Genomic DNA, 57,339 nt, shown 5'->3' on the forward strand with positions numbered 1-57,339 from the left:
GGGGGTGACCAATTGCAAGCGATTAAGAGTGAGTCTGTCTAGGTAACGCAGGAAGACCGATATATTTCTAAAAAGCTGGTTCAGCGTCCCACCTTTCGGCCGTTGCTGGCCCTCCCGGCCGCGTCGCAAGTAACGATACATGACCTCTTTCATCACGGCTTTGAACGCAATCGGCACCTGTTGGAAGTCTAAGTATTTTTGACTGTCACGCACGTTGCTCGGCATACCACTTAGCTTCCAACAGTCGTCGCTGTATCGACTGAGAATGACCCAATGCCCCTCGACGTGGATGGCGCTCACTATAAGAGCGTCGCGCTGACTCTCTGGTAGCTCACGCGTATCTCCTGGCTGCGCCTCGACGCATGCCCAAGGTAGAGAGGGCTCTGGCGTATTGCTCATGCAAAGACCTCCAGGTCAGACAGTAGATCTGACGCCCAGAAAGGATGTGGCTCGATGCGAGCCCGCTCGCGTGCGACCTCGACCGCAGCGAGTTTGAATACCCCACGCCTCAGCCCTTCAGCCACGATATAGTCGTCAATCAGCCGAGGGATGTGCGCGTACTCTCGCGCCCAGCGCCGCTTGTCCATGCGCATGCGCTCAGCGAACACGCGGAAGTAAAAACTGAATAGCTTGTGCAGGTCATTGCCCGTTACCGCGTAATGCCGGCAGCGCAGGCAGTTAATGAAGTTGATGCAGATAGAACCTTCTCGCTTTGGAGCGTATTGGCCGTTTACCAGATCGCCGCATCGCCCGATAGGTGTCGTCTTATAGGTTGCACCGATGGTGTGGGTCAGCAGTTCCTCGATCATGACGTCGCCCATGAACCGCCAGTTGCGCTTGGCATCCTCGCCCGGCAGCAGATAGTTTCGTCCTGCTACCAGGGGCGTGTTACCAAGGGCAATTGCAGTAGTCGCCAGATCACCATCCAGTAACTCGAAGATGCGATTGGCGAAGGTTTTGCGCAAGCGAGAGATGTTGATCCGCAGTGGCTGACCATCGCTGTCCGTGAGTCTGTAGTCATTCACAAGCTTCTGAATGCCATATTGCAATGCCACATCGGACAGTGCAGTGACCTGCCCCTTTCCTTTGTTACCGCGTGACCGATATAGCCAGACGTGTGCCTGAAGGTCGTCGGTCGCCTCCGCGCGTAGCGGCTCTGTACGGGCGATCACGTGCCGGATTAGGCGCTCGACATTAATCTTGACAGTCGGTGTAGCCTCCAAAATGCGCTCATTCGTGCTTTCGCCGCGCAGGATGACCTTGCTGGTGTTGTGTCCGCGCCGTTTCCACAGGATCAGGAAGGTACTGTTGTCCTTGGGGTGGGCGCGCAGACAATCGCATCCTATCTCCAGCAGCGGGGTGGTGTTACGTCCAGTGTGCAATGCCACGATCAGCAAGGCATAGGCTAACAGCTCACCGGTCAGAGGCACGTCGTCGCGCCAGATCGGCATAACCGCCTGTTTGACCGCGGCCGCGAACGCTTGGCGTTGGGCTTTCGGTAGTGGGGTCTCGCCTTTTACTTTTCGGTTGCTGTTGGGGAACGGGTTGCGAGGAAAGGTGGCCCCGTCACCTGCGGCGACTAGGACAATCAATCCACGCTGGCCGAGGGCCTGAAGTACGGGCTTGGTGCAATTATAAAGGGTCTTCTGAGAGGTAGTAGTGACCCCCTGGCTGGCGAGTTGGCCGAGATAGCCATCGATCAATTCACGGTCAATATCGGCAAGGGTCAGTTCGTGTCCGAGCGCGGTCGCACGCAGTTGCAGGTAGTCGAGGAAGTGGCGCAAGCCATTGCAACAGTAGCTGGCCACCGTACTTATCTCGACCGTAGTATCCTGTACGGCCAAGAAGCGCTCGATTTGCCTCTGGCATGCATAGGTAATCGGATCAATTCCTGTTCCGTACCAACGGGAAAAGTCGAAACTTCGATGGTTAGTGGCATTTCGCCCGAAAGTAACCAGAGTACTGGCTGGTGGGATAGCCTCTGGAAGCACAATGACACACCCTTGGTGATCAAGGCTGTGCTCGACCTGTGAAATGCTGACATCGGTTCTGACGTAGACCTTGCGCTTGCCCATCAGACCGTCTCCAAATTGTCGTTCAGCTCATCGTCGTAGGCCAGCACCGCGTTATCGGCCAATTCGTTGATCAAATGCAGGTACACCATCGTAGTCTGAATCGAGCTATGGCCGAGCTGCCGCTGCACAAATACCAGCGGTTCTACGTCGTCACGATTACGCTGAAGGGCAACGAGGGTTTGGGTGGCATAGGTGTGGCGGAGCATGTGGGGATAAACCTTGATGCCGACCTTCTTGCCGATATTGCGGACGATGCGCTCGATGCCTTTTCCATCATTGGAGAAGGTTTCCCCAAACTGGTTGAGGAACAGCGGCTCGTACTTTGCTAGGCTTAGAGAGCTCCGCTCACTGCGAACCTGAATCACGTAACGATGCAGATCGGAGAGGAAGCTGCGACTAACGTAGATGTCCCTTGCCTTTCTGCCTTTCGTCAGCATGCCATGGCCATCGTGCGGATCGAGGCGAATCCGAATGTTGCGCTCGCGCCTGTGGGTCTTGTCGGGATCGAAGATGTAGGAAAGGGGAAACGTCGCGATTTCCTCACGACGTAGACCGGTCTGAAGCCCGAGCCTGATCATCATTCGGTGATGAGGATTCTCAGCAGCCCCCAAGAGTGCCTTGATCTCATCCATGCTCAAAAACTTCGGCAGCGTTCTAGGCGCCCGTGGCATCACGTCGTTTGACATGGCCTTACCGCCACTAGCATCGACGTGGGCCAGGAACCCGGTCTCACGTTTGACCGTCCGCTCTTCATAGCTAAACGGCAGTCTAATCACCCATCCCTGTGTTTGTGCGTATTCGTAGAACTTGCAGATGTAGTGCAACCGTTGCCGCGTCGTTGAGAGGGCCAACTTGCACTCGACCAAGCAGTAGTCTCGGTAGGCAGCAACAATGCTCTTGGCCTCGACCCGGTCAACGTCGCGCCAATTGAGGTCATGTGCCTGAAGGAAGCTGAAGAGGTCGTACAGCGCGCGGCCAGTACTTGGCCAAGACTTTATTGACCCTATTGCGCCCCGCAGAAGGTAGTGACGAAGGAAATCATTGGCGGGAACACAACTCTCCATCGTGTCCAAGAGCAGAATCGGAAAGCCGGTATACGGACGTCCACCAATCACCAAATCTTCGGTAGCCCAAACAAGCTCCATCGGCCAGCCCCCACTCTGCTGAATCGAAAATCCTTATCAAAAGGACTCAGAGTCAGAGGCTTAAGCCATAGCGTCAGAAGCTATTTAACTCCTTGTTTGTAAAGCTAGCCTGTTGTTAACACTTAGCAAGCGCCTAATCATGGGTTTTTCCTTTGGCGAACGCCGCTTGTTGATCGGCGCTGGCTTCCTGCTGAAATTGGGCTTTCCACTCGGCGTAAGGCATGCCGTAAACCACTTCGCGGGCGTCATCGAGGCTGACCTCGATCTGGCGCTCGTCGGCTTCGGCCTTGTACCACTTTGACAGGCAGTTGCGGCAGAAGCCGGCGAGGTTCATCAGGTCGATGTTCTGTACGTCCTTGCGGCTGTCCAGGTGGGCGACCAGCCGGCGGAAGGCGGCGGCTTCGAGTTCGAGGCGTTGTTGCTCGGTCATGGGAGTCTCTGCGAGACAGCTTCAAGCGACGAGCTTCAAGCTGCAAGATGGGTGGCGGTGATACGAAGTTTACAGCTTGCCGCTTGAAGCTTGAAGCTAGCGGCTCGCTGCAAGCGTTATTGACACTGATTCGGCAAAGCGCAGCGCATGGGGCTTGTCGACTTCGACTTCGGCGTACAGCACCGAACCGTTGCTCATCACCAGATCAAGCAACTCCTGCGTCAGGCGTTCAAGCAGCGCAAAGCGATTGCCCTCGACGTGGGCAATGATCGCCTTGGTGATGGTGCGGTAGTTCAGCGCGTGATCGATGTCGTTGTCACGCACCGCTTCTTGCGCTGCGTACAGGATGGTCACGTTGATCAGTACATCCTGTTTGTTGAGGATTTCGTCCTCGTTGATCCCGATAAAGGTACGCAAGCGCAGATCCTTGACCCGGATGCGCGCCATTCCCGGCTGAAGTTGTGGCATTTACTTGCTCCGTCCAATCAATTGCAGGAACTCCTGGCGGGTGTTGCTCGACTCGCGGAACGCGCCGAGCATGACCGAAGTGTTCATGGTTGAATTCTGTTTTTCAACGCCGCGCATCATCATGCACATGTGTCTGGCTTCGATGACCACGGCGACACCGGCAGCATCGGTGACTTGTTGCACCGCATCAGCAATTTGCCGGGTGAGGTTTTCCTGAATTTGCAGGCGCCTGGCGAACATGTCCACCAGCCGTGCGATCTTCGACAGCCCCAGCACTTTGCCTGTCGGAATATAAGCCACATGGGCCTTGCCAATGAAGGGCAGCAGGTGATGTTCGCACAACGAGTACAACTCGATACCGGCGACGATGATCATCTCGTCGCTGTCCGAGGCAAACAGCGCGCCATTGACGATCTCGTCGACACTCTGCTCATAACCGTGACACAGGTATTGCATGGCCTTGGCCGCGCGCATCGGGGTGTCGAGCAGTCCCTCGCGGTCAGGATCTTCACCGAGGCCGACGAGGATTTCGCGGTAATGATCGGACAGTGAGCAGGTCATGAAAATCCTCGTTAGCCGGCTTATTTGACGTGCCGTCCGCCGTTGACGGTCAGGGTCGTCCCGGTGACATAGGGGTTGTCGAGCAGATAGCGCAGGCTCTGGTAGATCACTTCGCTGCCGGGCTCGATGCCCAGCGCGGATTTGGCCAGGGCCTTGGCGCGGTACGCCGCATCGTCGTCGGGATTGAACAATAGCAGGGCCGGGGCAATGCCGTTGACCTTGATCGCCGGTGCATAGCGAGCGGCGAAGGACAGGGTCAGGCTGTCGAGCCCGGCCTTGGTGGCGCAATAAGCGATGTGCTTGCTGCTGCCCTTGCGGGTGACGTCGTCGCTGATATGGATGATATCCGCCGGGCTCGAGCGTCGCAGCAAGTCGCCGCCGTGCAGGTTGATCAGGTAGGGCGCGAGCATGTGGATGTTGTACATGCGCGTGAAGGCTTCTGCCTCGTTGTCCGGCGTTTCTGCCAGCCATTCGGAGGCGTTATGGACGATGGCCCGCAGGCTGTCGGTCTGGGTTTTCAGTTCGTCGATGAAGCCGAGAATGCCGGCCTCGCTGGAGAAGTCGGCGAACACCGCAATGGCCCCCAGATCGCGCAGCGCCTGGACACCGGGGCGCTCGCGGCGGTAGGTGAAAATCACGCGATGGCCGTCTTCGAGCAAACGCTGTGCGCAATGCAGACCAACACGCTGGCCGGCGCCGGTGATGAGGATCGGGGCTGAGGAGTCAGGCATGAACGGCTCGCATCGCGGTGGGAGCAAAAACTATAACAGCGACGCGCCTGAAAAGATCGCAGCGTGCGGCAGCTCCTGCCTTGCTCTGTGTTCAGTGCTGCAGGAGCTGTCGAGTGCAACGAGGCTGTGATCTTCAGTGTTTCTGAGGTGTCGCCGAAACGGGCAGTCGTGCTGGAGTGCTGTTCAGCCAGTTCGCCAGCAAACGGGTCGACAGCGGAATGAAGAAATAAACCATCAGTGGCGTCAGGCACAGCGTGCTGATCAGTACCCGCGGCAACAGGCTCATCTCACCGAGCAGTGGGTCGAGTACAAAGTTGAAGAGCAGCGAGACCGGAAAGAACGCCAGCCAGATCGCCACGGCCTGTTTCCAGCGCGGTGGACGTTGTCCGGCAGCACCGAACCAGCCTTCGATACCGCTGACGCGATGTTCCTTCGGATGCGCAAACAGATCGCTGCCACGGTCCAGCCACGCTGTGCGTGAAGCCGAATGCTCCCAGGCATGCAGGGTGTGCTCATCGACGAAACGGAAAATGATCTGGAATTCGTTATCGCCGGGCGGCGGAGCGAGCACGCCAGAGCCGAGATAACCGGTGAAGTCGGTGGCCAGTTGTTCGCCTTCGCGCAACCAGGCAATCAGATCCTGATAACGACCATCAGCAACACGACGTGCGACCATCAACGTGACAGGGGAAGTAGACATTTTGTATCTCCGTATTACGAGTGCGGCACTCCGGGTAGGAGATTCGCCAGACGCAGGCCGGGGTAGAGGCCTGCGCTTTTCAGCGTGCAAGGATTATTCCTGAATTTCGTCAATTAACCAGAGAATTTCGTCGCAAACCCGCAGTTGTGTATGGATGCGGCATCGGGGTTAGAATGGATCCAATTAGACCAACACGGAAGTTGCCTTCAAAATGCCTGTCATGACTGACATTTATCCTGCTTCACAGGCATCTGTTGCGCTCGAGCGCGAAGAACTGTTCCCCATACGCGAAGTATCGCGGCTGACCGGTGTCAATCCGGTGACCCTGCGCGCGTGGGAACGACGATATGGCTTGATCGAGCCGACACGCACCGAAAGCGGGCATCGCCTGTATTCAATGACCGATATCGAGCGCGTGCGCAGTATCCTTGACTGGATTGATCGCGGGGTAGCGGTGAGCAAGGTTGGCAAGATTCTGGCCAAGACTGAACCCGCGAAAATCCTGGGCAGTTTCATTCCGGCTGATCTGGTGCAGGCCGATTATCTGCAGTTGCAGCAGCAGATCCAGCACGCGGTGAGTTCGTTCGATGACCAGGAACTGGATCGGGTCTACGGGCAGATTTTCTCCTCTTACGCACTGCCGGTGGTGTTCCAGGACATCCTGATGCCGCTCTGGTTGCAATTGCTGCAGCGTCAGGACGCGTTCGGGCAGACCAGCGAGTGGCTGTTTTTCGATGGCTTTCTCCGCGCGCGCGTGCTGTCGCGGATCGTCATGCTGCGCGGCTCGCAACCGCGTCGGGTGATTGTCAGTGCGCTGGCGGGGCAATGCCGGGAGCTGGAGTTGCTGGTGGCGGCGCTGTTCCTCAGCGGCAACGACGCGGGGGTTCGTGTGTTGACCACCGGCCAGCCGTTCGATGAGCTGACTCTGGTTTGCGAAAAGGTCCGGCCTGACGCCCTGGTACTGTTTTCCAATCATGCGCCGGCCGCGGAACTACCGAAGCGCCTGAACCGGCTGGCCTTGAGCCTTGATTGTCAGTTGATGCTGGCGGGCGATGCGTCCGACCTGGCTCAGGAGAGTCTCGCGGGATCGTCAGTCGGATGTCTGGGCAACGAAGGCACGACCATGCGTCAACGCATGGTGCAGTTCATAGCGGGCAAACTGGATACCTGAATCAGGTGTGCAGGGCGGGGTGGGTCAGGCGATGTTGTTGCAAGATGAACTGGCGCAAACGCTCGATTTCATCGGTATCGGTCTGGCTCAGTTCGTAGGCGTAGAAGCCGCTTTCGGTTTCCCGTTCGAAATGGCCGCGTAGCGAAATTCGCTCGTAACCCGATGGGCTGAACCACAGCGAAAAGTGCTTGGGCGGTTTGGTCTTGTTGCGCACTTCCAGCAACACACCTTTGTGCGAAACCTCATGGACCCACAGTGTACCGGGCTGCCCCTTGGCATTTTCCAGCGCCACAGGTTCTTCCAGCATCAGCCGCCACGGGCGCACCATCGGCCCGTCTTCGTAAATGCTGGGTACGCCAAGACGCAAATGCAGCGCATGGAATTCGTCTTCCACCAGATGCAGCGGGAAAGTCATTTGCTGGTTTTCGAAGTTGGCTTGAATGGTCACTTGCTCGTGAGCGGCCAGGCGCGTGAGCAAATCGCGGATCTGCGAACCGCCGTTAACCAGCAGACTGGACGTCGCATCCCGCACGTTCAATTGCGGGTTGTGCTGCATGGTCTGGATGAAGTCCAGCTCATCTTGTGTGAGAAGGGCGTCGCGCTGCATGGCTAACTCGAAAGATATAGTTACAAAGTCATTGGTGATTGTAGTTAATGACAATTAGTTCGCTGATTTGTTTTCACCGTTCGTCGCTTTCAATTCCGCCAGTTCCGCGCGCAACGCAGCCGCCTCGTTTTCCAGCTGCGCCAAACGCTGCTGAGCCTTGACCTGAGTGGTCACGTCTTTCTGCACGCCGACGACATAAGTCAGTCCGTCATCCGCATTCTTCACCGTTGAAAGCGACAGTTCATTCCAGAACGGCGTACCGTCCTTGCGATAGTTGCGCAGCACTTCCCGGCACGACCCGTTGCTGCGCAGCGCCTCGCGAATTCTCGCCCGTCCTGGCTGGTCGCGGTCGCCGGCCTGCAGAAAACGGCAGTCCTGATACAGAATCTCTTCACTGCTGTAGCCGGTCATCCGTTCGAAGGCCGGGTTGACGTAAATCAGGATCGTGTCCTGATCACCTTCCTTTTCCGCCACGACGATGCCGTCGTGAGACGCGTTGATCACCATTTTCAGGAGGCTGGCATTGATCATCTGTGAATCCGGGCAGAGTGGTCGACGGATGGCATTCTAGAAGAACCGTGGGCGCTGTCTACTGGCCTCTGCCGAGAGATGTGATCCAATCGCAGCGTTGCAGCCCAGGCTGTTACTATCGCCGCTCTTTTTTCTCAGTTTCAGGATCAGATTGATGAAAGTCGCCATCCTCTCCGGTTCGGTCTACGGCACCGCCGAAGAAGTCGCCCGCCACGCCCAGAACCTGTTGAAAGCCGCTGGCTTTGAAACCTTCCATAACTCGCGCGCCAGCCTTGCGGACCTTCAGGCGTTCGGCCCTCAAGCCTTGCTCGCCGTAACCTCGACCACCGGCATGGGCGAGCTGCCGGACAACCTGCAGCCGCTGTACTCGGCGATCCGGGATCAACTGCCGGCGGCGTGGCGTGGTTTGCCCGGCGCCGTGATTGCTCTGGGCGACGCCAGCTATGGCGACACCTTCTGCGGCGGCGGTGAGCAGATGCGTGAACTGTTCGGCGAACTGGGTGTGCGCGAGGTGCAGGACATGCTGCGCATCGACGCCAGCGAAAGCGTCACCCCGGAAACCGACGCCGAGCCTTGGCTGGCGCAGTTGATCGACGTCCTCAAGGCCTGAGCGCAGGCTCGCGCAGCAGTGCCAGCCACGCCTGGGCAGCCTTCGACAGATAGGCTCCCTGGCGCCAGATGAAGGCGATGTCCCAGCGTAGATAATCCGGCGCGCGCAAGGCCAGGCGTACCACGCCTGGCCGCACCAGTCCGCGCGCGACCACGCTGGGCAACAACACCACGCCTTGCCCGGCCGCCACCAGCGCCGCGAGAAAATCCGCCTGGCCGCTGCGCCCACCTTCCTTCGGCGTGAAGCCCATCTGCTGACAGGCCTGCAACAAACGGTCATTGAGGACAAAGCTACGCTGATAGAGCAGAAAGGGCGTGTCAGCCAGTTCCTCCAGGCCGATCTCTTTTTGCGTCGCCAACGGATGATCCACCGGCAACAGCGCGTCTAGCTTCTCGTCACAAAACGGCTGACAGTCGAATTGTGGGTCCTTCGGCAATAGGCTGCCGCCCAGTTCCAGCTCACCGCTGAGCACCGCTTGCTCGATATTGCGACTGCCACCTTCAAGCAACTGGATGCTGATGTTCGGATAGCGCCGCCGATATTCGGCGAACAGTCCGGCAAACAGCGCATCACTGCCGAGCAGCGGTAGACCCAGACGCAATTCGCCTCGGGCCAGATGGCTGAGGTCGTCGAGTTCCGCGAGCAGTTCATTGCGCAGACGCAACATGCCTTCGGCCCGTTGCAGAACCACGCTGCCGGCGGCAGTCAGGCGCAACTGCGAACCGAGGCGCTCGAGCAGCGGTGTGCCGAGGCTCTGTTCCAGTTGTGCAACTTGTTTGCTGACCGCCGATTGGCTGATGTGCAGGGTTTTCGCGGCCTGAGTAAAACCGCCCTGGTGCATGACTTCGACAAAACTGCGCAGCTGTTTGAATTCCATGGGTCTGATTCCATTTTGGAATGGCGTTAAGTCTAACAATTCGCTTCGGTGATGGCAGGCCACTTCGTAAAATGAGTGCCTGCCAGGAGCGAAACCATGAACGCCGTCACCCTCAAACACCTTTTCCGTCTGATCGCCGAACTTGCCGTACTGCTCGGCCTTTACCTGTTGGGCTGCCAGTTCGCGGCCTGGCTGGCCTGGCCGATTCCGGGCGGTGTGATCGGCATGGTGCTGTTGCTGCTGGCCTTTGCGTTCGGCTGGGTCAAACCGGCTGCGCTGCAATTGGGCGCGGGTTTGTTGATGGCGGAGATGCTGCTGTTCTTCATCCCGGCGCTGATGAGCCTGCTCGATTACGGCGCGCTGCTGCGCACTGACGGCTGGCGAATTCTGCTGGTGATTGCCGCCAGCACCTTGATGGTAATGCTGGTCACGGCCTTCACCGTGGAACTGGCCGTGCGCATGAGGCAGTCCCATGAAATTTGAATGGATGCCGATGTTCTGGCTCGCTTTCACGCTGCTGGCCTATCTGTTCAGCCGCTGGATCTATCGCCGCACCGGTCGATACCTGCTGTCGCCGCTGATTCTGGTACCAACGCTGTTGCTGGCGCTCGCGGTGCCGTTGCACACGGCTTATGCGCAATACTCGAGCAACACGCATTGGCTGATGCTGATACTCGGGCCGGTGACCGTCGCTTTCGCCGTGCCGATCTGGCAGCAGCGGCGTTTACTGATGCGGCACTGGTTGGCGCTGATGCTGGGCATGGTCGCCGGCAGTGCGGCGTCGATTGTCACGTCATTCGGCCTGGCACGCCTGCTGGCGCTGGACACTTCGGTGACGCTGTCGCTGGTGCCGCGCTCGATCACCACGCCGTTCGCCATGCCGCTGGCGCAGAATCTCGGCGGTGTACCGGAACTGACAGCCGTGTTCGTGATGTTCACCGGCGTATTTGGCGCGATGCTCGGCGGGGTGCTGCTCAAATGGCTGCCGCTGCGCAGTGCCTTGGCGCGTGGCGCGTTGTTTGGTGTAGGCGCTCATGGTGCCGGCGTCAGTCGGGCTCATGAAGTCGGTGGCGAAGAAGGCTCTGTGGCGGGGTTGGTGATGGTGCTCACGGGCCTGCTCAACCTGTTTGCCGCCCCCTTGTTGGCGTCGTTGCTTTGACATCGAGCCAAGCTGTTTGCATGGCTGACTCGATCAGTCATCAAGCTGGCTGCCAATGCAACTACACGATTGGCTGCGTCTGACTAGACTGCTGACACGTGCAGAACAATAAGAACGCAGAGGTGCATACAGTGAGCGTAGCCCCCGTCCAATCGTCCCTTGATGTCAAAGACCAGGTCAGTGCTGCGGAGTGGCAGACCCGCGTCGATCTCGCCGCTTGTTATCGTCTGGTCGCGCTGCATGGCTGGGACGATCTGATTTTCACGCACATTTCCGCCAAGGTGCCGGGCACCGAAGATTTCCTGATCAACCCGTTCGGGCTGATGTTCCACGAGATCACCGCGTCGAGCCTGGTGAAAGTCGATCAGGCCGGCAACAAGCTGATGGACAGCCCCTACGAGATCAACCCCGCCGGCTACACCATCCACAGCGCTGTGCACGAAGTGCGGCACGATGTGGTTTGCGTGCTGCATACCCACACCGCATCCGGTGTCGCAGTGTCGGCGCAAAAACAGGGTATTTTGCCGATCAGCCAGCAGTCGCTGTTCGTGCTGTCGAGCCTGGCCTGTCACGCCTATGAGGGTGTGGCGCTGAATCACGAAGAGAAGGCGCGCTTGCAGGCCGACCTCGGCGAAAACAATTTCCTGATGCTGCACAACCACGGTCTGCTGACCTGTGGCGGCACCATCGCCGATACTTTTCTGATGATGTTCACCTTCCAGCGCGCCTGCGACATCCAGGTGATGGCGCAAAGCGGCGGGGCTGAACTCATCGCCATCGAACCGCAGATCCTGGCGGGCGCCAAGGCGATGATCGCCGGTGTCACCAAGAGTGCTCAGGGTATGGGTGGCGCGCTGGCCTGGCCGGCGCTGCTGCGCAAACTCGATAAACAAGACCCCGGATATAAACTCTAATGCCTCTTGCCGAGATTCCTCTGTGTGTCTGGCGTAAACGCAGCCAGACGTTTGTCTTTCGTGGCCAGACGATCCGTTATTGGGCGGCGGGGCAGGGTGAGCCGCTGCTGCTGATCCACGGTTTTCCGACGGCCAGTTGGGATTGGCATTACCTGTGGCAACCACTGGCCCAGCGCTATCGGATGATCGCCTGCGACATGCTCGGCTTCGGTGATTCGGCCAAACCGGTCAATCACACCTACAGCCTGCTTGAGCAGGCGGATCTGCAACAGGCGCTGCTGGCGCACCTGCATGTCGAGCAACCGGTGCACATTCTGGCCCACGATTACGGCGACAGCGTCGCACAGGAACTGCTGGCCCGGCATTACGAAGCGCGGATCGAGGTCGCCAGTTGCGTATTTCTCAATGGCGGGCTGTTTCCGGAAACCCATCGTCCGGTGTTGATGCAGAAATTGTTGCTCAGCCCGTTGGGCTGGATGATTGGCCGTGCGTTCACGCGCGATGCGTTGGTGAAGAGTTTCCATCAGATCTTCGGGCCGGATACGCGGCCGAGCGAAAGCGAGATGGATGATTTCTGGAGCCTGATCGACAGCCATCACGGGCCACGGATCATGCACAAACTGATCAGCTATATTCCGGAACGTCGAGCGCAGCGCGACCGTTGGGTGACGGCGATGCAGCGTGGCGAGGTGCCGTTGCGGGTGATCGATGGCGAAGTCGATCCTATTTCCGGCGCGCACATGGTGCAGCGTTATTGCGAGCTGATTCCTGATGCCGACACCGTGCTGTTGCCGGGCATCGGTCACTATCCGCAGACCGAGGCGCCGGTGCAGGTGCTCAAGCATTACCTGGAGTTTCGCGAACGCTTTGTCCTGCCACCGCGCAAGGTCGCCTGCTCCTGAAGATCAAAAGATCGTCCGAACGCGGCCCGACCTTTCGGACGACCTTGCCTTCAATCCTGATCATCCCCCAGCCTTATCGCACACCATTCAGACCCAACCGTGTTGATTGTGACCCAAAGCCCCGTGCCTGAGACTCGGGGTCAATGTCCCATTGGCCTGCTGGAGTTGCCGCGATGAATGAGTCTGTGCGTTTCGAAGATAAAGTCGTAATTGTCACCGGAGCCGGTGGCGGCCTCGGCCGGGCTCATGCGCTGCTGTTCGCAAAGCAGGGGGCGAAAGTGCTGGTCAACGACCTCGGCGGTTCGACCCAGGGCGAGGGCGCCAACGCCTCGGCTGCTGATCGCGTCGTCGCAGAAATTCGCGCAGCCGGCGGTATCGCAGAGGCCAACCACGACTCGGTCACCGACGGCGACAAACTGGTGCAGAACGCCCTCGATGCGTTCGGTCGCGTCGACGTGGTGGTGAATAATGCCGGCATCCTGCGCGACAAAACCTTCCACAAAATGGACGACGCCGATTGGGATCTGGTGTACCGCGTCCACGTCGAAGGCGCCTACAAAGTCACCCGCGCGGCATGGCCGCATCTGCGCGAGCAAAACTACGGTCGAGTGATCTTCACGGCGTCGACCTCGGGCATCTACGGCAACTTCGGCCAGTCCAATTACGGCATGGCCAAACTTGGCCTCTACGGTCTGACCCGCACCCTGGCCATCGAGGGCCGCAAGAACAACATCCTCGTCAACGCCATCGCGCCGACCGGCGGGACGCGCATGACCGAAGGCCTGATCCCGCCGCAAGTGTTCGAGCAACTGAAACCGGAACTGGTCAGCCCGCTGGTGGTGTACCTGGCGAGCGAACAATGCCAGGAGACGTCGGGCTTGTTCGAAGTCGGTGGCGGCTGGATGGGCAAAGTGCGTTGGGAGCGCAGCCTCGGCGCCGGGTTCGATCCACGGGTGGGCTTCTCGCCGGAGGATGTCGCGGCGCACTGGCAGCAGATCTGTGATTTCGAAGGGGCGGCGCACCCGAAGGACAATATCGAGGCGCTGAAGGAAATGATGGCGAATTTGCAGAAGTATTCGTTGTAATACAAGGTGAAGTGAGCAGGCATGGAGTGCCTGCTCACACTGGTTTATTTATTCTTCTGGTTTGAACCCCGGTTTTCCATTAGCAGCGCGCCAAGCCTTTGTTTTTTTAAAAGCCCTACCGGATTGTCATCCGAACCCTCTTCCCGGTAGTAAACAAAATCTGAGAACGTCGTCAGTAAACAGGTTTTGTTTTGAAATAACTTTCCTGAACTTTCAATTTGTCGTTCATCGTTCTCCTGCGAACAGAGAAGCGTCCGACATTGTTCTCGGAATTTTTTCGTCGGGTGAGGCGTTCAATTTTTCTTCAGGCATAAAAAAGGCCGCTGCAAACGCAGCGGCCAAGGTAAGACGTTGGATCAAGGAGCTACAAATCAACGTCAGTGAACACAGGGGCGATGAACCGCGATCTTCGATTCATCAGAATTCTGTTGCCAATCGCTTTAGTGACTCAGCGTAGCTGGCTTCGCGCTTTTCGGCGTATTGCGTGAAAGCGCGCTCAGAATAGTGGCTCGTACCTTTCAGAAACAGACCCGTTCCAGACATGCACTGTTGCAAGGCATGTAACAGTCATCGAGCGCCGCTGTGCACCATGCGCGGCACTGATGATTCGCCATCCAGCCGGTCCATGGGCGGCGAAAAGCCCCGTGCCATGCGGGCATTCATCCTTTCGAGCGACAACGCGAATACCTCCTTGGTGCGCTTATCGCGCGGCGCAGCCGGCAGTAGGGTGGGGCCTTCTGTCACTCACCGGGGAAGACGCATGACAAAAACAACAATGCGCGCCATCTTCACACCGCAGGCGCTGGCCGCCGCGGTGGCTCTGGGTTGCTGTGCCCAGGCACATGCGGTTTCGTTCAACATCGGAGAAATCGAGGGCACGTTCGACTCATCCCTGTCGGTCGGTGCCAGTTGGGGCATGCGCGATGCCGACAAGTCACTGGTGGGTACGGTCAACGGTGGTACCGGGCAATCTTCGACCGGTGATGACGGGCGCCTGAACTTCAAGAAGGGCGAGACCTTCTCGAAAATCTTCAAAGGCATCCACGACCTCGAATTGAAGTACGGCGACACCGGGGTCTTTGTGCGTGGCAAGTACTGGTATGACTTCGAGCTCAAGGACGAAGACCGCGAGTTCAAGCCGATCAGCGACAGCGGCCGCAAAGAAGGCGCCAAATCTTCCGGCGCGCAGATTCTCGATGCCTTCGTTTATCACAACTACGCCATCGCCAATCTGCCGGGCACCGTGCGTGCGGGCAAACAGGTGGTGAGCTGGGGCGAAAGTACCTTCATCGGTAACTCGATCAACAGCATCAACCCGATTGACGTCTCGGCGTTCCGCCGTCCCGGTGCGGAGATCAAGGAGGGCCTGATTCCGGTAAACATGCTGTTCGGCTCGCAAAGCCTGACGGACAAACTGTCGGTCGAAGGTTTCTATCAACTGGAGTGGGATCAGACCGTTCTCGACAACTGCGGCACGTTCTTCGGCGTCGATGTGGCGGCGGACGGCTGTAACAACGGTTATACCGTCGGCAGCCCGGCGGTCGCGCCGCTGGTGCCGCTCACCACCGCATTCGGCCAGGGCATTCAGGTGACGCGTGAAGGCGTGGTGATTCCCCGAGGCGGTGATCGCGATGCGCGGGATTCCGGGCAGTGGGGCACCGCGTTGCGCTGGCTCGGTGACGATACCGAGTACGCTCTTTATTTCATGAATTACCACAGCCGCACGCCGACGGTTGGCACCTCCACCGCTGGGCTGTCGACGCTGGCGGCGTTGCCGGCGATGGTCGGCATCGCCAACACTCTGGCGCCCGGCAGCGGTGCGGGCCTGGCGCAAAGTGTGATGCTGGGACGCGGTCAGTATTACCTTGAATACCCGGAAGATATCCGCCTCTATGGCGCGAGCTTTTCCACTACGCTGCCGACCGGTACTGCATGGACCGGCGAGATCAGCTACCGGCCCAACGCCCCGGTGCAGGTCAACACCAACGACCTGACGCTGGCGCTGCTCAACCCGATTGCCGGCGGTGCGGCATCGCCACTGACGACGTCCCCGGGGGCGGACAACAAAGGCTATCGCCGCAAGGAAGTCACCCAGGTCCAGAGCACCCTGACGCACTTTTTCGATCAGGTACTGGGCGCGCAACGCCTGACCGTGGTCGGCGAAGCAGCGGTGGTACACGTCGGTGGGCTGGAATCGCGCAGTGAGCTGCGTTACGGCCGTGACTCGGTGTACGGCCAGTACGGTTTCGGTGGCGACACCGACGGCTTCGTCACCTCGACCTCGTGGGGCTACCGCGCCCGGGCCATCCTCGATTACGCCAACGTGATCGGCGGGATCAACCTCAAACCGAACCTGTCGTGGTCGCATGACGTCGCCGGTTACGGCCCCAACGGCCTGTTCAACGAAGGCGCGAAAGCGATCAGCGTCGGCGTCGATGCCGACTACCGCAACACCTATACCGCGAGCCTCAGTTACACCGACTTTTTCGGCGGCGACTACAACGTCCTCGAAGACCGTGACTTCGTGGCCCTGAGCTTCGGCGTGAACTTCTGATCTGCCCGAGAAGGATGACTGCAATGCGCAAAATGATTCTGCAATGTAGCGTGCTGGCCCTGAGTCTGCTCGCGGCCAATGTGATGGCGGCGGTGTCGCCGGATGAAGCCAACAAGCTCGGCAGCAGCCTCACTCCGTTGGGCGCCGAGAAGGCCGGCAATGCCGACGGCTCGATTCCGGCATGGACCGGTGGCATCCCGAAGAACGCCGGGGCGGTGGACAGTAAAGGCTTTCTCGCCGACCCGTTCGCCAATGAAAAACCGCTGTTCACTATCACCGCGGCCAACGTCGACAAGTACAAGGACAAGCTGTCCGACGGTCAGGTGGCGATGTTCAAACGCTACCCGCAAACCTACAAGATCCCGGTCTACCCGACCCACCGCACTGTCGCTGCACCGGCGGACATCTACGAATCGGCCAAGCGCAGTGCGCTCAATGTCACCAGCATCAACGACGGGAATGGCCTGGCCAATTTCACCGGCAACCGCTACTACGCGTTCCCGATTCCGAAGAATGGCGTCGAGGTGCTATGGAACCACATCACCCGATATCACGGCGGCAACCTGCGGCGCATCATCACCCAGGTGACGCCGCAGACCAATGGCAGCTACACACCGATCCGCTTCGAAGAAGAGATCGCCGTGCCGCAATTGATGAAGGATCTCGATCCGGACAAAGCCGCCAACGTGCTGACCTTCTTCAAGCAATCGGTGACCGCGCCAGCGCGGCTGGCCGGTAACGTGCTGCTGGTGCACGAGACCCTCGATCAGGTGAAGGAGCCGCGTCTGGCGTGGATCTACAACGCCGGTCAGCGTCGCGTGCGTCGCGCGCCGCAAGTGGCGTATGACGGCCCGGGCACCGCCGCCGATGGTCTGCGCACTTCCGACAACTTCGACATGTTCTCCGGCGCGCCGGATCGCTACGACTGGAAACTGGTCGGCAAGAAGGAGATGTACATTCCCTACAACAGCTACAAACTCGATTCGCCGTCACTCAAGTACGACGATATCGTCAAGGCCGGGCATATCAATCAGGACCTGACCCGCTATGAGCTGCACCGCGTCTGGGAGGTGATCGGCACGGTCAAGCCGAACGAACGGCATATCTACGCCAAGCGGCACATGTACATCGACGAGGACAGTTGGCAGGTGGCGCTGGCTGATCACTACGACGGTCGCGGGCAACTGTGGCGAGTGGCCGAAGGGCACGCCCAGTATTACTACGATCACCAGGCTCAGGCTTATACCCTTGAAGCGCTCTACGACATCATCGCCGGTCGTTACATCGCGCTGGGGATGAAGAACGAAGAGAAGCACAGCTTCGAGTTCGGCTTCGAAGCCAAGGCCGCTGACTTCACGCCGTCCGCCTTGCGCGCCGAGGGCGTCAGGTAAGCGTTTTGATACACCGGCAAGAATCAGGCGACCATCCGGTCGCCTTTTTTATGGTTGCCAATCAGCGCGCTGAATACTCGTCAACAAGGTGATCACAGAGGGCTAGGGTGACTGCAAAACAATAAGAAGGCTCTCCCGATGACCGCCATGACTCCGTGTCTGGATCGCCCCGGATTTCTACCCAGGCTGTCTTCTCATCATCAACCGCGCACACGCCTGAGCGGGCCCTTGCTGGCGTCGCTCGCGCGGGTCAGGCTGATTTGCGCGCCCGCCGGCAGCGGTAAAAGTGCGCTTCTCACTGAATGCCTGTTGCAGGCGCCGGCCACGTGCAGCGTGCACTGGTTGCCCCTGGAGGGCGCCTCCCTGAATCGCGGCGAATTCTGTCAGCGTCTGGCCCAGGCGTTGGGGCTGGCCGAGAGCGTTGATGAGTCGGGATTGATCGCAGCGCTGGCGCATTGGTCGAGTCCCGCCTGGCTGTTTGTCGATGATTATTGTCGGTGCGCGGAGCCGGCGCTGGACGCGTTGCTCGACCGCCTGCTGGTCGCCAGCAGTCCGGCGTTGACCTGGTGGATCGGTACTCGCCGACGCCCGCAATGCAACTGGCCGCGATTGCTGCTCGCCGATGAGTTGTACGAGTGCGAAAGCGCAACCCTGGCGCTGACACAACACGAAATCGCCGGTGCGCTGCGGCACCTGTCGCCGGTTCAGGCCGGCAGTGTCGCCGCACGTATCTTCCAGCGAACCGGTGGCTGGTGCGCCGGTGTACGCATGGTTCTGCTGCAAAAGTGCGACTGGTCGCTGGCCGTGCAGCCACAGCAGCGTGTGGACACCTTGCTCGATTATCTGCAACACGAACTGTTCAGTGGCTTGAGCCCGGAACTGGCTGATGCCTGGCGGGTGCTCGCGCATTTGCCGCGCTTTAACGCCAGCCTGTGCGATCACCTGTTTGGCACCGGTGACGGCGCGCAGTATCTGCACACCCTGCAAGCGCTTGGCTGTTTCATCGAGCCGTGGCCAGGCGCTGGCGACTGGTTGCAGATATCCGCGCCACTGTCGCGGTTGATGCAGGACGAGCAGTGGCCGGCGGGGCGTTCCTGGCATCGCAGGGCGTGCCAGTGGTTCAGTGTTCGCGAGGACTGGAAGTCTGCCTTCGAACAAGCCTTGCTCGCCGAAGAATACGAGGTGGCGGTCAGCCTGTTGCAGCATTTCAGCTTCGAGCGGTTGTTCGAGGACCAGACCGTGGTGCTGTTATTGCGTCTGCATGAGCAGCAAGGCGAGGCACTGATGCTGGGGTCGCCGCAATTGGTCGGGCTGATGACGGCGGCGCTGTTGTTTGCCGGACGCTTCGCCCAGGCCGCGACCTGGATCGGCCATTTGGCGCGATTTCTGCCGCAACCCTCGGCAATCCTGCAACAGCAATTGATCGCGCGCTGGCAAGCCCAGCAGGGTTGGCTTCTGCATTTACAAGGCTGTATGGATGCCGCCCGTGAGCATTTTCAGCAAGCCCTGACGGCCCTCGGCCCCGATGAATGGCCGGCGCGTTTGTTGTGCCTGTCCGGGCAGACCCAGCAGGCGTTGCTCTGCGGCGACCTGGAACTGGCTCAGGCGATCAATCGCCAAGCCCTGTGTCTGGCGCGCGCGCAAGGCTCGTTGCTGTTCGAGGGTTTGCTGGAGCTCGACCATGCGCAATATCTGGAACAACGCGGAGCGCCGGCGCGTGCCGAGGCATTGTTGGCGCAGATGCAGGCATTGTTGAGCCAGCAACAGGAGCGACCGACGCCATTGCTTGGGCGCATCGCCTTGCGCCGGGCACGACTGGCGTTGTCCATGGGGGAGGACGCGCAGGCCGGCGAACTGTTCCAGCACGGGCTGGAGGACTGCTTGCGCAGTCAGGACAAACGGGTGCTCTACGGTTTCCTCGGCCAGGCCCAGTTGGCCGCCAATCAGGGTGATTACGCTCAGGCGTTCTTGCGGCTACGCGATGCGGAGCGGCTGATGCAACAGCGGCAAATTCCGGACACGGTGTATCGGGGGGTGTTGCTGCAAGTCAGCAGCCATTTCTGGTTACAGCAGGGCCGCACCGAACTGGCGTGCGAAGCCTTGAGCCGCGTGCTCCGGCATTATCGCGGGCCAGCGGCGTTACAGGCGCCGCCGGCGACCGTCACGCTGATTCCGCGGATCGAATATCTGTTGATCCTGGCGAAGGCTCGTCTTCAACCCCGGTTGACTGATGCTCCCGGGCAACTCGAAGCCCTGCTGCAGCAGGCGAAAGCCCAAGGCATGTGGGCGCTGTGTTGCGAACTGCAACTGGCCCACGCCGAGGTGCTGTGGCTGTGTGGCAGCAAGGCGCAAGCCCTTGAGCAATTGCGTGAAGGCATGGACAGCGTCACGCGCTATCACGGCCAACAGCTGCTGAGTGAATTGCGCCAGCGTCAGCCTTCAATGCTCCACGCATTGGCTGCGACATCCGCGCGTGAAGAACTCAGTGTTCCGATTGTTGAAGACAGCGCATTGAGCCAGCGCGAGCGTCAGGTTCTGGAACTGATTGCGCTGGGACATTCCAATCAACAGATTGCCGATAGCCTGTTCATTTCGTTGCATACGGTTAAAACCCATGCCCGGCGCATTCATGGCAAGTTGGGTGTGCAGCGCAGAACACAGGCGGTTGCCAAGGCTAAATCATTAGGGTTGTGGTGATAGACGGGAAGTTGCTCTGTCGGGTTGTTTTTTGAATGATTGTTTACAAGTTGCGAATGAAGTTACATGCCGTCTGAGTTGTGCACGTTTAGTATGGTTTTTCAGCTTTTACATTTATCGCCTCTGAATTAGGTTTTGTTGACTGACGTTGTGTTGGTTTATTTAACTTATTAAGGAGCTGTAGCTATGAACATGCTGAACACCCATATTGATGTTCGTGAAGTAAAGTTGCCTCAATGGCTGATGCAGGCCAGTACCGAGGATCAGTCTCACTACGCAGAATTGCAGGCGAAGTTGAAGACCGCTGAGGTTGAACTGGATAGTCAAATGGGGGAGTTCGCCAGTGTGCAGGTCTATGCACGGCATATTGCCGGTAAGGCACTGGCGCAACATATCGGTCTGGATTTGATGTCTGATTTTTGCCAGGTCACCAGCCGTTATGTATTCCAGGAAAAGAGTCGAACTTTTATTCAAGAAGATACATTGTCACTGACGGACATGTTGTTGCAGGGATTACACGAGCCCAAGTTTCGCGGCAGTCTTAAACTGACGAACGGGGGGGTTAATTACGCCAGCGATGCTCCCTGGCTGCTGGAGTTGCTGAACCAGAATGTTCGTTCGACGTTCGGCTTGGAATACCGCAACGTGTGGGTACGCAGCGGCGTGCTGGCCGCTCTGAAGCGAGTACTGCGGGAAAAGCTGCTGTTCAGTGCGTTCGCCGCCAAATTGCAGGGCCACATCAATGATTCCAACCTGCGGCGTATCCAGCAAGCAGTGGCCGGCGACGCGAAGTTGACCGTCGCATCGGCGCGCCTGCTGCCGCACACTCGCCCGCTCAAGGATCTGGTGGTGATCGGTGACCGCTCCGGCGACGGCAACGACTGGCTGCTCTATGCCCCGGGTTCGCCCGAAGGCCAGGATTGGTACACAAGTCCGTCGTTTCGCGTGCTCAACCTCAGCATCAGCGGCTGGCTGGCCGCCGACGAAGTGGAAGAGGGCATGACGCGCCATCCGCAGGCCAATGAAAAAGGTTGTGATTACCTGATTTGGCAGTCCCATGCGCTGGATCGTGCCGCCCTGGGTAGTTACCTGAAAAATGTACCGCTCAAGCCTCAGAACTGGGCGGGCATCACGCTGGTGCCGTCGCCTGAGAGCGGCGAATTAGTACTCGACAGCCTGGTGCGCAACGAGCGTGACTGGCGCATTGCCCAGGAAGAAAGCCACACGCCGTATGGTTATCGCACTGCACCGCAAGAACAGCGCCAGCAATTCACCCGCCTCAATAATGAACTCAAAGCCCTGCAGACCATTGAAGTGCGTCAGGCGGGACTGGTGAGTTATGAGCGTTTCTGTTACGACTTGATCAAGCAGCGGGTCGAAGACGTTCTGCTGCAACGTGGCGAGAGTGTCTCGGTCAACCCGGATCTGATTTATGTGCAGATCGATGAGCAAAAGCGGATGACACTCACCGAATTGATCGTCAGCGAAGAGCATTTTTATGCTGCTGGCGTCGGCAATCCGTTATACCCGCGATATACCCTGTCCGGTGGACACCCTGAATTCAAGAAGCTCGATATTCGTGATATCGCTAGTTGGTCGAACACATTGCGTCCGGGCGAAAAGTACATCGATATGCTGAAGTCGGTGGACCTCAATCACACCCACCCGTTGGGTAAATTGAAGCGCGGCGTGAGCTTGAGCATCACTGCACGGCGGATGAAAGTTGCGATCCTGCAGGCGCGCTTCAATGGTCAATTGCCAATGAGTCATTTTGATGAACTGTGCAAAGTTGTCGACCTGTATGCAGAGAATGATTCGCGGAAAATTAACGCCGGCGCTGATGCCTATGGCGTGGTCAATCACAGTGCACTGTTCAAGTGTTACATCGAAGCGCGGGAAGTGGTCGGGGTTTATCTGTTCAACCTGAAGTTTGGCGACCGCAGCGTTGACTACCTGTTCACGCCGGCGGCACCCGATGGTCGGGAGTTGCGCCCGTTCAGCGAGTTCGTCAATAGCGTAAAAAATCAGAATCTCGGCGATTATTTCTATGATCGGGTGTATGTGAAATATCAACCGCAGGTTGGCACGTATCTGACCGACCTTGAGCAATTATCGAATTTCCGGGATGAGCCGAAACAGGCCAGCGGCGGCCGTCTCACCCGTTTCGACGAGTGCTACGAAAGTGTCTTGGGCAAAGTCATTGACGACGTCGACGGCAAGACCGAAAGCCTCAACGAAATCATCAATCGCCTGGTCTGGGAATCGGTAACCCTGGCGGCCAGCTCCATCGCAATTGTTTACGCCCCGGTCGGCATCGCCATGAGTGCGATACTGCTAAGCAAAAATCTGGTTCAGGGTTTCGAGGCGTATTCCGAAGGCAACCGCGCCAAGGTCCTGAGCCACTTTACCGAGGCCTTGGTAGAGTTGGTGGCGCTGGGGACGGCGGGTCTGGGATCTGCTGCGGCCACGCCGGTGCAAAAGACCCTGATCGACTTGCTGGGCGATGCGCGAGAAGTCGAGAAACTGATACAGGCGGCGATTGGGCAGTCGACCCTGGATCAGCGGGTTATCGAGTTGATTCAAGAGATTCTTGATGACCCGCAGAGCACCAGCCAAACCACGCTGATCTGAGCGTGAAGGCTGTTCAGCGATTGAAATCGCCAGCCTGATAACCCATGCGCCAACTCACGGCCCGCGTCGCAGCCAACAACCGCTGCGCCGCCGGGCCGTTTTCGTCGGCATGAAACAGTGAGGTCGGGCCGACAATGGTCAATACCGCAGCGATCTGGCCCATGGCGTTGAACACCGGCGCCGACAAGGCATCCACGCCGGGCATCAGCAAGCCGTGGACATGATGCAGACCGCGCTCGCGGATCTGTTCGCACAACGTTGCGTAGGCCGTTTCGTCCTTCAGTGGATGCTCGGCCACGGTAGTTTCCTGTACGCGCAACTCGTCGGTTTCCCGAGGCGGCAGGTAGGCGCTGAACACCAGTCCGGTCGATGAACTGAGCAGCGGCAACACCGAGCCCAATTGCGTCACGACGGTCACCGCGCGCACCGCCGGTTCGATATGCACCACGGTCGCGCCCTGATTGCCCCATACCGCGAGGAAGCAGGTTTCATTGAGTTCATCGCGCAGTTCGGCCAGCGGCAGGGCGGCGACTTTCAGCACGTCCATACTGTTGAGTGCGGCCAGGCCAACACGAAGGGCTTCACGACCGAGACCGTAGTGGTTGGTGGCGGCGTTCTGCTCGGCGAACCCCGAAGCGATCAACGCCTGCAGGTAGCGATGCACCTTGCTCGCGGGCATTTGCACATGTTCGGCCAGACGCGACAGCGAAGTGGAGGGCGACAACTCGGCCAACGCCTTGAGGATGTCGGTGCCGACTTCGGCGGAGCGGACTTTCTGTTTGCCGTGAGTGTCGGTGGTTTTTTCCATGGTGCGGCCGGGTTCCCGAAACGAATGGGCGTCTTTATAGCTTGACGCTGGATAGTGAGCAAATTACGTTATGCGTAATCGAATTACGACAATAACAACCCCGGCGTGCCGAAAACTCTGAGCCAGAGCGATGGGCCACTGCCGACTCCCTGTTCAGGAGGCTCCATGAACCTCGATTCAACCGCGCAGGCGCTGGCGTATCAGTCCGGTTTCGGCAACGAATTCAGCAGCGAAGCGTTGCCTGGCGCGCTGCCCGTCGGGCAGAACTCCCCGCAAAAAGCCCCCTATGGCCTGTACACCGAACTGTTCTCCGGCACCGCGTTCACCATGGCCCGCAGCGAAGCGCGGCGGACCTGGATGTACCGGATTCAGCCGTCGGCCAATCACCCGGCCTTCGTCAAACTGGAACGGCAACTGGCCGGTGGGCCGCTGGGGGACGTGACCCCCAATCGCCTGCGCTGGAACCCGCTGGAGATTCCGACCGAGCCGACCGATTTCATCGACGGTCTGGTCAGCATGGCGGCCAACGCCGCTGCGCAAAGAACCGCCGGCATCAGCATTTACAACTACGCCGCCAACCGCTCAATGGAGCGGGTGTTCTTCAACGCTGACGGCGAACTGCTGCTGGTGCCGCAACTCGGGCGCCTGCGCATCGCCACCGAACTGGGTGTGCTGGAAGTAGCGCCGCTGGAGATCGCCGTGCTGCCGCGCGGTCTGAAATGGCGCATCGAGCTGCTCGACCCGCAGGCTCGCGGTTACGTTGCCGAGAACCATGGCGCGCCGCTGCGTCTGCCCGATCTGGGGCCGATTGGCAGCAACGGTCTGGCTAATCCACGCGACTTCCTGACCCCGGTCGCCGCCTACGAAAACCTCCAGCAACCGACCACGCTGGTGCAGAAGTTCCTCGGCCAGTTGTGGGCGACCGAGCTCAATCATTCGCCCCTGAACGTCGTCGCCTGGCACGGCAACAACGTCCCGTACAAATATGACCTGCGCCGTTTCAACACCATTGGTACGGTCAGCTTCGATCACCCGGACCCGTCGATCTTCACGGTGCTGACCTCACCGACCAGCGTTCACGGTCTGGCCAACCTCGACTTCGTGATCTTCCCGCCGCGCTGGATGGTCGCCGAGAACACCTTCCGTCCGCCGTGGTTCCACCGCAATCTGATGAACGAATTCATGGGCCTGATCCAGGGCGAATACGACGCCAAGGCCGAAGGTTTCGTGCCCGGCGGTGCGTCGCTGCATAGCTGCATGAGCGCCCACGGCCCGGACGGCGAGACCTGCACCAAAGCGATCAACGCCGAGCTTGCACCTGCGAAAATCGACAACACCATGGCCTTCATGTTCGAGACCAGCCAAGTGCTGCGGCCAAGTCGCTTCGCCCTTGATTGTCCACAATTGCAAACCAGTTACGACGCCTGCTGGGCCACTTTACCCGCCACGTTCGACCCGACCCGGAGATAACTCATGACGCAGAATTCCATCACCCGCAGCTGGGTCGCTTCTGCCAACGGCCACACGGACTTTCCGCTGCAGAACCTGCCGTTGGGTGTTTTCAGCACCAACGGTTCGGCGCCGCGTGCTGGCGTGGCGATTGGCGACCATATCTTCGATCTGCAAGTGGCGCTGGAGGCCGGGCTGTTCGACGGTGCCGCGCGCCGCGCTGTCGAAGCCATGCACGGCGGTCAGTTGAACGCGTTCTTCGAGCTCGGTCGCGAGGCGCGTGTTGCCCTGCGCACGCGCCTGCTGGAACTGTTCAGCGAAGGCAGCACCCTGCGCGGCAACATCGAGGCGCAGGGCGCGAAACTGCTGCCACTGGCGGCCGATTGCCAACTGCATCTGCCGGCACGCATCAGTGATTACACCGACTTCTACGTGGGCATCGAGCACGCGCAAAACGTCGGCAAACTGTTCCGTCCGGACAATCCGCTGCTGCCGAACTACAAGCACGTGCCGATCGGATATCACGGTCGCGCGTCCACTGTGCGCGCGTCCGGCACCGATGTCCGTCGTCCGAAAGGCCAGACCTTGCCAGCCGGTCAGACCGAGCCGGTCTTCGGCCCGTGCGCACGTCTGGACTATGAGCTGGAACTGGGCATCTGGATCGGTCAGGGCAACGACATGGGCGACGCGATTGCCATTGGTAATGCCGCTGAACACATTGCCGGTTTCTGCCTGCTCAACGACTGGTCGGCGCGCGATATTCAGGCGTGGGAATACCAGCCGCTCGGCCCGTTCCTGTCGAAGAGTTTCATCACCAGCGTCTCGCCGTGGGTGGTCACCGCCGAAGCGCTGGAGCCATTCCGTACCGCGCAGCCGGCGCGTCCTGAAGGCGATCCGCAACCACTGCCGTACCTGTTCGACAAGCGCGATCAGGACGGCGGTGCCTTCGACATCGAACTGGAAGTGTTGCTGCTCACCGAAGCCATGCGCGAGCAGAACCTGCCGGCCCATCGCCTGACCTTGAGCAACACCCGCTACATGTACTGGACCGTTGCGCAAATGGTTGCGCATCACAGCGTCAACGGTTGCCAGTTGCAGGCCGGTGACCTGTTCGGTTCGGGAACCTTGTCCGGCCCGGAAAACGGTCAGTTCGGCAGCCTGCTGGAGATCACCGAGGGTGGCAAAAAGCCGATTGAACTGGCCTCCGGCGAAGTGCGCAAATTCCTCGAGGACGGCGATGAGATCATCCTGCGCGCACGTTGCGCCCGTGACGGTTTCGCCTCCATCGGCTTCGGTGAATGCCGTGGCAAAGTGCTGCCGGCGCGCTGACAGGAGCGGCTTATGGACCTCTACACCTATTACCGTTCGACCTCGTCGTACCGGGTGCGCATCGCACTGGCATTGAAGGGCCTCGATTATCAGGCGCTGCCGGTCAACCTGATCGCAGCAGCCGGTGGCGAGCATCGGCAAGCGGCCTATCTGGCGATCAATCCGCAGGGCCGCGTGCCGGCCCTGCGGACTGATGACGGTGAGCTGTTGATTCAGTCGCCAGCGATCATCGAGTACCTCGAAGAACGTTATCCACAGGTGCCGTTGTTGCCGGAAGACCTCGTTGCCCGCGCCCGGGTGCGTGGCGTGGCGGCGGTGATCGGTTGCGATGTGCATCCACTGCACAACGTCAGCGTGCTCAATCGCCTGCGCCAGTTGGGGCACGACGAGCTGCAGGTGGTGGAGTGGATCAGTCACTGGATCGGACAGGGGTTGGCGACGGTGGAGCAGTTGATCGGCGACAGCGGTTTCTGTTTTGGCGAATGGCCGTGTGTGGCGGATGTGTACCTGATTCCGCAGTTGTATGCGGCGGAGCGCTTCAACGTCAGTCTTGAGGCGTATCCGAAAATTCGTCGGGTTGCCGCACTGGCGGCTGAGCATCCCGCGTTCATCAAGGCGCATCCCGGTCATCAGCCAGACACCCCATAACCCTGTGGGAGCGAAGTCGCACTTCCCCAAATCATAAAAACAAAACAGGTACCTTGCGATGCACAACCAGATTGCCAGCTTCCGGGCGGCACTCGACGCCCGTCCTGTGTCCCGCTATCAGTGGTTGCTCTTGATTCTGCTGGCCTTGCTGCTGGTCACCGATGGCTATGACGCCCAGGTGCTAGGCTATGTCGTCCCGGCATTGGCGCAGGACTGGGGGCTGGAAAAATCTGCGTTCGGGCCGGTCTTCAGCGCCAACCTGCTCGGCCTCACCCTGGGTTCCCTGGCGGTGACGCCGCTCGCTGACCGTTTCGGCGTGCGCCGTATTCTGCTCGCTTGCGTACTGATTTACGCCACGCTCACCGTATTGATGGTGTTTGCCGATTCGCTGACTACTCTGATGGCTGCGCGGTTTATCTGCGGCATCGGCATGGGCGGCGCGATGCCCAGCGCCATGGCGTTGATGTCGGAATATTCGCCACCGCGCCTGCGCACGTTGATGGTGACCCTGGCGGCTTGCGGCTTCTCGTTCGGCGGTGCGGCCGGTGGTTTCGTTGCCGCCGGTTTTATTGATCAGTCCGGTTGGCAAGCGGTGTTCCTCGCCGGCGGCGTGACCCCGTTGCTACTGTTCCCTTTCCTCTGGTGGATGTTACCGGAATCCCTGCCACGCCTGCTGCGCGATGCACCGCCCTATGCACGCCTGCGCAAAGTCACTGCGCGGATGCTGCCGGACTGGCAGGTGCCCGTCGCGACCGGGGAGCAAAACGAACGCGAACAGGGCAGCAAACTGACCGTGGTCGAGTTGTTCCGCAACGGCTACGCAGGTCCGACACTGCTGATCTGGGCGACGTTTTTCGTCAGCCTGATTCTGCTCTACTTCATGATCAGCTGGCTGCCGACGCTGTTGCTGGAAAGCGGCTTGAAACTCAACGAAGCCAACCTGGTGACGTCGATGTTCCTGTTCGCCGGCACCCTCGGCGCGATCTGCATGGCCTGGTTCGCTGACCGCATGAAGCGCAAGGTTCGTTTGTTGTCCGCCGTGTTGGCGGGCGCGGCGCTGTGCACGATCCTGCTCGGGCTCAACCACGACAACCCGCGCTATCTGGTGGCCTGTGTGTTCGCTGCGGGTTTCTGCATCATTGGCGGGCAACTGACACTGAATGCGTTCGCCAGTAATTTCTATCCGGCGCACGTCCGCGCTACTGGCACGGGATGGGCACTGGGCGTCGGACGTTTCGGTTCGATCCTTGGGCCGTTGTTCGGCAGTCTGTTGTTGGCGATGCATATACCGGTGGCGCAGATTTTCTTCTTCTGCGCGATTCCGGCGGTCATCGCCGCGCTGCTGATCATCCAGGTACGTTCGCCGTCCGAAACCGCTGCGGCGCCCGGAGTTGGCATGACTGTCAAATCCTGAAGGTCTTTTGCTTTTTAATGGACCACCGAGCTGGGCGGGAGATGGCCGAGGCGTTCGGTCAGGCGCAGGCGCTGGATTGGATCGTCGCTGAGCAATAGCGCATGTTCGAGATCAAAACGCTCGGCATTCGGGCAGTCCAGCCGCTGATACAGGCTGGCGCGGGCCAGGTAGTCGGCGGCCCCGGCGTCGCCCAGTTCGAGTACGCGTTCGGCGTCGACCAGCGCGGCGATAAAGTCGTCGTGGGTCAGGTGCAACTGACGCAAATTGCGCGACAGGCGCTGAAGCATCTGCTGCGGGGTAGCGGTCAGCAAATGATCGGCGTTGAGCTTCATGTTTGGCCCGTATTGACGCTGCAGCAGCTCGCGACAATCGTTGGGATACAGACGGCGCCCGCCGCACGGGTCAAGCAAGTGATCGGCGCCGGGCACGCGCAACAGAAAATGCCCCGGAAAGTTGACCCCGACCAGAGGAATCTCCAGGCCACGGGCCAGCTCCAGGGCGATCAGCGCCAGAGCCAATGGCTGACCGCGACGGGTTTGCAGCACTTTGGGCAGCAGCGCCGCCTGCGGTCGCAGCGGCAGAAAATCGTCCTGGGCAAAACCCAGTTCAGTCATGCGTCGCAACAGCGGCTGCGCCAGTTCGTTGACCGGCAGCATCGGCAAGCCATAACTGACCCGTTGTTGCAGTTCCTTGAAATCCTGCAACAACGCCACTGGGTCAACGGCTTTTTCGTGCTCGGCAGCCATCCACAGCGCAGCTTCGAACAGCGCAGGCGGCGAACGGTGCAGACACTCGAAAAAGCGTTGGCGCGGACTCATCGAAATCTCCGTGGAATGCCTCGTTTTAGCCCCGTGCGCGTGATTCGTCCAGTGCCCCGGCTTTTGGCCTCACGGATATAGCGCAAAGCTGTCGTCCGCAGCGCCGCTTATTCCGGTGTGCTCCAGCAATTTTCAGGCGCAAGCCTATACTGGCGTTCTACAAGAAGTGATTCGGGAGCCCGTCGATGTTTGCTCTCATGCAAAGCACTCGCCTGGAATCGCTGCACCTTAGCGTTGACCCGGTTTCCGGGTTGAAGGCGGTCATTGCCATTCATAACAGTCGCCTCGGGCCAGCCCTGGGCGGATGTCGTTATCTTGCCTACCCCAATGACGAATCCGCCATCGAAGACGCTATCCGTCTCGCCCAAGGCATGAGCTACAAAGCAGCGCTGGCGGGGCTGGAGCAGGGCGGCGGGGTCGCGGTGATCGTGCGCCCGGCCCATGTCGAAAATCGTGGCGCGCTGTTCGAAGCGTTCGGGCGTTGCATCGATCAGCTCGATGGCCGCTACATCACCGCCCTCGACAGCGGCACGTCGGTGGCGGACATGGATTGCATCGCCCAGCAGACCCGGCATGTCACCAGCACCACCTCGGCGGGCGACCCGGCACCGCATGCGGCGATGGGGGTGTTCACCGGCATTCGTGCAACGGCAATGGCGCGCCTGGGCAGCGACAACCTCGAAGGCTTGCGCATCGCCATTCAAGGCCTGGGCAATGTCGGTTTTGCCTTGGCCGAGCAATTGCACGCTGCTGGCGCAGAACTGCTGGTCAGCGACATCGATCACGGCAAGGTGCAACTGGCGATGGAGCAGCTCAACGCACATCCGGTTGCCAATGATGCGTTGCTCAGCACGCCATGCGACATTCTCGCGCCGTGTGGCCTGGGCGGTGTACTCAACAGCCACACGGTCACGCAACTGCGCTGCTCGGCGGTGGCCGGTTCAGCGAACAATCAACTGACCCGTCTGGACGTGGCGGATCACCTGGAGCGGCGCGGGATTCTGTATGCGCCGGATTATGTGATCAATGCGGGCGGGCTGATTTATGTTTCGTTGAAACATCGCGGCGAAGAATTGCCGACGATTACTGCCCATCTGTCGAAAATCAGTTCGCGGCTGACGGAAGTGTTTGCCCATGCGCAGGCGGAAAAGCGTTCGCCGGCACGGGTGGCGGATGAGTTGGCGGAAAGGGTTTTGTATCGTTGAAACGCAAAAGATCGCCGCTTCGGCAGTGCCTGCAGGAAATACACTTTCCAATGCAGGCGCTGCCGAAGCGGCGATCTTTTCGATTCAAGCGTCGTTACTTGGCTGCCTTTGCCGCTTTGGCAGGCTTCACCGGCGCTTCGCCTTCTTGCGCCACTTCCACGTTCTCCACCGGTTCAGCCGGCGCATTGATCAGCTCCGACAGTGCATCAGGCTGGCTCTTGAACGCGCGGGCGAACACATCGCGGTTCTTCGCCATGTAGATCCCGGCTTCTTCCACTTGCTGTTCGGTCAGGGACGGAACGGCTTTCTGCAACACATCGGCCAGATATTCGGCCAGTTCGAGCATTTTGTCATGACGGTCAGCTTCGGCTTTATCCATGAACAAGCGCTCCAGATCTCGGCTGCTGCGGTATACCACTTCGACGGCCATTCACCACCTCACATGCCTTCACATTAAGTTGTCTTGACGACTACTGTATCCATATACAGCGAAAAGGATAAGCGAATCCCTGCGCCATGGGTAGTGGCTTTTCAATGTAGACCGGATTTCGGGTTTGTCAGATGGACCTTGTCGTCTGCATTCGCAAGCACCCTCGCTCCCGCAGGAATTGTGCAAAACCCGGTGCCTGCGACCAAACGCCACGGCGCGGGTTTGCTGGCGGCTCGCCATGATGGCGTGGCCCTGTTTCTGCATGAAAACAGGCGTGTGCAGAAAACTGTCACGTCCGACACGCATCATCCGCTCGCATTCGAGCTAAGGAACTTCATCGTGAAAATCAACTGGGCCGAGAAACTGCGGCAAAACGTGCATCAACTGGCCGAGTCCCTGGGCAACCTGTTCGTCGAGACCTTTCACTATCTGGCGCTGTTTGCCATCGGGGCGGTGACGGCGTGGGCGGCGGTGATGGAGTTTCTCGGGATGCTCGAAGTCGGGCACATCAAGATCGATGACATTCTGTTGCTGTTCATCTATCTGGAACTGGGCGCGATGGTCGGGATTTATTTCAAGACCAACCACATGCCCGTGCGTTTTCTGATCTATGTAGCGATCACCGCGCTGACCCGCCTGCTGATCTCCAACGTCTCGCACCACAACCCGCCGGACATGGGCATCATTTACCTTTGCGGCGGGATTCTGCTGCTGGCGTTCTCGATTCTGGTGGTGCGTTATGCCTCGTCACAATTCCCTTCGGTGAAGATCGAATACCCGCAACGCAAGATCGGTACGGGTTCCGGTGAGCATCCGGACGTCGAGAAGGGCGAGCTTTAAAGCCCGGCAGCCTGTCCGGGCTGCCCGATCACTTGAGGCGGTGGCGGGGCGAGCCCGTCGCCGCTGGTCATTGCTTCGAGGATCGCCATGGCGCTGTGGCCCTGCTCGATGGCGATGCCGAATTGAATGCTTTGCACCAGACGCTTGAGGCGTGCGGGGTCGTTGCGCTGCTCGCTGCTGATCATCCGCTTGGCGACGATGCGGCCGCCGTTGGACAGGGTCAGCATAATGCTGCCGTCGAGGCCCTGAATGCTCAGGTTGATCTGATAATCCGGCGCAAAGGCATCGGTAATGATCTGAAATGGATTGTCCATGATGCGTCACCGCCTGATTGAACGTGCAGTTGTTGACCGGCCATGATCGGGTTGGTTCGCCATACCTGACCATCGGCCATTCCGTGGCCATCTCGCGAATCTTTTGCGTTGGAACTGCGTTCGGCAGCACCTGGAGGGGAGTTAGCAAGGGACATGCCGGAAAAATTGTCGAACAATGAACACGGCGATAAAAAAAGGCGAACCTCAGGGTTCGCCTTTTTTTGTGGCTCGTTTCAGGGCAGGAACCGGTCGATGGTCGCTGACAGTGCAGTCAGCACTCGACCCAACTCACGGCCAGACCGCCCCGCGAGGTTTCCTTGTATTTGTCGTGCATGTCGGCGCCGGTGTCACGCATGGTGCGGATTACCCGGTCTAGGGAGATGAAATGGTTGCCGTCGCCGCGCAAAGCCATTTGCGTGGCGTTGATTGCTTTCACTGCTGCGATGGCGTTGCGTTCGATGCAAGGCACCTGGACCAGCCCGCCAACCGGATCGCAGGTCAGGCCAAGGTTGTGTTCCAGTCCGATTTCGGCGGCGTTCTCCAGTTGCTCCGGGGTGGCGCCGAGGACATCGGCCAGACCCGCAGCGGCCATTGCACAAGCGGAGCCGACTTCGCCCTGACAGCCGACTTCGGCACCGGAAATGGAAGCGTTTTTCTTGCACAGAATCCCTACCGCAGCGGCGCCGAGGAAGAACGCGACGACATCATCATCGGACGCATCCGGATTGAATTTCATGTAGTAGTGCAGCACCGCCGGAATGATCCCGGCCGCACCATTGGTCGGCGCGGTGACCATGCGCCCGCCGGCGGCGTTTTCCTCGTTGACGGCGAGGGCAAACAGGTTGACCCATTCCATCGCCGACAGGGTTGAGCTGATCACGTTCGGCTTGCCGATTTCCAACAGGCTGCGGTGCAATTTCGCGGCACGACGCGGCACATTCAGACCGCCGGGCAGGATGCCTTCGTGGTTCAGGCCCTGTTCGACGCATTCACGCATGACCGACCAGATATGCAACAGGCCCTGACGGATCTCGTCGTCACTGCGCCAGGCGCGTTCGTTGGCCATCATCAGCTCGGAGACGCGCAAACCGTGTTTCTTGCACAGCGCGAGTAATTCCGCCGCGCTGGAAAAATCGTAAGGCAGCACCACGTCGCCCTCCGGGGCCACGCCGGACTCGGCTTGCGCCGCTTCAATGATGAATCCGCCACCCACCGAATAATAAGTCTGCGCGAACAGTTCGCTGCCTTCGCCGAAGGCTGTCAGCGACATCGCGTTGGGGTGGTAGGGCAGGCTCTCGTCGAGCAGCAGAAGATCGCTTTGCCAGTCGAAGGCAATCGACCGTTGGCCGGCGAGTGACAGTTGGCCGGTCTCGCGCAGTTGCTGAATGCGTGGATCGATGGTCGACGGATCGATGCTGTCCGGCCATTCGCCCATCAGTCCCATCACCGTGGCGCGGTCAGTCGCGTGGCCTACGCCGGTAGCCGACAGCGAGCCGTACAGGCGGATCTGCACGCGGCGCACGTCGTTGAGCAAACGTTGATCGATCAGGGCCTGGGCGAAGGTCGCCGCAGCGCGCATGGGCCCCACGGTGTGCGAGCTGGACGGGCCGATGCCCACTTTGAATAGATCGAAAACACTGATAGCCATGCTAAACCCTTACAAGCAATGGAGGAGGAATCGCTGCCATTTTTTGTCGGACAAGCGCAATGTCGGCGATACTGCCTGCCTCGGTCCGACGTGACCAACGAAACTTCCTAAGACAGCCTTTAGCAGGACTAAACGATGAGTCGTCAATTGCATGCACAGACCTATGTCTGGCTGCAGGTGTTTTCCTGTGCTGCGCGGCACCTGTCCTTCACGCGCTGCGCCGAAGAACTGCACATCACCCCCGGTGCGGTCAGCCAACAGATTCGCCAACTTGAAGAGCGCCTCGGTTTTCGCCTGTTTCACCGGCGAGCGCGGGGCGTCGAGTTGAGTGCCGAGGGCCAGCGGCTGGCGATTACTGTCAACGAGGCCTACGGCAGCATTGATGCGGAACTGCGCCGACTCGATGCCGGCATGATCAGCGGGATCTTGCGCGTGCGTTCGATTCCATCCTTCCTCAGCAAGTGGCTGACGCCACGCCTGCCGCGCCTGCAACAACGTTTCCCGGACATTCAGTTGCGCTTGGTGGCTGAAGACAGCAGCGTGCCGTTGCACGAAGGTGATTTCGATCTGGCCATCGATCTGAATGACGGCAGCTACCCGGGGTTGTTATCCACAGCCTTGCTCGACGAGCAGATTTTCCCGGTGTGCGCACCGAGCCTGCTGCGCGGGCGACCACCGCTGCACGGCCCGGCGGATCTGGTGCATTTCCCCTTGCTGCACGACATCACGGCCTGGCGTGGCAGCTACGAATATGCGGAGTGGGAGTTCTATCTGAATGCAATTGGCTTTGAAGGCGCCGATGTGCGGCGCGGGCATACCTTCAATCGCAATCACCTGACCATTGAAGCGGCGATTGCCGGCATGGGCGTAGCGATTGCCCGACGCACCTTGCTCAACGATGAACTGGAGCGGGGCGCGTTGATCGTGCCGTTCGGACTTTCGGTGCCCAATCACAAACGTTACGTGCTGCTTTACGCGCCGGGGGCGTTGAGCCATCCGGGTGTGCGTGCGGTGCATGACTGGCTGGTGGAGGAAGCGGCGATTTTTCGCGGCTTGCACCCGCTGAATGACGGGCAACTGTGAGTAAATTTTGCAGGGTGGTGAGGCGACCCAACTCCCGACCTTACCAGCGCTTTACCCGGTTGTCCGGCTTTTTTTGCTAATCAATATTTATCTTTTTTCAGGGGTTGAAATGTTCGCCGGTCGGGCCGATTGTTGTAACCAAGGGGTCAGGAAATTCAACTCAAGGCCCCTCGCGAGCTAGCTGAAATAAGGGATGAACTATGCAAATCCAAGTCAACAGCGATAACCATGTTCAAGGCAGTAAACGACTGGAGGAGTGGGTACGTACAACCATTGAGAGCACGCTCGACCGTTATGAAGAAGACCTGACCCGTGTCGAAGTCCACCTGAGCGACGAGAACGGTGACAAACCAGGTCCCCACGATTTGCGCTGCCAACTGGAAGCGCGGCCAAAAGGCCATCAACCGATTTCCGTGACCCACAAAGCCGATTCGCTGGAACAGGCAATCGATGGTGCTGCCGAAAAACTCGAGCACGCACTGGAACACCTGTTCGGCAAACTGCGAGGTAAACCACGCGCCGCTATAGTGCCATTCACCGGCAAAGCCAATGACAAGCTGTTGGCGGAAGAGTTTGACGAGAATGAACAGGCAGCGATCAACAGTTGATACGCCGATTTTATAGCCACCCAATAAGAGCGGGCCTGCGAAAGCAGGCCCGTTTTTATTTGTGTGGCTGGACGGTTTTGGGTGTGGCAAGAGATAGCAGCCCCTCACCCCAGCCCTCTCCCAGAGGGAGAGGGGGCCGACCGAGGTGTCTTGCGTGATACGCCGACCTGAAAGACCGAGTCGATGATGGATTCGGCACAGCACGTTCAGGTCGATGAATGTCTGAAGCATCCCGCAATCAGTTCCCTCTCCCTCTGGGAGAGGGTTAGGGTGAGGGCATTTTTCGATTCGCCGCAATTCTGATGATCTGCTCTAGCACATCGTTCATCTGCTGGATCACTTCAAGATTACTGAACCGCACGACTTCAATGCCCTTTTGCTTCAGATAGTGCGTCCGGCGCTGATCATGAATCACTCCCGTCGTTTCATAATGCTGACCGCCGTCCAGCTCGATCGCCAATTTCAGCTCAGCGCAGTAAAAATCCAGCACATAGGGCGGGCAGGGAAACTGTCGGCGAAATTTCAGATTGGCGATCTGGCGTGAGCGTAACTTTTGCCAGAGCAGGTGTTCGCAATCGGTCTGGTTGACGCGTAACTGTCGGGCGAATCGGGCGAGGGTGGGGCGGGTTTGCATGCTTCACGATCCTTGTGAAGTTGGTTTGAAGTTTGACTGTAGATCATGACCCGCTGACCCTCACTGTAGCCCTCTTCCGGAGGGAGAGGGGGCCGACCGGGGTGTCTTGCGTGATACGCCGACCTGAAAGACCGAGTCGATGATGGATTCGGCACAGCACGTTCAGGTCGATGAATGTCTGAAGCATCCCGCAATCAGTTCCCTTTCCCTCTGGGAGAGGGTGAGGGCATTTTTCGATTCGCCGCAATTCTGATGATCTGCTCTAGCACATCGTTCATCTGCTGGATCACTTCAAGATTACTGAACCGCACGACTTCAATGCCCTTTTGCTTCAGATAGTGCGTCCGGCGCTGATCATGAATCACTCCCGTCGTTTCATAATGCTGACCGCCGTCCAGCTCGATCGCCAATTTCAGCTCAGCGCAGTAAAAATCCAGCACATAGGGCGGGCAGGGAAACTGTCGGCGAAATTTCAGATTGGCGATCTGGCGTGAGCGTAACTTTTGCCAGAGCAGGTGTTCGCAATCGGTCTGGTTGACGCGTAACTGTCGGGCGAATCGGGCGAGGGTGGGGCGGGTTTGCATGCTTCACGATCCTTGTGAAGTTGGTTTGAAGTTTGACTGTAGATCATGACCCGCTGACCCTCACTGTAGCCCTCTTCCGGAGGGAGAGGGGGCCGACCGGGGTGTCTTGCGTGATACGCCGACCTGAAAGACCGAGTCGATGATGGATTCGGCACAGTACGTTCAGGTCGGCGAAAATCACCAGCATCCCCCAATCAGTCCCCTCTCCCTTTGGGAGAGGGTTAGGGTGAGGGGCTTTTCAATCTTCAGAACGCGACCGAAGTTTGCACATATACCGTCCGCGGCTCACCGACATACTTACCCTTGTTGTTGTCATCAAACGAGCGCGTGAAGTATTGCGTGTTGAAGATGTTCTTCACCCCCACCGCGATATTCAGATCCGCCAACTGCGGGCCGAAGTCATAGCCTGCACGGCTGCTGAACAGCATGTAACCCGGAATCCTGCCGGTGCTGCCGTCGGCGCTTTCCTTCGAGGTGTTGGCGTTGTCGGCGAACTGGTCGCTCTGGAAGCTACTGTCGAGGTTCAGCTTCCACGGCCCTTCGGTGTAACCGACGCCAATCGTGCCTTTGTGTTTCGAGGAGAACGGCACGCGATTGCCCTTGTTCGGCCCGTCTTCACGGATGGTCGCGTCGACATAGGCGTAAGTGGCGTAGACATCGAATCCGCTCAGCGCCGGGCTCAAGTCATCCAGCGCGTAGTTGACGCTGGTCTCGATGCCCTGATGACGGGTTTCGCCACGGGCGATCACCGAGTCATTGGTCTGGTTGCTTTCGTACTGGTTGTCGAAGTTGATCAGGAACGCACCGATCTCCGCCCGCAATGCGCCGTTGTCATAGCGTGTGCCGAGTTCCCAGGTGCGGGCCTTTTCCGGTTTTACTTCGCCGCTGCTGACGCGGTTGGGCATCTGGCTGTACTGCACGCTGCCGAACGAACCTTCGGTGTTGGCGTACAGGTTCCAGCTGTCGGTCAGGTGATAGAGCACGTTCAGCGCCGGCAGCGCGGTGTTGTAGTCGCCCTTGTATTTGACGTTGGTCAGGTTGTTGGTCTGCTGCGAGTCGATCATCTCGTAGCGCACGCCCGGGGTGATCGTCCATTTGCCGATGTCGATGCGGTCGTCGACGAAGAATGCATTGGCTTCGGTGCCGCCGCGGGTGTCGCGGTCGTTGCGGCTGTTGGTGGTCGGGTATTCGTTGCTGCTGATCGGCGTGCGATAGCGCAGTTCGTGGCCGGCTTCGTTGATGTAGCGGTAACCGACGCCCACTTCGTGGCTGCTCGGCCCGAGATCGAAGCCCTGGGCGAAACGGGTTTCCAGCCCGCGCACCCAGTACTCGCGAGGCGACAGCGAGAGGAACGAGCCTTGATCCAGATAGCCGCTGCGCAGGGTCTTGGTGAAGAAGGTGTTAGCGGTGAACTCGCGACGATCTTCCTGATAGCGATAGCCGAAGTTGAACAGGGTGCGGCGGCCCCAGAACTGGTCTTTCGGCCGCGTCGACTGATAGGGATCGGCGTCGTAATCGGCAACGTTCAAACCACCCGGCATGTCGGCTTTGCCCTCGTAATACTGGGCCATGGCGTTGAAGCTGTTGGCTTCGTCGAGCTGGTATTTGCCCTTGAGGATCAGGTCGTCGATTTCCGTGTCGCTGTGTTCGCGCCAGTCGCCGCCTCGGGTCCCGGAGTACAGCAACGCGCCGCCAAGGCCGTTGGCATGGGTGCCGCCGGCCAACAGATTGGCGCTGGTCTTGAAGCCGTCGTGACTCGAAGACGGACTGGTCTCGGTCTGGAAACCGCCCTTGACCGTCGGCTCGTCAGGAATCGCGCGGGTGACGAAGTTGACCACGCCACCGACGTTCTGCGGACCGTAACGCACGGCGCCGCCGCCACGCACGACATCCACCGCATCCATGTTGCCCATGCTGATCGGTGCGAACGACAACTGCGGCTGACCGTAAGGCGCAAACGGCACGGGAATGCCGTCCATCAACACGGTCGAGCGTGCCGCCAGACGCGGGTTCAAACCCCGAATGCCGAAATTCAGGGCCATGTCGTGGCTGCCGGTGCCGTTGTTTTCCGGAGCGTTGACGCCGGGGATACGGTTGAGCACATCGCGAGCCTGAGTCGCACCCTGGCGTTCAAATGCTTCGCGGCGGATCACATCGCGGGCGCCGGGGTGTTCGAACACATTGATTTGCGCCGCATCGCCCAGCCAGTCACCGACGACTTTCGAGGTGTCCAGTTCCAGGGCCGCATCAGCCCGCGGTTGCAGGCTGTACGCATTATTGCCCTCGGCGCGCGCTTGCAGGCCGGTGCCTTCGAGTAACGCATTCAAACCTTGCTCAGGGGTGTAACTGCCTTCCAGGCCACGGCTTTGCACGCCGCTGGTCACTTGCGAGCCGAAAGAAATCAGCACGCCGGCTTCACGACCAAACTGGTTGAGGGCATTTTCCAGCGACGCTGGCGCGATGTGATAAGCCTTGGTATCGGCCGCCAGTACGGCAGGCACGGCGCTGAAACTCAGGCTGGCGCCGAGGACGAGACTGCGCAGGCGGCGAGCCAGTGGCGAGAGGCGGGTGGGGTGCATGTCGGATGATCCTGAGAAGGTTGAATCAAGGGGGCTTTCCTTCTCTGTCACGCCAGATCTGAAAAACGGCTCACTCTTTGTGCAAAAATTTCAAACCCGCGCTTCGACGGTCACCCAGTAACGCGTGAAGCGCTTCACTTTCACCGGCAAACTGATTTCCAGCAGATCGAGAATCCGCTCGCTGTCGTCCAGCGGATACGTCCCGGAGATCAACAGATCGGCGACTGTTTTATCGCAATTGAGCTGCCCGCGACGGTAGCGGCCGAGTTCGTCGAGGAAGTCGCCGAGGCGCATGTGCGCCGCGACCAGCATGCCGTCGGCCCAGGCGCCGCTGTTGGCGGTCAGGGGGATGGCTGCGCTGACGGATGTCGAGGTGAAGCTCAATTCGTGCGCAACCGGCAGCCGCATTGGCGCGCGTCCATTGCTGCTCAGTTCGACTCGGCCGTCGAACAGCGCGACCTGTGTACGGTCGGCAAACTGACGCACGTTGAGGCGCGCACCGTGGGTGTTCAGAGTGCCTTGCCCCGTGCGCACTTCGAAGGATTGCGCGGCAGTCAGGAGGATTTCGCCTTCGAGCAACTGAATCAGTCGGGCCGAAGTGTCCACATCCACCGCACTGGCGGTGTTGAGTTGCAATTGATCGCCAGCACCGAGCGCCACTTTACGCCGCTGCCCGACCGGACTGCGGTAATCGGCGAGCATTGACGGCAGCGGGTTGTGCTCGCGCATGCTCCAGGTGGCGGCCGAGCCCGCACCGAGAATCAGCAGCAGCTTGAGCGCCTGACGACGGCTACCGGACGTCGGCCCGTTCAGCGCCGCATGTGCCAACGGTGAAGACACACCGCGCAAGCGCTGATTGACCCGCTGAATGTGTTCCCACGCCCGCTGATGTTCGCTGTGTGCGTCCAGCCATTGTTGCCAAGCCTGCTGCTGGCGCGGGGTGAGGGCGCCTTGCTGCATTTCCATCAGCCAGTGCACAGCCTGTTCGGCTACTTGCGAAGAGAAATCCGGCGCGCGGTTCATAGGGCGAAATAGCAGCGCATCGCCGCTTTGTTCAGGTGACGTTTGACCGTCGCCACGGAGATACCGAGTTCGGCGGCGATCTGTGGATAGGTCAGGCCATCGACCTGCGCCAGCAAAAAGACGCGCTTGACCTGGCGCGGCAAACCATCGAGCAGCTCATCCAGCTCCATCAGGGTTTGCAGGATGATCGCTTTGTCTTCTTCCGACGGCGCGACCATTTCCGGCATCTGCGCCAGCGTGTCGAGGTAGGCGCGCTCCAGATCCTGACGGCGGTAATGATTGAACAGAACGCGTTTGGCGAGAGTGGTGAGGAACGCACGAGGCTCGATGATCACCGGCGGTTCGCGGGCAGTCAGTACCTTGATGAAGGTGTCCTGCGCCAGATCTGCCGCGCTGTCCGGGCAGCCGAGTTTGCGCCGCAGCCAGCCAGTCAGCCAGCGGTGGTGAGCCTGATAGAGCGATTCGACAGGGTGGGCGGCAGACAACGGGAGAACTCCGGGCGCTTGGTTTGCGCAGTAGAGAGTATGCGTTAGAGAACAAGAATGGTTCGCATTGTAGGGGTTTGGGGCAGTTGCCGGCAATCAGATGCTTTTGCATATGAGAATATTTATCATTAAACTCGCTCGCCAATCAGTTCGGCTTCTCGGCCGGACGTTTTTCGTTTCAGGGTCGAAACATGAAAGGCAAACTCGCCACACTTCCCATGTCCTACCGTCTGGCTGTCACCTCGCGAGTATTGGCAGCGGTGTTCGGCGGCTATCTGGTGGCTGCGCTGGCCAGCGTCACCCTGACGTTGTGGTTGCCGCTGAGCCGCGCCGAAGCCGTGGTAACCGGCATGACCATTTCCTTTCTGGTCTATCTGGTCGCCGTGCTGTGGTGCTTCGCTTGCCGCTCGGCCTGGTCGGCGTGGGTCGGTCTGCTGGTGCCGAGCGTGATCCTGGCAACCATTTCCGGCGCAGCACGTGGATTGGGCTTGGTATGAAAGAAGGTTTCCGCCAGGCGATGGCCTGGCTGCACACGTGGACCGGGTTAGTGTTCGGCTGGCTGCTGTTCGCGATTTTTCTGACCGGGACGCTGGCGTACTTCAAAGATGAAATCAGCCACTGGATGCAACCGGAAATCCCTGCGCGCTCGGTAAGTGCCGAGAAAAGCCTGACGCTGGCCCAGGATTATCTGCAGCAACACGCCGCTGGCGCCTCACGCTGGCTGATCGATTTGCCCGATGCCCGTGATCCCGGCCTGACCGTGCGCTGGCAGCCAGCGCCAGCCAATCCGGGCGAGCGTGGACGATTCGAATCGAAAACCCTCGACGCACAAACCGGCGCCGAAGTGCAGGGCCGTGAAAGCATGGGCGGCGAGTTCTTCTACCGCTTTCACTTTCAATTGCAGATGCCTTACCCGTGGGGCCGCTGGCTGGCGACCATCGCCGCGATGGTGATGTTCGTCGCGCTGATCACCGGAATCATCACCCACAAGAAAATCTTCAAGGACTTCTTCACCTTCCGCCCGCGCAAGGGCCAGCGCTCCTGGCTCGACGGACATAACGCGGTTGGCGTGCTGGTGCTGCCGTTTCACTTGATGATCACTTACAGCAGCCTGGTGATTTTCATGTCGATGGTCATGCCGGCGAGCATCGTCGCGTCTTACGGCAGCGACGTGCGCACGTTTTACGACGAAGTATTTCCCGCCGCGAAGCCCCCCGAGCGGGCTAACGTGAGCGCAACGCTGGCCCCCATGGCGCCGCTTTTGGCCAAGGCCCGCGAGCAATGGTCGGGTGGCGGCACCGCACGCCTGTCCGTGAACAATCCGGGCGACGCCAATGCCAGCGTGGTGCTGTCACGTGCCGGTGATCGCGTGGTGCATGATTTCGGCAGCGCCGTGACCTTCAACGGCGTCACCGGCGAACGGCTCGGCAGCACACCGGATCAACCCGTGGCGATGGCTGTCGGCGGCGCGTTCTATGGTCTGCACATGGGCCACTTCGCCGGCCCGGTGTTGCGCTGGCTGTATTTCATCTGCGGTCTGGCCGGCACGGCGATGATCGGCACCGGGCTGGTGATCTGGCTGGGCAAGCGTCAACTCAAACACGCCAGGAACGCTGTGATGCCGTTCGAGTTGCGTCTGGTGGAAGTGCTGAACATCGCCAGCATGGCCGGGCTGGTGTCTGCGGTGGCGGTGTTCTTTCTGGCCAATCGTCTGTTGCCGGTGAGCCTCGCCGGACGTGCGGATTGGGAAGTGAATGCGTTCTTTATCGCCTGGGGTTTGAGCGTGGTGCATGCACTGTTGCGTCCGGGGCGCAGAGCCTGGGTCGAACAGCTTTTGTCGGGTGCGGCGCTGTTTGTCGCCGTGCCGCTGATCAATGCGCTGACCACGCCGTGGAACCTCGGTGTGACCTTGCTGCAGGGCGATTGGACACTGGCCGGATTTGACCTGACGAGCCTCGCCACAGGTCTCTTCCTCGCCTGGGCTGCGAGGAAAATGCAGCGTGCCGGCAACACCGTCAGCGCCAAAAAGCCCCAGCGCGAAAAGCCCCGACCGATCACGCTTGAGCAGGGGGCGAACTGATGCTTTTGCCTTTGTTGCTCACCTATGCCGGATTCACCGGGTTGTGCCTGTCGATGCCACGGCACCACGATGATCTGCTCGGCCAGAAGCCTTCCGAGCGACGTCGTCAGGGCCTGAAAATCGGCGGATGGCTGTTGCTGGGCCTGTCGCTCGGGGCAGCGGTGAAGGCCAGTGGCTGGAGCTTCGGTCTGGTCGACTGGTTCGCCGTGCTGATGCTCAGCGCCTTGGCATTGGTGCTGTTGCTGCCGTATCGCCCGCGTCTGGCCTTGGCGCTGGCCGGATTGAGCCTGTTGGCCAGCCCGGTCGCGGCATGGGCGCAGTGCTGAGGTGCTGATCGGTCTGCCGCCGGAATCCCGCGACGACGAGCCGCGCGGGGCGCGTGCGCATTTTCTTCAGGTATTTCTGTCCCAGCGTTCGCAAATGGAAGCGCTGGTGAACCGCCGTGTCGGTTGCCGGGCGACGGCGGCGGATCTGGTGCAGGATCTGTTTCTGCGTTTCTGGCGCCGGCCTCTGGTGCAGGTTGAAGAACTCAGCACCTATCTGTTGCGCTGCGCCGGCAACATCGCCATTGATCATTTGCGCAGTGAAGGCACGCGCATCCGCGTCAACGAAGGCTGGCAACCGGACGAACCGGACAGCCACGGCAGCGAGCCGCAAGCAGCACTTGAGGCCGGCAACGACCTGCGGCATGTCGAGGCGGCGTTGCGTGCGTTGCCTGAACGCACCCGGCAGATCTTTCTGCTCAACCGCATCCACGGCCGCAAGTACGCGGACATCGCCAAGGCGATGGGCCTGTCCCAAAGTGCCGTGGAAAAACATATGATGCGCGCCCTCGAGGCCTGTAAGGCCAGCCTGCGCGAACCCGCGCCACGCCTGCCAGGGAAAGCACCGTGAAGCCTTCCGATTGCATCATCCCGACACCCGCTCAGGAACAGGCCGCGCTGGCCTGGCTGAGCCTGTTGCATGATCGACCGAGTGCCGGCGATCAACTGACCTTCAGCCAATGGTTGCGTGCCGATCCTGCCCATGCCGAGGCTTACGCGCAGGCGCAGGTGCTCTGGGAGTTGAGCGAAGGCCCGGCGCGCACCCTGGCCGATGAAGAGGCCCTGGCGTTGCAGGGCTATCTCGATGCGATGGATCGTCCGCGTCGTCCAGCGCTGTTGCGTTGGTCCGGGGCGCTGGCGATGGCGGCGTGTCTGCTGCTGATGGTCAGCCTCGGCACCGGATGGCAGCCGCAGCGTTGGGTCGATGATCTGGGCGCTGATTACGTCTCGGCGCCCGGTGAGATACGCACGGTGACACTGGCCGATCAATCGCAAGTCACGCTTGATGCCGACAGTGCTATTGCCGTGGATTTCAGTCGTGGCGAGCGGCATGTGCAGTTGCGTCGAGGTGCTGGTTTCTTCAGCGTCAGCCATACCGGCGAGCCTTTTGTGGTCGCGGCAGAACAGGGTGAAGCGCGGGTGCTTGGCACGCAATTCGAAGTGCGCCTGCAACCTCACGGTGCGCAGGTGACAGTGCTGTCGGGGCGCGTTGGAGTGCAGGCTGATCGGCAAGGCCAACAGCAGATTCTCACGGCGGGGCAGCAAGTGGCTTACGGTCAGGGATCGGCAGAAAAACTCCATGCCGTGGACAGTGACGGCCAATTGGCCTGGCGCCAGGGCTGGCTGACCTACTACAAGTCGACGCTGGCGGACGTGGTGGAGGATCTGCGCCGCTATTACCCGGGGCGGATTGTGGTGCTCAATGACGAGCTCTCGGCGCGCAAGGTCAGTGGCAGTTTTCCGAGCAACGATCCGCAGGCTGTTTTGAATTCTCTTCAAGGGGTGTTGGGGTTTGAGCAGCATCAGGTGTTGGGGCATCTGATTATTTTGCGTTGAGGTTTCTGGCCTCTTCGCGAGCAAGCCTGCTCCCACAGACTGGAATGCATACCCCGTGGGAGCGAGTTTGCTCGCGAAGGCGTCCGCCCAGACAACAGCCTTCCAGAAAATATTTTCAGATTAGGGGTGAGGTAAACCCAAGCCCCATCCGTGTAGTGACTGAAACTGCGAGCCATTCGCATCCGTAGCGGTTCTACACAGGTCATTGAGCAATGAAGTCCAGGGCAAAATCCGGTTCGGTCAAACAGTGGTTAAGTGTTTCGGCATTGAGTTTTTCGGCGCTGGCACTGTTGCCGCTGAGCGTGGCACTGGCCGCTGAACCGGTCAGCAGTGCGGCGCAAAAGCAGTTCAATTTCGCCTTGGCGGCCAAACCGCTGCCGCAGGCCCTGAATGACTTCAGCCGGGTGACCGGGCAAAGCGTGGTCTACACCGATGAGGCGCCTTACGGCCTCACCGCACCGGCCGTCAACGGCCAGATGAGTGCTGAGCAGGCGCTGGGGCGTCTGCTCAGCGGTTCCGGCCTGAACTTCCGCCGCACTGACAGCCACACCCTGGCACTGGAACCACAACCCACCGCCGGCGCGCTGAATCTCGGCGCCACCACCATCACGTCGATGCGCGACGAATCGATGAGTTATCAGCCGCCGGAAACCAGCTCGGTGATGCGTTCTTCGGCGTCGTTGCAGGAAGTGCCGCAGACCGTCAACGTTATCCCGGCCCAGGTCATCCGCGATCAGGCGCCGCGCAATCTCGATGATGCGCTGGCCAACGTCAGCGGCATCACGCAGGGCAATACGCTGGGCAGCACTCAGGACTCGGTGATGACCCGCGGCTTCGGCGACAACCGTAACGGCTCGATCATGCGCGACGGCATGCCCATCGTGCAGGGGCGTGGCATGAACGCCACGGTCGACCGCGTCGAAGTGCTCAAGGGCCCGGCGTCGCTGCTGTACGGCATTCAAGACCCCGGCGGCGTGGTCAACCTGGTCAGCAAGCAGCCCGAACTCACGCCATACAACGCGCTGACCCTGCGCGGTTCGACCTACGGCGACGGCAAGAATGGCAGCGGCGGCACCTTCGACAGCACCGGCGCGCTGGGGGATTCCGGGCTGGCTTATCGCATGGTGCTCGATCACGAAGACGAAGATTACTGGCGCAATTTCGGCACCCACCGCGAGACGCTGATCGCCCCGTCACTGGCCTGGTATGGCGAGCGCACCAAGCTGTTGTTCGCCTACGAGCACCGGGAATTTCTCACCCCGTTCGACCGTGGCACGTTGATCGATCCGCGCACCAATCACCCCTTGGACATCTCGCGCAACGAGCGTCTTGATGAGCCGTTCAACGATATGGAAGGCCGTTCGGATCTGTACCATTTCCAAGCCGATCACGAACTCAACGACGACTGGAAGGCGCACTTCGGTTATAGCTGGAACCGTGAAACCTACGACGCCAGCCAGGTCCGCGTGACCGCCATCGACACCAAAAAAGGCACGCTCACCCGCAGCATGGACGGCACGCAAAACGCGATCAGCACCGACCGCTTCACCACCGCCAGCCTTGAAGGCAAGGTCAACGTGTTGGGCATGCAGCATGACCTGGTGTTTGGCGTCGATGACGAGTACCGCAAGATCTACCGCGCTGACCTGATCCGGCAGAAAAGCCTGAGCACTTTCAGCTACGTCAATCCGGTGTATGGCCGTGAAGTCGAAGGCACCACCGTCAGCGCGGCCGACAGCGCACAGACCGATGAACTGCGCAGCGATTCGGTGTTCATGCAGGACTCGATTCATCTCACTGACCAATGGATTCTGGTCGCCGGTGGGCGCTTTCAGGAATACGACCAGTACGCCGGCAAAGGCGTGCCGTTCAAGGCCAACACCGACAGCAACGGCCAGAAATGGGTACCGCGTGCCGGACTGGTGTATCGCTACACCGACGCCTTGTCGTTCTACGGCAGCTACACCGAGTCGTTCAAGCCCAACTCGACCATCGCCCCGCTGAGTGGCAGCAGCACCGTGCTCGACGGCAGCATTGCGCCGGAAGAAGCCAAGTCGTGGGAGTTGGGCGCGCGCCTCGACATGCCGGGGCAAATCACCGGCAACATCGCGCTGTTCGACATCAGGAAACGCAACGTGCTGGTGGCCAATTCCGAAGGCCCGACGACGATCTACAGCGCCGCCGGTGAGGTGCGTTCGCGCGGTCTGGAAATGGACCTGACCGGTCAACTGACGGACCGCTGGAGCCTGATCGGCAGCTACGCCTACACCGACGCCGAGGTGACTGAAGACCCGGACTACAAAGGCAAGCGTTTGCAAAACGTCGCGAAGAACTCCGGTTCATTGTCGGCGGTGTATGACTTCGGCAGCGTGATCGGCGGCGATCAACTGCGCGTCGGTGCCGGTGCGCGCTATGTCGGTGAGCGGGCGGGTAACGCGGTGAATGATTTCGACCTGCCGAGCTACACCGTGGCTGATGCGTTTGCCACGTATGACACCAGAGTCGAAGGGCAGAAGGTCAAGTTTCAGCTCAATGTGAAAAACCTGTTTGATCGCACGTACTACACCTCGGCGGCGAGCCGGTTCTTTGTGTCGATGGGGGATGCGCGGCAGGTTTCGTTGTCCAGCACCCTGGAGTTTTGAGGCAAGATCAAAAGCCCCTCACCCTAACCCTCTCCCGGGGGGAGAGGGGACTGACCGTGGGATATTCGAGAGATACACCGACCTGAAAGTAATGCTTGGAATCCATAGTCGATTCAATTTTTCAGGTCGACGTACAGCGCCAGACACCTCGGTCGGCTCCCTCTCCCTCTGGGAGAGGGCTGGGGTGAGGGGAAAAAGTTCACCGCAAAAACGCCTGCCGATACTCCCCCGGCGTCCCGCCCAGAACCTGCTTGAACCGATTGGTGAAATGACTGGCACTGGCAAACCCGCACGCCAGCGCAATCTCGCCCAGTGGCAACGCCGTACCGCGCAACAACTCACGCGCCCGGTTCAAGCGGCGCGCCAGTACGTATTGATGCGGCGGCAGGCCGAAACTGGTGCGAAACATCCGCGCGAAGTGGTACTCCGAGAGTGCGCACAATCCGGCCAGTTGCCCCAGACTGATCGGCTCGGCCAACTGACTGTCGACGAACTCCACCAATTGCCGGCGCTGGTGTGGCGCCAATCCGCCCTTCAAACGCAAACCCTGACGCGCGCCCACCTGACTGAGCAGGGTGTGGCTGATCAGTTCATGGGCAAGGCTGCTGGTCAGCAAACGTTCGGCGGGCTCGTCCCAGTTCAGTGTCAGCAGTTGCCGGAAGCGTTGTGCCTGTTGCGGGTCTTCGAGAAAGGTCTGCTCGCGCAGCTGCATCTCGCGGGGTTCGCGATCCAGCAGCGTCACGCAACCGAGGGCGAATTGTTCGGCGCTGAAATACAGGTGCGCCAGACGGATATCGCCGTTGATCACCCAGCCCGATTCATGATCGGCCGGCAGGATGCACAGTTTGTCCGGCCCGCCTTTTTGCCCGGGTTGATCGCGACGAAACGTGCCCGTGCCGCCGGCGATGTAGCAGGACAGCGTGTGGTGGGTTGGCGCGTCGTAATCCTGCGCATCGTGGTGATTGGTCCACAACGCGGCAGACAAGCCGTCGCCGAGCTCGGCGCTGTGCACCAGACGTGCGTTCGGCGAGCTGTTTAACGCTTGAAAGACTTGCAGGGTATTGATGGCGGCCATGGTCGGTTCTCTTCAACGCCTTGCATCCTACTCCGTAGACACGACGCTGCCAGCCTGCCGCCAGACAAAAGCGCAAGAATCTGCAAGCGCACGAGCCAGTCCCAGGCAGACACTCAAGGCCTATCGAGGAGTGTGTGCCATGAACCTGTCGTTGTATCTGCTGACCGTGCTGATCTGGGGCACCACCTGGATTGCCCTGAAATGGCAACTGGGCGTGGTGGCAATTGCGGTGTCGATTGTCTATCGCTTCGGTCTCGCCGCGCTGGTGCTATTTGCGTTGCTGCTGCTCAGCCGTCGCCTGCAACCGATGAATCGCCGTGGGCATTTGATCTGCGTGGCACAGGGGTTGTGCCTGTTTTGCATCAACTTCATGTGCTTCCTGACCGCCAGCCAGTGGATTCCCAGCGGTCTGGTTGCGGTGGTGTTTTCCACGGCGACGCTGTGGAACGCGCTGAATGCGCGAGTGTTCTTCGGTCAACGCATCGCCCGCAACGTTCTGATGGGCGGGGCGCTGGGGCTGTTCGGGCTGGGCATGTTGTTCTGGCCGGAGCTGATCGGGCATCAGGCCAGTCCACAGACCTTGCTGGGGCTTGGCCTCGCGTTGTGCGGCACCTTGTGTTTCTCGGCGGGCAACATGTTGTCGAGCCTGCAACAGAAAGCCGGGCTCAAGCCGCTGACCACCAACGCCTGGGGCATGGCTTACGGCGCGGCGATGTTGTCGGTGTGGTGTCTGGTCAAGGGCATTCCCTTCGACATGGACTGGAGTCCGCGTTACGTCGGCGCTCTGCTGTATCTGGTGATTCCGGGTTCGGTCATCGGCTTCACCGCCTACCTGACACTGGTCGGGCGCATGGGGCCGGAGCGCGCGGCGTATTGCACCGTATTGTTTCCGGTTGTCGCGCTGAACGTTTCAGCGTTCGCCGAAGGCTATCAATGGACAGCACCGGCGCTGGTCGGGCTGGTATTGGTGATGCTGGGTAACGTGCTGGTGTTTCGTAAGTCGAAAACGCGAGTGGCGCCCGTGCAGGGGAAGTTGGCTTGAAATAAGTGAGCGCTGAAGTTCAGCGCTCTACTTTCAAGGTGATGTAGATCATCACCGGAAATATGAAATCAACAATATGTCGTGCCCAGTCCTTGGCATTCCATGCTTGCGATGTGTCCATGTCAAACCATTCGACACCCACGGTTTGCAGACAAACGTAATAAATGAATATGGCCACCAGTATGCCCATGATCGAGAACTTCTTGGCTTCATGGAATACTTCTGCAGAGGCGTTGATGTTGCGATACAACTGGTAGGTGCCGATCAGACACAGCAGCGTATACGTGACTTCCAGCGTGATAATGAACCAGTAGATTCGATGGTGGATCATGGGTGAATCAATCGCCCGATACATAATGTTTTCACTGGCGATAGTGGTGTCCATGCTCAATATATGGGCGACATAAGTGTAGTTTGATTCATAGTCCGTGAAGTTGTGAATCATCACCAGCAGGCCAAAGAAACTAATGTAAGCCATTAATATGACTTTGCTGTAGCGGATGAGTTTGTCGGTGGTCAGGCTGTTCACAGGTTTGCTCTCCAAAGCGGTTTATTATTAATTTGATATTTGGAGAAGCTTATAGAATCGGCTTTTGACTATGTCTGAAGTTCGATTTCAAATTGTGTGATTAAAGATTGACGGGCCAGTGCGACGGCGCACTGGCCCGTTATCTTATTTGCGCCAGACCTGTGGGTTGACCAGGTCCTGCGGACGCTCGCCCAGCAGTGCACTGCGCAGATTGGCGAGTGCGCGGTTGGCCATCGCTTCACGGGTTTCATGGGTGGCCGAGCCGATGTGCGGCAAGGTTACGGTGTTTTTCAGCTGGAACAGTGGCGACTCGGCCAGCGGTTCTTTTTCGTAAACGTCCAGACCGGCGCCGCGAATGCGGTTGTTTTGCAGGGCTTCAATCAACGCGGGCTCGTCGACCACCGGGCCACGGGAGATGTTGACGAGGATGGCGCCGGGTTTCATCAGGGCCAATTCACGGTGGCTGATCAGGTGTCGGGTCTTGTCGCTGAGGGGCACCACCAGGCAGACGAAGTCGGCTTCGGCCAGCAGTTCATCAAGGCTGCGAAATTGTGCGCCGAGTTCCTGTTCCAGTCCGGTCTTGCGGCTGTTGCCGCTGTAGAGAATCGGCATGTTGAAACCCAGGCGGCCACGGCGGGCAACGGCGGCGCCTATGTTGCCCATGCCGACGATGCCGAGGGTTTTGCCGTGCACGTCACAGCCGAACAGCGGGGCGCCGACGCTGGCTTGCCATTGACCGGCCTTGGTCCAGGCGTCGAGTTCGGCGACGCGGCGGGCGCTGCTCATGATCAGGGCGAAGGCGAGGTCGGCGGTGCTTTCGGTGAGCACGTCCGGGGTGTTGGTGAGCATGATTCCGCGCTCGTTGAAGTAGTCGAGGTCGTAGTTGTCGTAGCCGACGGAGACGCTCGAGACCACTTCGAGTTTGCTGGCGGTTTGCAGTTGCGCGCGGCCGAGTTTGCGACCGACGCCGATGAGACCGTGGGCGTGGGGCAGGGCTTCGTTGAACTGGGCGTTGATGTCGCCGGCCTTTGGGTTGGGGACGATGACGTCGAATGCTTGCTGGAGGCTTTCGATCATGGGCGGGGTGATGCGGCTGAAGGCCAGGACAGTCTTTTTCATCGTTTTTGGCTCTTGTTCGGGCTTGATACCTAGCAAGCTAACATTTTTGTTTTGGGGTGTCTTGGCGGCCTTTGGACCGACCAGGCTTTGGGTGGTTTTGGGGGTATATCCGTTTTTTGGGTGATGGCGGCTTAGGGTTCCGCCCTTACGGCGGGTCACTTTTTCCAGACGCCGAAAAAGTAACCAAAAACGCTTGCTCCTGCGTGCGGCCCGCTCGCTGGGGCTCGGGGTTCCTTCGCTCCGGGATCGATCCGGGCGCAGTGCCTACGGTTTGCTTCGCTGCACCTCCTCTCGCTGTGTTTGGCTGCGCCAAACGGTCGCTGCGCTCCCACGCCCGGATCAATCCCTACGCTCAGCCTTCCGATGTCGCCCGTGGATCAAGATCAAGAGCAGGCGAGCTGACACTCGGCCTATTGAGTGGTGAGAGGCGACGCGATACGGGTATCAAATGGTTGAACTCAATCCCTGTGAGAGCTGGCTTGCCAGCGATAGCGGCCTGACAGCCGACCAAGGTCTGGCAGGCAGCACGCGATCCCAATGTAGGAGTGAGCCTGCTCGCGATGGCGGCCTGACAGCCGACCAATGTCTGGCAGGCTGCACACAATCCAAACTGTGGGAGCGAGCCTGCTCGCGAAAGCGGTGTGTCAGGCGCCATCAATGCTGAATGCGCTGACGCCTTCGCGAGCAGGCTCGCTCCCACAGGGGGTTAGCTGTGTGTTGAGGGTTGAGTGATTTCTACGTTATCCAGCACCCGATTCACCGCCAGTTCGGCGAGCATGATGATTTGCTGAATCGCCAGAACCGTCCGCCGTTGCGGCAGGTCGATGTAGGCGGCGATGTCGCTGGTCATGAGGCTGGCCTGGGCCAGGGATTCGCAGGCGTGGACCAGCAGGCTTTCGCTGTCCTGTTCCGGGGCGACCTGGAACATGGTGCTGGGTTTGTGGAAGCGCAGGGTGAGGGCGTTGGGTTTGAGGTAGTGGTCGAGGGCGCGGTCGGCGGCTTCGTGGAATTTCTTCGAGCCGGGGAATTCGTAGGGGGTGGTGTCGTCGGGTTCAGGTGGATTAGGCGTTGGTTTGAACATGGTGAATCTCCATTCGGGATGTGGAGTTCGCCAAGCACTGCGACCAAGCAGAAGGGTGGCGAACTGTACGCGGGTTGGTCGACCAGGGAATGGAAACCCGGCAGGGCCAAAGCCCTCCCACGCACAGTTCGCCATTAAGCAAGCTGAAAAAGTGCGCCATTCTAAACCCGGACGACCAAGTCCGGTCGCTGATGCGTCAGCGACACCCAAATCCTAGCCACCGCCCTTCCGACGGACAACCGTCAAAACCTGTCGGAAAGATCCGCGAAATCCACGTTCTGTAGGAGCTGCCGTAGGCTGCGATTAAACATCAAGATCAAAAGATCGCAGCCTGCGGCAGCTCCTACAGAAGATGCATCGTGTTTAAAAATCAGTTGGCGACGCGCGCGCCGGCGAGGCTGCCACTTAACTCATAGGCGGCCAATTCGGCTTGATGCGCCGCAAGAATCTCTGGCAACGATCCACGCAAGTACTCAACCCACGTCTTGATCTTCGCATCCAGATATTGCCGCGACGGGTAGATCGCATACAGGTTCAGCTCTTGCGAGCGGTAGTTCGGCATCACCCGCACCAATGTGCCGTTGCGCAAACCCTCAATCGCCGCATACACCGGCAACACGCCCACGCCCATGCCGCTGGTGATCGCGGTTTTCATCGCGTCGGCGGAGTTGACCAGAAACGGTGAGCTGTTGATGGTGACCACTTCCTGGCCTTCCGGGCCGTCGAAGGCCCATTTCTCCAGCGGGATCACGGGGCTGACCAGACGCAGGCAGGCGTGGTTGAGCAGGTCGCTGGGTTTTTGCGCGGCGCCGTTGGCTTTCACATAAGCCGGCGAGGCGCAGACGATGCTGTAGGTGATGCCCAGGCGTTGCGAGACGAAGCCCGAGTCCGGCAGTTCACTGGCGAGGACGATGGACACGTCGTAGCCCTCGTCGAGCAGGTCCGGTACGCGGTTGGCCAGGGTCAGGTCGAAGGTCACGTCCGGGTGGGTCTTGCGGTAGCGGGCGATGGCGTCGATAACGAAGTGCTGACCGATGCCGGTCATGGTGTGCACTTTCAGTTGTCCGGCCGGGCGCGCGTGGGCGTCGCTGGCTTCGGCTTCGGCTTCTTCGACGTAGGCGAGGATCTGCTCGCAGCGCAGCAGGTAGCGTTTGCCCGCCTCGGTGAGGGCGATGCGTCGCGTGGTGCGGTTGAGCAAACGGGTTTGCAGGTGGGCCTCCAGGTTGGAGACCGCGCGCGAGACGTTGGCGGTGGTGGTGTCGAGTTGCACGGCGGCGGCGGTGAAGCTGCCAGCTTCGGCGACACAACTGAAGGCGCGCATGTTTTGCAAAGTGTCCATGGGGTGCTCTCAAGGGAGATGGCAAATTGTGACACGAAGTTTCAGGGGCTGAGACCCCCGACCAAGGGATTATCTCGTTAACCGTAACAAAGATTCACAGAATTCCCAGCTTATCGCCGTTGAGGGCGGCCCATAGAATTGCGCCGTTGTGGGAGCGGGCTTGCTCGCGAAAGCGATTTTACCTTCAACGTGTCTGTCGACTGACAGGACGCTTTCGCGAGCAAGCCCGCTGCCGCAGGGTCTCGGTTCTTCCCCCTCTCTCAGGAATTCGCAGCTGTGCCGCGTCGCATCAACAGAGCGCTTTTGCCGCTCAGTGTTCTGGCTTTTACTCTGGGTCTTGGCGGCTGCATCTCAACGGACGGAATTACCCCGCAGGGCAAGGCGTTGGAGGCCAATTCACTGGCCACCGATGACGCCATTGCCGACGCTGCCCGTGACGCCAACTGGCCCACCGCACAATGGTGGCAAGCCTATGGCGACCCGCAACTCAATCGCTGGATCGACCTCGCCGTGCAAGGCAGCCCGAGCATGGCCATGGCGGCTGCGCGGGTGCGGCAGGCCAAAGCCCTGGCCGGTGTTGCCGAGGCGGCGGAGTCGCTGCAGATCAAGGGTGAGTCGACCCTCAAGCGCCACAACTGGCCGACCGATCAGTTCTACGGCCCGGGCGATCTGTCCAACAGCACCACTTGGGACAACAACGCCGCGCTCGGTTTCAGCTATGCCCTCGACCTCTGGGGCCGCGAAAGCAATAGCAGCGAACGGGCGGTGGATCTGGCGCACATGAGTGCAGCCGAAGCGCGATTGGCGCAGCTGGAATTGCAGAACAACATCGTTCGTGCCTACATCGAATTGTCGCTGTACTACGCCCAGCGCGACATCGTCGCGGCGACGCTCAGGCAGCAACAGCAGATTCTCGATCTGGCGCAGAAGCGTTTGAACGGTGGGATCGGCACGCACTTCGAAGTTAGCCAGGCCGAGACGCCGCTGCCGGAAACCCATCGCCAGCTCGATGCACTGGACGAAGAAATCGCCCTCAGTCGCAATCAACTGGCGGCGCTCGCCGGTAAAGGGCCGGGCGAGGGCGCGCGGTTGCAGCGTCCGACGTTGTCCCTCGGTGCGCCGTTGAAACTGCCGTCGGCGTTGCCTGCCGAACTGCTCGGTCAGCGTCCGGATGTGGTCGCCAGTCGCTGGCAAGTTGCCGCACAGGCGCGCGGGATTGATGTCGCGCATGCCGGGTTCTATCCCAACGTCGATCTGGTCGGCAGCCTCGGCTACATGGCTACCGGTGGTGGTGCACTGGAGTTTTTGACCGGCAGGAAACTCAACTACAACGTCGGCCCGGCGATCTCGCTGCCGATCTTCGACGGTGGTCGCTTACGTTCGGAACTGGGTGAAGCCTCCGCCGGTTATGACATCGCCGTGGCGCATTACAACCAGACGCTGGTCAATGCGCTGAAGAACATCTCGGATCAGTTGATCCGCCGCGAGTCGATGGACAAGCAGCAGGGCTTCGCCGCCGAGTCGGTGGCCACGGCGCAGAGGACCTACGACATCGCGATGATCGCCTATCAACGCGGCCTCACCGATTACCTCAACGTGCTCAATGCGCAGACGTTGCTGTTCAAGCAACAGCAAGTGCAGCAGCAGGTGCAGGCGGCGCGCCTGAGTGCGCACGCCGAGCTGGTGACTGCGCTGGGCGGGGGCCTCGGTGCCGGCAACGACGTGCCGACGGCCGAGAAAACCCAAGCGCCGAAAACCCCGGCACTCCTGCGTTGAACACACAACCCAATGTGGGAGCGAGCCTGCTCGCGAAAACGGTTGATCAGTCGACATCAACGTTGAATATGAAAACGCCTTCGCGAGCAGGCTCGCTCCCACAGGTTCTGCGACCAGACCGAATCTCATTGAGCACCTCTGAATGACTCCCTTGCCCGCACCGTTGCGCTGGCTCTACTCCCTGGAATGGCGCCGGGGTTTTTTCGACTGGGCGCGCAGCGATGGCGTGACCTGGGTCTACATCTTCAAGGTGCTGCTCGCCGCGTTCCTCACGCTGTGGCTGGCCATGCGTCTGGAACTGCCGCAACCGCGCACGGCGATGATCACCGTGTTCATCGTTATGCAGCCGCAGAGCGGCCAGGTGTTCGCCAAGAGTTTCTATCGTTTCCTCGGCACGTTGGCCGGCTCGGCGATGATGGTCACGTTGATCGCGTTATTTGCGCAAAATACTGAACTGTTTCTCGGCTCGCTGGCGATCTGGGTCGGCATCTGCTCGGCCGGTGCCGCACGTTGTCGCAACTTCCGTGCTTACGGTTTCGTCCTCGCCGGCTACACCGCCGCGATGGTCGGGTTGCCGGCGCTGGCGCACCCGGACGGCGCGTTCATGGCGGCGGTGTGGCGGGTGCTGGAGATCTCGCTGGGGATTCTCTGCTCGACCCTGGTCAGCGCCGCGATCCTGCCGCAAACCGCCAGCGCCGCGATGCGCAATGCCTTGTATCAGCGCTTTGGCGTGTTCGCGCTGTTCGTCACCGATGGCCTGCGCGGGCGCAGCAAAGCCGAGTCTTTCGAAGCCAGCAACGTCCGTTTCATTGCCGAAGCGGTGGGCCTTGAAGGCTTGCGCAGCGTGACCGTGTTCGAAGACCCGCACATGCGTCGGCGCAACGGTCGATTGAGCCGTTTGAACAGCGAGTTCATGGGCATTACCACGCGCTTCAATGCCTTGCATCAGTTGCTTGAACGTTTGCGCGGCCATGGCGAAGAACACGTTGTTGCGGCGATCAAACCCGGTTTGCAGGATCTCGCCGAAGTCCTCGACGGCTTCAGCGGTCGTGCCCTCACCAGTCCTGACGCTGCACGTTTGGCGACAGCCCTGGCGAGCTACAAGGAAGGCCTGCCGGCGCGGGTGCGAGCCTTGCGCGCGATCTTCCAGGAGAGCGAACCGAGCGATGCCGAGCAACTGGATTTCCACACCGCTTACGAACTGCTCTATCGCTTCGTCGATGACCTGCACGGTTATGCACAGACTCACGCCTCACTGGCCGATCACCGCCACGAACGCGAGCGCTGGGACGAACCCTTCATCCCGCAAACCAACTGGTGGGCCGCCGCTGCGTCAGGCATACGCGCCTCGTTCATCCTCATCGTGCTGGGCAGTTATTGGGTCGCCACGGCCTGGCCAAGCGGCGCGACCATGACCCTGATCGCCGCCGCTACCGTGGGTCTGTCTGCCGCCACGCCAAACCCGAAACGCATGGCGTTTCAGATGGCGTGCGGCACGTTCCTCGGTGCCCTGATCGGCTTCGTCGAAATGTTTTTCATTTTCCCGCGGATCGACGGTTTTGCGCTGCTGTGCGTGATGCTCGCCCCGGTGATCGTGCTCGGCTCGTTCCTCACCTCGCGCCCGCAATACGCCGGTGT

The 57,339-nt window shown here is 59.8% G+C and carries 53 protein-coding genes and 1 pseudogene (2 of these 54 running past the window's edge); 28 read left to right on the plus strand and 26 right to left on the minus strand.

Annotation, left to right across the window (positions count from 1 at the left end):
• The 8 genes from AACY19_RS09005 to AACY19_RS09040 form a co-directional block, all read right to left on the minus strand.
• A protein-coding gene (locus tag AACY19_RS09005) for an integrase (protein ID WP_339449904.1) crosses the window boundary here: on the minus strand, positions 1–399 show its start. Its footprint begins 1,500 nt before the window's first position; 399 of the gene's 1,899 nt are visible here — the first part of the coding sequence; it begins with the start codon at positions 397–399; the stop codon falls past the left edge of the window.
• Positions 396–2,075: a hypothetical protein gene (locus AACY19_RS09010; protein WP_339449905.1), complete on the minus strand. Its 1,680-nt coding sequence runs from the start codon at positions 2,073–2,075 to the stop codon at positions 396–398. Before AACY19_RS09010 ends, AACY19_RS09005 begins: the two co-directional genes overlap by 4 nt.
• Positions 2,075–3,220, minus strand: coding sequence for a tyrosine-type recombinase/integrase (locus AACY19_RS09015; RefSeq protein ID WP_339449906.1), 1,146 nt, complete (start codon positions 3,218–3,220; stop codon positions 2,075–2,077). The genes AACY19_RS09010 and AACY19_RS09015 overlap by 1 nt, the downstream gene beginning before the upstream one ends.
• A gap of 133 nt (positions 3,221–3,353) precedes the next feature.
• A complete protein-coding gene (locus AACY19_RS09020; protein ID WP_339449907.1) occupies positions 3,354–3,650 on the minus strand; it encodes a DUF1244 domain-containing protein in 297 nt (98 codons plus the stop codon).
• A gap of 96 nt (positions 3,651–3,746) precedes the next feature.
• Positions 3,747–4,118, minus strand: a complete 372-nt coding sequence (gene folX / locus AACY19_RS09025; protein WP_053117178.1) for a dihydroneopterin triphosphate 2'-epimerase — start codon at positions 4,116–4,118, stop codon at positions 3,747–3,749.
• Positions 4,119–4,679 (minus strand): GTP cyclohydrolase I FolE, encoded by a 561-nt coding sequence (folE, locus tag AACY19_RS09030; protein WP_339449908.1) that lies wholly within the window; start codon positions 4,677–4,679, stop codon positions 4,119–4,121. It abuts the gene before it with no gap.
• Positions 4,680–4,699: 20 nt separating this feature from the next.
• Entirely contained in the window at positions 4,700–5,410 is a 711-nt protein-coding gene (gene folM / locus AACY19_RS09035) for a dihydromonapterin reductase (protein WP_339449909.1), read from the minus strand.
• A 133-nt stretch (positions 5,411–5,543) separates the two neighbouring features.
• Positions 5,544–6,110: an antibiotic biosynthesis monooxygenase gene (locus tag AACY19_RS09040; RefSeq protein ID WP_339449910.1), complete on the minus strand. Its 567-nt coding sequence runs from the start codon at positions 6,108–6,110 to the stop codon at positions 5,544–5,546.
• 211 nt (positions 6,111–6,321) lie between these two features.
• Between AACY19_RS09040 and AACY19_RS09045 the strand changes: the two genes are divergently transcribed.
• Entirely contained in the window at positions 6,322–7,281 is a 960-nt protein-coding gene (locus tag AACY19_RS09045; RefSeq protein WP_339449911.1) for a MerR family transcriptional regulator, read from the plus strand.
• A 1-nt stretch (position 7,282) separates the two neighbouring features.
• Here the strand turns inward: AACY19_RS09045 and AACY19_RS09050 are convergent, their stop codons facing one another.
• Together AACY19_RS09050 and AACY19_RS09055 are read right to left on the minus strand one after the other, a co-directional pair.
• Positions 7,283–7,888, minus strand: a complete 606-nt coding sequence (locus AACY19_RS09050) for a hypothetical protein (protein ID WP_339449912.1) — start codon at positions 7,886–7,888, stop codon at positions 7,283–7,285.
• Between the two features lie 54 nt (positions 7,889–7,942).
• On the minus strand, positions 7,943–8,419 hold the full coding sequence (locus AACY19_RS09055) for a PAS domain-containing protein (protein ID WP_339449913.1): 477 nt from the start codon (positions 8,417–8,419) through the stop codon (positions 7,943–7,945).
• Between the two features lie 154 nt (positions 8,420–8,573).
• Between AACY19_RS09055 and AACY19_RS09060 the strand changes: the two genes are divergently transcribed.
• Entirely contained in the window at positions 8,574–9,029 is a 456-nt protein-coding gene (locus AACY19_RS09060) for a flavodoxin (RefSeq protein ID WP_339449914.1), read from the plus strand.
• Here the strand turns inward: AACY19_RS09060 and AACY19_RS09065 are convergent.
• Positions 9,019–9,906 carry a LysR family transcriptional regulator gene (locus AACY19_RS09065; protein ID WP_339449915.1) on the minus strand — a complete coding sequence of 296 codons (888 nt, stop codon included), beginning with the start codon at positions 9,904–9,906 and terminating at the stop codon, positions 9,019–9,021. The two genes, AACY19_RS09060 and AACY19_RS09065, sit on opposite strands and share 11 nt — an antisense overlap.
• A gap of 96 nt (positions 9,907–10,002) precedes the next feature.
• On the opposite strand from AACY19_RS09065, the gene AACY19_RS09070 reads away from it, so the two are divergent.
• From AACY19_RS09070 to AACY19_RS09110, 9 genes are all read left to right on the plus strand, one after another.
• Positions 10,003–10,389 carry a CidA/LrgA family protein gene (locus AACY19_RS09070; protein ID WP_339449916.1) on the plus strand — a complete coding sequence of 129 codons (387 nt, stop codon included), beginning with the start codon at positions 10,003–10,005 and terminating at the stop codon, positions 10,387–10,389.
• On the plus strand, positions 10,379–11,065 hold the full coding sequence (locus AACY19_RS09075; protein ID WP_339449917.1) for an LrgB family protein: 687 nt from the start codon (positions 10,379–10,381) through the stop codon (positions 11,063–11,065). Before AACY19_RS09070 ends, AACY19_RS09075 begins: the two co-directional genes overlap by 11 nt.
• 131 nt (positions 11,066–11,196) lie before the next feature.
• Positions 11,197–11,979, plus strand: coding sequence for a class II aldolase/adducin family protein (locus AACY19_RS09080; RefSeq protein WP_339449918.1), 783 nt, complete (start codon positions 11,197–11,199; stop codon positions 11,977–11,979).
• Positions 11,979–12,881 (plus strand): alpha/beta fold hydrolase, encoded by a 903-nt coding sequence (locus AACY19_RS09085; protein WP_339449919.1) that lies wholly within the window; start codon positions 11,979–11,981, stop codon positions 12,879–12,881. The genes AACY19_RS09080 and AACY19_RS09085 overlap by 1 nt, the downstream gene beginning before the upstream one ends.
• 173 nt (positions 12,882–13,054) lie before the next feature.
• A complete protein-coding gene (locus AACY19_RS09090) occupies positions 13,055–13,966 on the plus strand; it encodes an SDR family oxidoreductase (protein WP_339449920.1) in 912 nt (303 codons plus the stop codon).
• Positions 13,967–14,726: 760 nt separating this feature from the next.
• Positions 14,727–16,520, plus strand: coding sequence for a DUF1302 domain-containing protein (locus AACY19_RS09095; protein ID WP_339449921.1), 1,794 nt, complete (start codon positions 14,727–14,729; stop codon positions 16,518–16,520).
• 23 nt (positions 16,521–16,543) lie between these two features.
• Positions 16,544–17,911: a DUF1329 domain-containing protein gene (locus tag AACY19_RS09100; RefSeq protein ID WP_339449922.1), complete on the plus strand. Its 1,368-nt coding sequence runs from the start codon at positions 16,544–16,546 to the stop codon at positions 17,909–17,911.
• A gap of 138 nt (positions 17,912–18,049) precedes the next feature.
• Positions 18,050–20,608 (plus strand): helix-turn-helix transcriptional regulator, encoded by a 2,559-nt coding sequence (locus AACY19_RS09105; protein WP_339449923.1) that lies wholly within the window; start codon positions 18,050–18,052, stop codon positions 20,606–20,608.
• A gap of 186 nt (positions 20,609–20,794) precedes the next feature.
• Positions 20,795–23,239 (plus strand): dermonecrotic toxin domain-containing protein, encoded by a 2,445-nt coding sequence (locus tag AACY19_RS09110; RefSeq protein ID WP_339449924.1) that lies wholly within the window; start codon positions 20,795–20,797, stop codon positions 23,237–23,239.
• Positions 23,240–23,252: 13 nt separating this feature from the next.
• On the opposite strand, the gene AACY19_RS09115 is transcribed toward AACY19_RS09110, so the two are convergent.
• Positions 23,253–24,047 (minus strand): IclR family transcriptional regulator, encoded by a 795-nt coding sequence (locus tag AACY19_RS09115; RefSeq protein ID WP_339449925.1) that lies wholly within the window; start codon positions 24,045–24,047, stop codon positions 23,253–23,255.
• Positions 24,048–24,212: 165 nt separating this feature from the next.
• Here AACY19_RS09115 and hmgA point away from each other — a divergent pair, with 165 nt between their 5' ends.
• The 4 genes from hmgA to AACY19_RS09135 are packed head-to-tail and all read left to right on the plus strand — an operon-like array spanning position 24,213 to position 28,887.
• The gene (gene hmgA / locus AACY19_RS09120) at positions 24,213–25,517 is read left to right on the plus strand and encodes a homogentisate 1,2-dioxygenase (protein WP_339449926.1); all 1,305 of its coding nucleotides are present in this window, start codon (positions 24,213–24,215) and stop codon (positions 25,515–25,517) included.
• A gap of 3 nt (positions 25,518–25,520) precedes the next feature.
• Positions 25,521–26,825 carry a fumarylacetoacetase gene (gene fahA / locus AACY19_RS09125; RefSeq protein WP_339449927.1) on the plus strand — a complete coding sequence of 435 codons (1,305 nt, stop codon included), beginning with the start codon at positions 25,521–25,523 and terminating at the stop codon, positions 26,823–26,825.
• 12 nt (positions 26,826–26,837) lie between these two features.
• Positions 26,838–27,473 carry a maleylacetoacetate isomerase gene (maiA, locus tag AACY19_RS09130; protein WP_339449928.1) on the plus strand — a complete coding sequence of 212 codons (636 nt, stop codon included), beginning with the start codon at positions 26,838–26,840 and terminating at the stop codon, positions 27,471–27,473.
• A 58-nt stretch (positions 27,474–27,531) separates the two neighbouring features.
• Complete coding sequence (locus AACY19_RS09135) at positions 27,532–28,887, plus strand: MFS transporter (RefSeq protein WP_339449929.1); 1,356 nt, start codon at positions 27,532–27,534, stop codon at positions 28,885–28,887.
• Between the two features lie 14 nt (positions 28,888–28,901).
• Here the strand turns inward: AACY19_RS09135 and AACY19_RS09140 are convergent, their stop codons facing one another.
• Positions 28,902–29,705, minus strand: coding sequence for a SirB1 family protein (locus tag AACY19_RS09140; protein ID WP_339449930.1), 804 nt, complete (start codon positions 29,703–29,705; stop codon positions 28,902–28,904).
• A 185-nt stretch (positions 29,706–29,890) separates the two neighbouring features.
• Between AACY19_RS09140 and AACY19_RS09145 the strand changes: the two genes are divergently transcribed.
• A complete protein-coding gene (locus tag AACY19_RS09145) occupies positions 29,891–30,910 on the plus strand; it encodes a Glu/Leu/Phe/Val dehydrogenase family protein (protein WP_339449931.1) in 1,020 nt (339 codons plus the stop codon).
• A gap of 175 nt (positions 30,911–31,085) precedes the next feature.
• On the opposite strand, the pseudogene AACY19_RS09150 reads toward AACY19_RS09145, so the two are convergent.
• A pseudogene (locus AACY19_RS09150) lies at positions 31,086–31,340 on the minus strand (YebG family protein); the annotation flags it as partial.
• Positions 31,341–31,679: 339 nt separating this feature from the next.
• Here AACY19_RS09150 and AACY19_RS09155 point away from each other — a divergent pair.
• Positions 31,680–32,180, plus strand: a complete 501-nt coding sequence (locus tag AACY19_RS09155; RefSeq protein ID WP_339449932.1) for a phosphate-starvation-inducible protein PsiE — start codon at positions 31,680–31,682, stop codon at positions 32,178–32,180.
• Here AACY19_RS09155 and AACY19_RS09160 read toward each other — a convergent pair.
• Positions 32,177–32,494 (minus strand): DUF3509 domain-containing protein, encoded by a 318-nt coding sequence (locus AACY19_RS09160; protein WP_339449933.1) that lies wholly within the window; start codon positions 32,492–32,494, stop codon positions 32,177–32,179. The two genes, AACY19_RS09155 and AACY19_RS09160, sit on opposite strands and share 4 nt — an antisense overlap.
• Before the next feature lie 271 nt (positions 32,495–32,765).
• Positions 32,766–34,142 (minus strand): L-serine ammonia-lyase, encoded by a 1,377-nt coding sequence (locus tag AACY19_RS09165; protein ID WP_339449934.1) that lies wholly within the window; start codon positions 34,140–34,142, stop codon positions 32,766–32,768.
• A gap of 135 nt (positions 34,143–34,277) precedes the next feature.
• Between AACY19_RS09165 and AACY19_RS09170 the strand changes: the two genes are divergently transcribed.
• Both AACY19_RS09170 and AACY19_RS09175 read left to right on the plus strand, forming a co-directional pair.
• Positions 34,278–35,225 carry a LysR substrate-binding domain-containing protein gene (locus tag AACY19_RS09170; protein WP_339449935.1) on the plus strand — a complete coding sequence of 316 codons (948 nt, stop codon included), beginning with the start codon at positions 34,278–34,280 and terminating at the stop codon, positions 35,223–35,225.
• Between the two features lie 200 nt (positions 35,226–35,425).
• Entirely contained in the window at positions 35,426–35,833 is a 408-nt protein-coding gene (locus AACY19_RS09175; RefSeq protein WP_339449936.1) for an HPF/RaiA family ribosome-associated protein, read from the plus strand.
• A gap of 265 nt (positions 35,834–36,098) precedes the next feature.
• Here AACY19_RS09175 and AACY19_RS09180 read toward each other — a convergent pair whose 3' ends face one another.
• The 5 genes from AACY19_RS09180 to AACY19_RS09200 all read right to left on the minus strand — a co-directional run bounded on the left by AACY19_RS09180 (position 36,099) and on the right by AACY19_RS09200 (position 41,138).
• The gene (locus tag AACY19_RS09180) at positions 36,099–36,467 is read right to left on the minus strand and encodes an endonuclease domain-containing protein (RefSeq protein WP_339449937.1); all 369 of its coding nucleotides are present in this window, start codon (positions 36,465–36,467) and stop codon (positions 36,099–36,101) included.
• A 194-nt stretch (positions 36,468–36,661) separates the two neighbouring features.
• Positions 36,662–37,051, minus strand: a complete 390-nt coding sequence (locus AACY19_RS09185; protein WP_339449938.1) for an endonuclease domain-containing protein — start codon at positions 37,049–37,051, stop codon at positions 36,662–36,664.
• Positions 37,052–37,296: 245 nt separating this feature from the next.
• Positions 37,297–39,630 carry a TonB-dependent Fe(3+) dicitrate receptor FecA gene (gene fecA, locus AACY19_RS09190; RefSeq protein ID WP_339449939.1) on the minus strand — a complete coding sequence of 778 codons (2,334 nt, stop codon included), beginning with the start codon at positions 39,628–39,630 and terminating at the stop codon, positions 37,297–37,299.
• Positions 39,631–39,720: 90 nt separating this feature from the next.
• A complete protein-coding gene (locus tag AACY19_RS09195; protein WP_339449940.1) occupies positions 39,721–40,653 on the minus strand; it encodes a FecR domain-containing protein in 933 nt (310 codons plus the stop codon).
• On the minus strand, positions 40,650–41,138 hold the full coding sequence (locus AACY19_RS09200) for a sigma-70 family RNA polymerase sigma factor (protein WP_339449941.1): 489 nt from the start codon (positions 41,136–41,138) through the stop codon (positions 40,650–40,652). Before AACY19_RS09200 ends, AACY19_RS09195 begins: the two co-directional genes overlap by 4 nt.
• A gap of 191 nt (positions 41,139–41,329) precedes the next feature.
• Between AACY19_RS09200 and AACY19_RS09205 the strand changes: the two genes are divergently transcribed.
• From AACY19_RS09205 to AACY19_RS09230, 6 genes are all read left to right on the plus strand, one after another.
• Positions 41,330–41,635, plus strand: coding sequence for a DUF3649 domain-containing protein (locus AACY19_RS09205; protein ID WP_339449942.1), 306 nt, complete (start codon positions 41,330–41,332; stop codon positions 41,633–41,635).
• A complete protein-coding gene (locus AACY19_RS09210) occupies positions 41,632–43,218 on the plus strand; it encodes a PepSY-associated TM helix domain-containing protein (protein WP_339449943.1) in 1,587 nt (528 codons plus the stop codon). Before AACY19_RS09205 ends, AACY19_RS09210 begins: the two co-directional genes overlap by 4 nt.
• Positions 43,218–43,544 carry a DUF3325 domain-containing protein gene (locus tag AACY19_RS09215; RefSeq protein ID WP_339449944.1) on the plus strand — a complete coding sequence of 109 codons (327 nt, stop codon included), beginning with the start codon at positions 43,218–43,220 and terminating at the stop codon, positions 43,542–43,544. The genes AACY19_RS09210 and AACY19_RS09215 overlap by 1 nt, the downstream gene beginning before the upstream one ends.
• A gap of 1 nt (position 43,545) precedes the next feature.
• Complete coding sequence (locus AACY19_RS09220) at positions 43,546–44,112, plus strand: RNA polymerase sigma factor (protein ID WP_339449945.1); 567 nt, start codon at positions 43,546–43,548, stop codon at positions 44,110–44,112.
• The gene (locus tag AACY19_RS09225; protein WP_339449946.1) at positions 44,109–45,098 is read left to right on the plus strand and encodes a FecR family protein; all 990 of its coding nucleotides are present in this window, start codon (positions 44,109–44,111) and stop codon (positions 45,096–45,098) included. The genes AACY19_RS09220 and AACY19_RS09225 overlap by 4 nt, the downstream gene beginning before the upstream one ends.
• Before the next feature lie 212 nt (positions 45,099–45,310).
• Positions 45,311–47,740, plus strand: a complete 2,430-nt coding sequence (locus AACY19_RS09230; RefSeq protein WP_339449947.1) for a TonB-dependent siderophore receptor — start codon at positions 45,311–45,313, stop codon at positions 47,738–47,740.
• Positions 47,741–47,939: 199 nt separating this feature from the next.
• Here AACY19_RS09230 and AACY19_RS09235 read toward each other — a convergent pair whose 3' ends face one another.
• Entirely contained in the window at positions 47,940–48,815 is an 876-nt protein-coding gene (locus AACY19_RS09235) for an AraC family transcriptional regulator (RefSeq protein WP_339449948.1), read from the minus strand.
• 139 nt (positions 48,816–48,954) lie between these two features.
• Here AACY19_RS09235 and AACY19_RS09240 point away from each other — a divergent pair, with 139 nt between their 5' ends.
• Positions 48,955–49,857: a DMT family transporter gene (locus AACY19_RS09240; RefSeq protein WP_339449949.1), complete on the plus strand. Its 903-nt coding sequence runs from the start codon at positions 48,955–48,957 to the stop codon at positions 49,855–49,857.
• A 19-nt stretch (positions 49,858–49,876) separates the two neighbouring features.
• Here AACY19_RS09240 and AACY19_RS09245 read toward each other — a convergent pair whose 3' ends face one another.
• The 4 genes from AACY19_RS09245 to AACY19_RS09260 all read right to left on the minus strand — a co-directional run bounded on the left by AACY19_RS09245 (position 49,877) and on the right by AACY19_RS09260 (position 53,925).
• A complete protein-coding gene (locus AACY19_RS09245) occupies positions 49,877–50,386 on the minus strand; it encodes a DUF2165 family protein (protein ID WP_339449950.1) in 510 nt (169 codons plus the stop codon).
• Between the two features lie 144 nt (positions 50,387–50,530).
• Positions 50,531–51,505: a 2-hydroxyacid dehydrogenase gene (locus AACY19_RS09250; RefSeq protein WP_339449951.1), complete on the minus strand. Its 975-nt coding sequence runs from the start codon at positions 51,503–51,505 to the stop codon at positions 50,531–50,533.
• Positions 51,506–52,211: 706 nt separating this feature from the next.
• The gene (locus tag AACY19_RS09255; protein WP_339449952.1) at positions 52,212–52,586 is read right to left on the minus strand and encodes a DUF6124 family protein; all 375 of its coding nucleotides are present in this window, start codon (positions 52,584–52,586) and stop codon (positions 52,212–52,214) included.
• 370 nt (positions 52,587–52,956) lie between these two features.
• Positions 52,957–53,925 (minus strand): LysR family transcriptional regulator, encoded by a 969-nt coding sequence (locus AACY19_RS09260; protein ID WP_339449953.1) that lies wholly within the window; start codon positions 53,923–53,925, stop codon positions 52,957–52,959.
• Between the two features lie 276 nt (positions 53,926–54,201).
• Here AACY19_RS09260 and AACY19_RS09265 point away from each other — a divergent pair, with 276 nt between their 5' ends.
• Positions 54,202–55,701 carry an efflux transporter outer membrane subunit gene (locus AACY19_RS09265; RefSeq protein WP_339449954.1) on the plus strand — a complete coding sequence of 500 codons (1,500 nt, stop codon included), beginning with the start codon at positions 54,202–54,204 and terminating at the stop codon, positions 55,699–55,701.
• Positions 55,702–55,843: 142 nt separating this feature from the next.
• Positions 55,844–57,339, plus strand: the 5' portion of a protein-coding gene (locus AACY19_RS09270) for an FUSC family protein (RefSeq protein ID WP_339449955.1). 697 nt of this gene lie beyond the right edge of the window; 1,496 of the gene's 2,193 nt are visible here — the first part of the coding sequence; the start codon lies at positions 55,844–55,846; its stop codon lies beyond the right edge, outside the window.

This window comes from Pseudomonas sp. EA_5y_Pfl2_R50 (genome assembly GCF_963970475.1).
Taxonomy (GTDB): domain Bacteria; phylum Pseudomonadota; class Gammaproteobacteria; order Pseudomonadales; family Pseudomonadaceae; genus Aquipseudomonas.

Coding starts and splice junctions, on each gene's coding strand:
- AACY19_RS09010 (WP_339449905.1), bottom strand. CDS start 2,075: ATGGGCAAGCGCAAGGTCTACGTCAGAACCGATGTCAGCATTTCACAG.
- AACY19_RS09015 (WP_339449906.1), bottom strand. CDS start 3,220: ATGGAGCTTGTTTGGGCTACCGAAGATTTGGTGATTGGTGGACGTCCG.
- AACY19_RS09020 (WP_339449907.1), bottom strand. CDS start 3,650: ATGACCGAGCAACAACGCCTCGAACTCGAAGCCGCCGCCTTCCGCCGG.
- folX (WP_053117178.1), bottom strand. CDS start 4,118: ATGCCACAACTTCAGCCGGGAATGGCGCGCATCCGGGTCAAGGATCTG.
- folE (WP_339449908.1), bottom strand. CDS start 4,679: ATGACCTGCTCACTGTCCGATCATTACCGCGAAATCCTCGTCGGCCTC.
- folM (WP_339449909.1), bottom strand. CDS start 5,410: ATGCCTGACTCCTCAGCCCCGATCCTCATCACCGGCGCCGGCCAGCGT.
- AACY19_RS09040 (WP_339449910.1), bottom strand. CDS start 6,110: ATGTCTACTTCCCCTGTCACGTTGATGGTCGCACGTCGTGTTGCTGAT.
- AACY19_RS09045 (WP_339449911.1), top strand. CDS start 6,322: ATGCCTGTCATGACTGACATTTATCCTGCTTCACAGGCATCTGTTGCG.
- AACY19_RS09050 (WP_339449912.1), bottom strand. CDS start 7,888: ATGCAGCGCGACGCCCTTCTCACACAAGATGAGCTGGACTTCATCCAG.
- AACY19_RS09055 (WP_339449913.1), bottom strand. CDS start 8,419: ATGATCAATGCCAGCCTCCTGAAAATGGTGATCAACGCGTCTCACGAC.
- AACY19_RS09060 (WP_339449914.1), top strand. CDS start 8,574: ATGAAAGTCGCCATCCTCTCCGGTTCGGTCTACGGCACCGCCGAAGAA.
- AACY19_RS09065 (WP_339449915.1), bottom strand. CDS start 9,906: ATGGAATTCAAACAGCTGCGCAGTTTTGTCGAAGTCATGCACCAGGGC.
- AACY19_RS09070 (WP_339449916.1), top strand. CDS start 10,003: ATGAACGCCGTCACCCTCAAACACCTTTTCCGTCTGATCGCCGAACTT.
- AACY19_RS09075 (WP_339449917.1), top strand. CDS start 10,379: ATGAAATTTGAATGGATGCCGATGTTCTGGCTCGCTTTCACGCTGCTG.
- AACY19_RS09085 (WP_339449919.1), top strand. CDS start 11,979: ATGCCTCTTGCCGAGATTCCTCTGTGTGTCTGGCGTAAACGCAGCCAG.
- AACY19_RS09090 (WP_339449920.1), top strand. CDS start 13,055: ATGAATGAGTCTGTGCGTTTCGAAGATAAAGTCGTAATTGTCACCGGA.
- AACY19_RS09095 (WP_339449921.1), top strand. CDS start 14,727: ATGACAAAAACAACAATGCGCGCCATCTTCACACCGCAGGCGCTGGCC.
- AACY19_RS09100 (WP_339449922.1), top strand. CDS start 16,544: ATGCGCAAAATGATTCTGCAATGTAGCGTGCTGGCCCTGAGTCTGCTC.
- AACY19_RS09105 (WP_339449923.1), top strand. CDS start 18,050: ATGACCGCCATGACTCCGTGTCTGGATCGCCCCGGATTTCTACCCAGG.
- AACY19_RS09110 (WP_339449924.1), top strand. CDS start 20,795: ATGAACATGCTGAACACCCATATTGATGTTCGTGAAGTAAAGTTGCCT.
- AACY19_RS09115 (WP_339449925.1), bottom strand. CDS start 24,047: ATGGAAAAAACCACCGACACTCACGGCAAACAGAAAGTCCGCTCCGCC.
- hmgA (WP_339449926.1), top strand. CDS start 24,213: ATGAACCTCGATTCAACCGCGCAGGCGCTGGCGTATCAGTCCGGTTTC.
- fahA (WP_339449927.1), top strand. CDS start 25,521: ATGACGCAGAATTCCATCACCCGCAGCTGGGTCGCTTCTGCCAACGGC.
- maiA (WP_339449928.1), top strand. CDS start 26,838: ATGGACCTCTACACCTATTACCGTTCGACCTCGTCGTACCGGGTGCGC.
- AACY19_RS09135 (WP_339449929.1), top strand. CDS start 27,532: ATGCACAACCAGATTGCCAGCTTCCGGGCGGCACTCGACGCCCGTCCT.
- AACY19_RS09140 (WP_339449930.1), bottom strand. CDS start 29,705: ATGAGTCCGCGCCAACGCTTTTTCGAGTGTCTGCACCGTTCGCCGCCT.
- AACY19_RS09145 (WP_339449931.1), top strand. CDS start 29,891: ATGTTTGCTCTCATGCAAAGCACTCGCCTGGAATCGCTGCACCTTAGC.
- AACY19_RS09160 (WP_339449933.1), bottom strand. CDS start 32,494: ATGGACAATCCATTTCAGATCATTACCGATGCCTTTGCGCCGGATTAT.
- AACY19_RS09165 (WP_339449934.1), bottom strand. CDS start 34,142: ATGGCTATCAGTGTTTTCGATCTATTCAAAGTGGGCATCGGCCCGTCC.
- AACY19_RS09170 (WP_339449935.1), top strand. CDS start 34,278: ATGAGTCGTCAATTGCATGCACAGACCTATGTCTGGCTGCAGGTGTTT.
- AACY19_RS09175 (WP_339449936.1), top strand. CDS start 35,426: ATGCAAATCCAAGTCAACAGCGATAACCATGTTCAAGGCAGTAAACGA.
- AACY19_RS09180 (WP_339449937.1), bottom strand. CDS start 36,467: ATGCAAACCCGCCCCACCCTCGCCCGATTCGCCCGACAGTTACGCGTC.
- AACY19_RS09185 (WP_339449938.1), bottom strand. CDS start 37,051: ATGCAAACCCGCCCCACCCTCGCCCGATTCGCCCGACAGTTACGCGTC.
- fecA (WP_339449939.1), bottom strand. CDS start 39,630: ATGCACCCCACCCGCCTCTCGCCACTGGCTCGCCGCCTGCGCAGTCTC.
- AACY19_RS09195 (WP_339449940.1), bottom strand. CDS start 40,653: ATGAACCGCGCGCCGGATTTCTCTTCGCAAGTAGCCGAACAGGCTGTG.
- AACY19_RS09205 (WP_339449942.1), top strand. CDS start 41,330: ATGAAAGGCAAACTCGCCACACTTCCCATGTCCTACCGTCTGGCTGTC.
- AACY19_RS09210 (WP_339449943.1), top strand. CDS start 41,632: ATGAAAGAAGGTTTCCGCCAGGCGATGGCCTGGCTGCACACGTGGACC.
- AACY19_RS09215 (WP_339449944.1), top strand. CDS start 43,218: ATGCTTTTGCCTTTGTTGCTCACCTATGCCGGATTCACCGGGTTGTGC.
- AACY19_RS09230 (WP_339449947.1), top strand. CDS start 45,311: ATGAAGTCCAGGGCAAAATCCGGTTCGGTCAAACAGTGGTTAAGTGTT.
- AACY19_RS09235 (WP_339449948.1), bottom strand. CDS start 48,815: ATGGCCGCCATCAATACCCTGCAAGTCTTTCAAGCGTTAAACAGCTCG.
- AACY19_RS09240 (WP_339449949.1), top strand. CDS start 48,955: ATGAACCTGTCGTTGTATCTGCTGACCGTGCTGATCTGGGGCACCACC.
- AACY19_RS09250 (WP_339449951.1), bottom strand. CDS start 51,505: ATGAAAAAGACTGTCCTGGCCTTCAGCCGCATCACCCCGCCCATGATC.
- AACY19_RS09255 (WP_339449952.1), bottom strand. CDS start 52,586: ATGTTCAAACCAACGCCTAATCCACCTGAACCCGACGACACCACCCCC.
- AACY19_RS09260 (WP_339449953.1), bottom strand. CDS start 53,925: ATGGACACTTTGCAAAACATGCGCGCCTTCAGTTGTGTCGCCGAAGCT.